Below are 57671 nucleotides of genomic sequence, written 5' to 3'. Positions count from 1 at the left end.
TTGACTTCTTGATCTTGATCGTCGAGTATCTCTACTATCAAATGCGGACTATAGATATGGTAGGTCCCTTCAGAGCACTGCCCTGCTATCAAAAAGCCCTCAGAGGCACCATAGGTATCGAAGACTTGACATGAGAATGCTCTCTCAATAGCTTCTCGAAAATGTGGCAACAGTTTTTCACCGAGAGAAATGATTGATTTGAATTGGATATTTGAAATTCCATGATCCAAGGAAGTCTTAGCAAAAAGGTATAAGCTAGAAGCATATGCCACGAAGTGATCTCTAGGGGACTTCTGCAAAAGTCGAAGCTCTCTCAAAATCTCTGCTTCGCTATGGCTCATCGCAGATATGTATCGTGTATTCAATAATTTATCCTTGATTGCCTTCTCCTTGGATCGTTGCATATTGACCCCTGTTTGCAAGATCGAGTTACCAAATCGATACCCTGCCCACTCCCACCACAAAATTTGAAGTGCACGATTACTACTTAGTTCTTCTTTATTGAAATAAATCTTGGAAGGTGGGCCTGTCGAACCAGATGAGGTAATCGCGGTGAGGCCTTCGAGATTATTTGTAGTCAAAAATTCAGACAAATGATCTCGAAACTGCTGCTTTTTCAGGATTGGAAAATTGGCGAGCCATTCATATGGATCGCTAGAATGAGGAATGGCCAAAGCTTTGTAAAATGGAGAATTTGAGCTGGCAAATTCCAGAATTTTTGAAAGCTTTTCTTTTTGGAGATTGTTCAGTTCATTTTGAGAAAGGTCACATACCTCCCGCCAATATTTTAATTTCTTGATAAAACTTCCTCCTGTCAACTGATCTCCAAGTGGAAGAATTATGTTTTCCAGCAACTTTTTTTTCAAAATCTGAAGATCGGATTACTCCAAAATTAATTGTGGTACTTTTCTTTTTTTCTTGACCTTTTTAGTGTCTACTTTTTTAGGAGCTCTAATCATAAGCAAACTAAGACCTATTAGAGCAGGTGTGACAAAAGTCCGCATTGCAGCATGAAAAGAGGTATAGACAGCCACCAGATAAAGTGCAAAAAGGATTCCTTTGATCATTGGGTTTTCATTGTACTTGAGTAATACCAAACCAGCAATACAGAGCACTGAGAAATATATCAGCCCAAATAAGCCATGCTCGGCGAGTAAGCGGCTCACTTCTACATGGGCTACCGTACCCGTCATCGTCTCTCTTAAAAATCTAGAAGCTCCTGCCCCTACCCCAAAAATAAAGTTCTCAAACCAAAGATTCAGATCACCCAGAAAAATATCAAGACGGCCAGTAGTGATGGTATACAATGACTTTTCTTTAGAACCCTGAATAGTCCCCATAGTCTCACCCTGATATCTAAGGCTAAGCAAACCATTAGTAATTTGATCAACGGCAACATAGGCCAACACAGCAACTAAGATCCCAGGAAGCACATATTTACCAATTTTTGGCAGCTGGTATTTTTTGCGCTTGAATAAGGGGGCTGACCTAAGGAAAAATAAGATGACAACTATACCCAAAACTGCCCCGAGCATACCTCCTCGTGAAAACGTAAGTAAGCCCTGAAAAGCAAGTGCGAACAAAACCAGAGCATCCAGGATAAAGTAGCCTGAAAACTCCCATTTGTTTACCATTAAGATAAATATAAAAAGCGTTCCCAGTCCGAATAAGGTTGACACCTGATTTGAACCAAATCCTCCACTCAAATCCACATTGGCACCTAGGACAAATTCAACCTCATCAAAATCAGGAGTTTTCACAAAAGTATAGGCTAATACTCCCAAAATTGGATAAATCATCAGTCTGAGAATTTTTCCTAATTGGATAGAGGTCAATCGCTTTCTATTGAAGAATGCAATTGCCAATGCCACATTTATTGGACCAAGGATATTAAAAATAATATCTGACTGCTGAACCTGACCAGACACATCAATAAAAAAACCAGGAATCAAAGATAATAGCATAATCCAGCCCATGATTCCAATTGTCTTATATCGCAGCAAACCAAATACAAGACCAGCGCAAAGCAAATACTTACCTAGCTCATAAGGAATAAAAGGTGAGGTTCTGGCCATCCTAGAAATCAATTCGAATGAAATCAGGTAAAAAATCAAAGAAACCAAAACAAAGATTGAATCCTTCTCCTTGAGGACTTGGATAGCTGATGTGATAAGAACTAGATAAAACCAAGCAATTATCGCATAAGGAGTCAGTGTGGCTGAAAAACCCAATAAAATATGGATAATTATCAGCACAATGGGGTACTTATTTTGAATAAGATACTTTATCAATTTTGAGTTAGTTTCTGATGGAAATTTCGTTCTAAAATATCCGCATATTTTTCAATAAAAAATGAGGCCCCGTAGGATTCATTAATGTGGGTTTGAAATCGTTGACCTGATTCTTTGGCAGTTTGTGGGTTTGCTATCAGTTTTTCCATAGCATCGGCCAAGCCAATTGCATCTCCCGGATTCACAAGCTCACCGTATTTCCCCTTTTCAAGTACCGTGGGGCATTGCCCAACATTAGTACTGATTACGGGAAGACCTGCCAGGCCATACTCCAACAAAGCAACAGGTAAACCTTCCCTATCTGAGGCCACCAGCCCAGCATCTACTTCTGCCATTAATTGATCCACATCAGCTCTTGCCTCTTCCAAAAAAACATGAGTTGCCAGCCCTAATTCCGAAATCATTTGACTACAGGCTTCCCACCAGTCAATATCGACTTTTTTCCCTACTAACCGAGCCTTGAATTTCAACCCTGTATCGGACAATCTTTTAGATGCCAAGATCAAGGTTTTTTGGCCCTTTTCTGATCTGAAATTAGCCAAATGCAAAAAAGTAAAAACATCAGTTTTCACTTTTTTCTTGACTTTCAAGTAAGGGAAATTTGCTAGGTATTGGATTTTGTCTGCACTCTTAAGCTTTTGATCTACCCAAAAATCAGCAGTTGATTCATTTGCAGTAATTACCAAGTCTATCCATGTCGCCATCCATTTGAGCTCATGACGGGGATTGTTTTTTATGACATCCTCACTTATTCCCAAGTGATCATGCCAAATGAGTTTGGCCTTTGAGAATATAAACTTGAGTCCAACAGCCCAATAAATAGAGGTACTGTGAGCATGAATAATATCTGGCCTAAACTTATGTACAATAGCCAGTAAATTCCAAAAGGCTTTTAAATCAAGTGTATTTCTCTTCCCCAGAATGGAAACCGAATTTTGATCTATGATTAGGGAGCCTAGTTGGCCTTGAGATCTACTGACAACCAGACAATTGGGGATTTGCATCTCATGGAATGTATTCGCCATATTCACAGCCATCCGCTCTGCTCCTCCGGGATCCAAAGTATCTATCAATTGCAAAATTCTCATCCCGCTAAACTCTCTGGGTAAATCAAAGATCTTATTTCGGATTCAAACCGCTCCAAGGTGTAAAACCTACTCCAAGCCGCTGCCTTTTGGGATTTTTGAAAATATAAGTCAGGGGCCAGTATCAAGTGTTCGACACGCTCAGCAATCTCTTCTACGTGACCCTCTACCAACTCCCCCCGATTTCCAAAATCAAGCATTTGAGGTACGCAGGAAACAGGAGTGGTTACGGGCAAGCATCCCCAAAACATAGATTCGGCCACAACTTTGGGCCATCCTTCACTTTTCGAAATGAAAATAAGAAAATGAGCCTCTTGAAAAGCTTTTTTCACCTGATCTGCCTTGACATTTCCGTGTAGGAAAAGTGAATTCTCTAGACCATTACCATCTCGAAATTCTTCAATTGATTTTCTCTCAGGACCCTCTCCAAAATAATCGAGCTTTACAGAGTAACCTATTTTGATTAGCTGCAACAACACCTTTGCCGAAATTAGGGGTTGCTTTCCATCATATAAGCCGCCAACATAAATGAGGTTTATTTCCTTGTTCAGGTTTATTTCTTTATTGGATAAGGGAACAATATCTCTTTCTGAATAGGTAGCTGTGAAGAACGGGACAATATTTTCGGTTTCGTTTGGCCACTCACCGTAAACCAATACTTTCATTTTTGGAGCTAAAAATGGACTAGATATAATTTTTTGCTGCAACCTGTAGCTAAATGGTTGATTACTGCTCCTATCCCAATTGCCAGCGTACTTAGCTGTTTTATTTTTATTCCTAAAGAAAACTTGTGCCAAGGCCCCAATTAAGCCCATGTTTCCCGGGCAACGTAAATGAATATGGTCTGCCGACCGCATGGCAGTTATTACAGTCCAGAAAATTCCGGGTAAGTGAAGAAGCGTAGATAAAATATTTTTTACAGACTGGGTAGAAAATTCAGGGACTGGGAAAAACACTACCTGATCGTGCTTATAGGGTAAATCGATCGGGTCTGGATCGATCTCCTTGTTCAAAGGTGCCACTATAATAACCTTGTCCACATACTTAAACCAGAGATTCATTTCCCTGACATAGGGTCCATAGGCATAGTATGAACCATTTTGATACTTATGAACTACATGGCCTACGACCAAAAACCTCATTTTTTGGCTATCAGCTTTTGGTAAAAAGCAAGGTTTTTATCGGTGACCATTTCGGTTTCGAATTTGGAGATCACTTTTTTTCTAGCTGCTTTACCAATTTTTTCGAATTCATCCACCTTGCTGAATGCCTCCTTCACGGTATTCGCAATATCCTCAGGAGAATGAGGGTCACATAGCCAGCCATCTACTCCATGACTGATTGTCTCAGGACCTGGACCTGTTTTAGAAAAAACAACTACTTTCTCCATCGACATAGCCTCCGGAGCGACCAAACCCTGCGTTTCCATGTGAGAGGGGAATATACAGATTGCTGCTTGTTCATAGTGGCCGGGCAGCTCATCATGAGCCACAGGTCCATGGAAAGTCGTTTTTTGCAAGGCTACTTTTGGCATCGTTTCCTTCAAAAACTCTATATAAGATTTGCCGTTTGGGAACAGCCAATCCCTACCAACCACTTCCAAATGAACATCAGGAAAATCTGAAGCAATGGATGGGATAGCCTGCATCAACTGCCTTATACCCTTTTTTTCACAGACTGTACCTGCAAAAACCAATCTAAATGGTTTGACTTTTTTTGGATTAGAAGGATAGAATTTATCTAGGTTTATTGGGTAATTGATCACCTCGATCGGCCTAGAGTGGTATGAAAGAAATTTTTCTGTATGCGTTTTTACATAATTGGAAACAGCGATAAAAGCATCAGCTTTTGAAAAAGATTTTTTCTCCTGATAAGCCTTCCACTTGTTAACTTTTCTCTTTTCTCCTTCTGCGAAAAAATGATGTCCACCATGCAATCTGATCACATATTTTATCCCCTTTTTTTTGTTCAAAAATGCCAAGGTTAGCTCTGAGCCTTCTACAATATCAATGGGATTCTCTTTGTGAAGTGTAGTCAAAAAATCATCCACGCGCTGGTAATTTCTCCACCAAGCAATCAACTGAGCTTTGCTACCCGGAAAATTCACAACACGAACTCCATCCATCACCTGATCTTCAAACTTGCTCCCTGTTACCCCGACCACGGTAACTTGATGACCGCGGTTGATGAGGGATCGAGTGAAAGTTGCTAAAAAGGTGCCTATTCCCCCGTGAGAAGCTCCTTTTCGAGGAAACTCTTGGGATAAAAAACAAATGTGCATTTTCGAGTTAGATCAGGTTTTTTAATTCATGTAGAATCCTATTAGAGGCAGGTTGTACCCTTGGGTCTACAGTTATTTTTTTAAGCCACACTTGTCGGTCGGTGGCTATTTTATCTGGATGATCGATTGCTAGTCGGACTTTAGTCTGGATTTCATCCTTGGAATTAATCCAGCCAACTGCATCAAGCCCATCCATAGACTTGAAGTGCTGAAACCGATAAACTGTTTCGGTTTTCCACTCTTGATTTTTATCATGATCATATTTCAAAAAAAGGCCAGGATGATCAAAAAGCGCAAAATCCAATGCCATTGTGGAACCAATGTTGATTACCGTAGCACAGTGATAGGCCAAATTTACCAAGTGCGAAACATCCTTTGGATATGGGAAAAACTGTTGCCAATATTTCCCCTTTTCCCAGAAAGGGTTGATATGAACCACCTTCGGAAAATCCTCCAGAACTTTGCTATATCTTGCCGTGGTTTCTACTGGTACTTGTCTGAAAATAAGCTGTATATCTTGCTGATCAGCGAGTGCCTCTGCCACATCTCTGAGATAGGAGGAATCGTGAGGTGAAGTTTTAGCATCATCTCCTGAAAAACAAACCCATTTCTTTTCAGGGTCAAGTCCAAATTCGGCTGCAAATTCTTCCCTGGACATGATATCATCAGTCTTTGTATAGAAGTCAAACTGAGGGGTTCCAGTGACACGTATTTGGTCTTCCTTGATTTCTGGATAAAAAAACTGTAGTTCCTTTGCCATATATTCAGACCACACTAGATAGTAATCCGGGCGCATTGCAAGCCTTGCTTTTGGCAAATTATCCCAAGAAAAAATAGCTGTTACTGTCTTGATGCCGAGATCTGATGCTGCCAGCATCGCAGGTGTCGCAGCCGGCATTCGTTGATGAGTACAAAACAAAACATCAGGCTTGATTTCAGAAAGCTGCTTTTTATAAATTTTATATGCCTGACTGCCTCTTAGTCGCGAAACTAGAAGCTTTTCTGTTTGTAAAATATTCTCATATTTCCTAAATGTCCCACCTAGCAATTCAGAAAGCTTAATGAGCATTTTCTTTTGAAAAGAGAATTTCCCATTATGCCAATTCGAAAGAATTGTGGGGTTTGAAGTGATTTCTTGTCCCCTCAATAGACGAGCATAGCAGGTAGATTCCCTGAAAAGCTGAGTGACTGCATCTTCTTTGAAGGTAGCAAGGGGAAAAGATTCCGGCCTAAAACCTATTCTTAGTTGGGATTGATCTATGATTTTTGGATCAAGACCATGCCAAACAGAAAGCTCAAAACCTTCTAATTTTAAATCTCGAAGTATATCAGAATACAGATAGTTGCGAATACCAACGCCGTCGGGGATTAAAAAACAAATTCGCTTCATTGCAATACCTCTGCTGTATTTACCCACTGCCAGATGTAAAAACTGTTCTCTTGATTTCCATTTTTATACTCCTTCCAAATCACATCTAAGCTTTCTGGATCAAACCAATCAATATTTGCTTTGAGAAATTCCATTTTTTCTTCTACCCATGAGGCTAGTGGACCACCAAGCCATTCACGCTGAGGAGTCTGAAGTGGTCTTTTGGGAGCTAGAGCGATATCATCTCCCAAGTATTTAGCAGCAATTTTCCGTAGGAGCCATTTTTGCTGACCATCTTTAATTTTAAAATCCCTGGATCTTGAAAAGACGTATTCAACCAGCCTATAATCCAAGAAAGGTTCGCGCAACTCAGTACTAAAAGCCATACTTACCCTATCATTAAACCTAAGTGCCCGAGGGATTTTTGTGTAGAATATATCTCGAAATTGTTTGTTCAACAGTTCATCAGAGAATGGCATAGGTATTTCTCTGCTCCCCATGCTCTTTAAGCTATTCGTGAGGGCTTCAGGCCTAACGGGCGAGGTATTAGTCCCCTGAATCAAGGATGTAGTGTTTTTTAAATAATAATCATAGCCTGCCCAGGCCTCATCAGAGCCTTGACCATCCAACAAAACCAAAAACCCTTTCTTTCTCGCTTCTTCAAATACCTTAGCATAGGCAAGAGTAGGAATACCTCCAAAAGGTTCATCCTGAACCGAGGCTATTTTCTGAGTGAGGTAAGGGATATCTGATACTTCCAGCTTACAGGTATTCAGAGGGTAAGGCTTTCCAACAAGCATCTGCCGAACCCAAGGAAGTTCGTCATATCGCTCATCACCTGTGAAGAACGTAAATGCCTCTATTTTTTTTTCATCTGGATAAGCATCAGAAACTAATGCCAACAAAGTGCTGGAATCAAGTCCTCCACTCAAATTAAAGCCAACTGGAACATCTGCCCTAAACCTTAGCCGGACGGAGTCCTTGAGCAAATCAAGAATGTAAGCTTCCTCATCATTTTCCTGATGATTAATCAGTGCCATAGACCTGGCAACGAAGTCATACCAGGATCGAATTTCAATATCACCATTTTTTAAGGTCAGGTAGTGACCTCCAGGGATTTGATGAATTCCTTTCCAGAATGTCTCGTCAGGCATACCATATTGTCCTTTTGTCAAATAGGAATGCCAAACATCAGAATTTGGAACTTTGGGAATACCAATTTGCCAGTGAGGACGAATCTCAGAACTCAAAATCAGAGAATCTGCAAGCTGGGAAAAATATAATGGCTTCACCCCAAATCGGTCTCTAGCAGCAAAAAGGGATTGGTCTTTTTTATCCCAAATGATAAAAGCGAACATCCCATTTAATTCTGCAAGGCATTCTTTGCCCCATTTTATAAATGCAGCAAGTAGTACCTCCGTATCAGAATTGGTTTTGAATTCAAAATCAAAACGAAGTTTTTGCTTTAATTCAAGGTAATTGTAAATCTCTCCATTGAAAACCAAGTGGTATCTTCCATCCGAGGACACAAAAGGCTGATTAGCAGCAGCCGAGAGGTCAATAATTGAGAGTCTATTATGACCAAGGGCAATTTGATTTGGTTCAACCCAATATCCTGTAAAATCAGGCCCTCTATGATGCTGCAAGGCAAGCATTCCTTCGAGATTCTGAAGACTAGCCTTAGGCCCTACAATAGCTGCAACTCCGCACATTTAGATTTTGGGGGATAATCTTAAAACCAATTCTTCTGCTTTTTGCCAATCTTGAAAGGTATCTAAATTGACATAATTAGATGGGTCTGTCTCGAAATAGGTTAAACTATCACCATATAAAGAGCCCTCTTCCAATAGTGTTTTTGCCTTAGTGAGATAAATAGCTCCATCCCGAATGTATGCAGGAGGTAAATCTTGACGTCGGGAAATTATTTTTTTCTCGCCAGTGGAGATATTAAGTAGCCCTGAATTATCTGGCTCGAATACCCAATGGGGGTTGAACTCATGAGGTACCGGCAAAACTGAAATCAGCGCATCCGCGTCCATTTGGATAAATTTCTCAATGGCTTTATCTATCAATCCTGAAGCTCTGAAAGGATAAGTAGTTTGTAGCAGGCAAACTGCATCAAAGTTCTCTCCCTTTTCCAAAAAAAATCTTAGTGCATGCTGAATTACCGGTAATGTAGGGCTTTTATCATCAGCTAGATCTGCTGGCCTGACAAAAGGCACCTCCAATCCTAGTTCTTGAGCGGTTTGAATAATCTCCGCATCATCTGAGCTCAGGATAGTTTTAGATAATAAACTGCTTTTCTGAGCTGATTCAAAGGTATAAGCTAAAAGAGGCTTACCGTTTAGGAGTTTGATATTTTTCCCGGGAATACCCTTGGACCCACCTCGAGCTGGAATAAGGCCTAGAATTTTCATTATTTCGAAAAAGGCATTTTCATATGGTTATAATTGGTTTATAGCAGTCAGATGGCCTGTCCCGAACACGATTCGGGAGAATCTCGGGTTATTGACCGTCATCCCAATAGCGTGGAGTCCTTCATGCCTATCTGCCTCAGACAGGCTCGATCTCATCCTTTCTTAAATACAAATCTGTTTTCCCCTACTCCGAATTTTTCTTTGGCTCCCGGTACGTTTTGATAGATATGCTCTACTCTATCAAAATCAGCACCTCTATTCAATCGAACTATTTCAATCGCACCATTTCTTTCTAATTCTTCGGAAAGTTCATCAGGGGTAATTCGAGTATTGATAGGAACCATCACATGGTCAAGCATATAAAAAATTCGATTCGGGGGGATACCTAGCCCCTTCAGGGTTTGCTGGGCAAAAGGTTTTGGCACTTTACGAAGGATTGCCCTTAGAATTTCAATTTGATCCCAAAAAATACCCCCTGGTTTCTCGATTAAATATTGCCAACCCCATCCACCTGATTTTAATACCCTCAGCTGTTCAGAAATGCCTTTTTTCCAATCTTCTGTATGATGCAACACCCCGTTACTGTAAACAATATCGAAAGTATCCTCGTCAAAGGGCATTTCTAATACTGATCCTTGTACAAAATCTACATTATCGATATTGGCCATTGAAACTCTTTTTTTGGCATCTTCCAGCCCTATCTCTGAAAAATCAATCCCGATACAAGCCTTAGAGCCTAGTAATTTCCACGCTGTGGTGTACCGACCACCCCCACAGCCTTGATCAAGTACGGTCAACTTGCTTAAGTCTGAAAAAGAGATTCCATTTCGCTTTAATCGCAGTTCCAGTAACTTTTTGGCTTCCTCAAAATAGCTTTTGGAGTCAAAAGCACTGAATAAAGTCCCATAATGTTGGCCTGTATGCACCTTTATTTCTTTGGCAAAGGTATCCTCAGGAGTATATTCAAGCGCTCCAGAAAAGACTCTCTCATAATTCCCCATAGCTACCAGGCCCATTATTTTCTCTTTCAACTCAAGGAGTGTATTAGAAAAATGGCTGATCGGATCATTGTCGAGGTGAATATTATCCTCAAAATCATGAAATAAAAAGGGGACAGTCAGTGTCCTAAGAAAGTTCATGGCAGGAGTTTGTGGCAAGCTATCTAAAAATGAAATTAAGTTCTTTGGTGCTTCGCCGTAAGTACCTTCTTCGATGCAATCTACTATATCTTCTAGTCCTCGAGCATCTCTAATATCAAAATCACTCCTAACCATACTGTTTTATTTTAGTCAATACATGATCGTTTTATGAAAACGAAGTGGTAATGAAGCCAATAATTCGGCTATTTTGGTACCAGCATCCCCTCCTCCATATACATGAGATGAGTCTGCTTTTCCGTTTTGCTGATGAGATTTGATTGCGTCAAAAATCTGATCTCTGTTATAAGTCACATCGAGGACATTATGACCTCTATCGCGAGCATTTTGTCTACTTCCAATATTCACTACCGGTACTCCTAAGTAGGCACACTCTCGAATTCCTACACTACTATTGCCTATCAACCCTTTTGAATTGATCAATAATCTCAAAAAATCATTTGGCTCCATATTTTTGAAAAAATGGAAATTTTCCAAATCATGCATTTCTCTAAACGCCCTGATACCCGTACTTGTACCATCTGCTCCCGCATCAACATTTGGCCAAAACCAAAGAACAGGCTCATTAAGATCGTACACTGCATGAAGCGTCTCTTCAATTTGGGCCCTTGATTTTTGAATCTCAGTAGTGACCGGATGCTGCATAACCACCCAGTATCCTTTGGACAAATCAGGTCTGGAGCCCACTCCCCCATATTTGAGATATGGATCGAAATTAAAATCAGGTCGTTCGAGAATTCTAGCTGCTAAATCAATACTTGGACAACCTGTATTAAATACATATTCTGGATCTTCTCCAAGTCTAATTACCCGCTGCTGCGCACTTTCAGATGCGACAAAATGATAATCTGCAAGCTTGGTGATAGAATGCCGTACCTTTTCATCAATATTTCCAGTCACTTCTCCACCTTGAACATGGGCGAGCGGGATATTCATATAGCTAGCAGAGATAGCTGTTGCCATAGTTTCAAACCTATCTGCAACCGTGACGACTATATCAGGAGATAAATTATCAAAGACAGTAGATAATTCAAGAATTCCGATCCCGGTTGTTTTGGCCGCTGCAGTGAGATTCTCTCCTTCTAGGACATTGAATACCTTAGCTGCAATCTCAAAGCCATCATTTTGGATATAATTGATAGCAGACCCATATCGGTCTAATAGTGCCGAGGCCGCGACTACCAGTTGAAGCTCCAAGTCAGGATGCTCCTTGATAGCTTGAAGGGCCGTCATAATCCTGGAATAAGATGGCCTTGCAGTGACTACAACACAGATTTTTCGTTTGTTCATATTAGCTTTCAAGATCCTCCCAATTTAAAAAACCCCACTGAGAAAGATCTTTGTTTAATTTTTTTCCAATTACATCGGCGTAGTCCTTTGCATCTATTCCAAAGCCTTTCGGTTTTTTGCTTTCCAAAAATTCAGGCTGGATGATGTCTCCTTTTTTCATTGCACGATTGACAGCCAAACTTTTTTCAAAAATCTTCTTTAAATCTTGAAAAGGCTTGATCTGAGTTTTATCGATAGGGTTTTTCAGTGCTTTTTGAATAGCCTTAATGCCCTTCACCATTTGCTCTGTCTGATCTATAGTGATACTGGCAGGAGTATCAGGCCCAAACTGTCTTTTATCAAAAACAACATGAAATTCGAATATCTCTGCTCCTAAAGAGGCAGCTGATATACATGCAAAAATATCTCCGCTATGATCAGAAAAACCAATGGGCAATTGGTATCTGTCCTTTAACTCTTGAATTACATTGAGTCCCCATTGCTCTGGAGCAGTGGGGTAAGCTGTTGTACATTGTAAAATAGATAGGGAGTTTCCATACTTTTTCAAAAACTCTATTGTTTGATCCAATTCCTCCCAGCTACTCATCCCTGAACTCAGAATGATAGGTTTTCCGGTTTTAGCAATTTTTTCAAGCATTAACCAGTTGGAAACCTCACCAGACCCTATTTTATATCGCTTTACACCAATTTCTTCGAGCCAATCGACTGCAAGATTGCTAAATGGAGATGAAATCAGTTCTATACCATGAGAATCAGCGTGTGCCTTGAGGCCCTTCCATTGATCCAAAGTAAACTCCATTCGCTTCCAATACTCAAATCTGGTAGCATCCTGCTTTGAAAATTTCACCCGAAATGGCTCGTGGATTGAACTCTCAGCCTCGGCGATGTGAGTTTGGAATTTAATAGCGTCAACCCCTGTCGCAGCTAATGCTTCAATGTAAGCATAGGCATTTCCAAGGCTTCCATCATGGGCTTGGGCTATTTCTGCGATGATCATTTTATTTTTTGCTTTTTGGAAAGAAAGACCAGTTCTTTTTTCAAATGAAATACTCTCAGCCAGATTTCGAGAATCAATAATGAAAATAGAATACGTGCATAGGTACTATTTGGTCGCTGTCTATGCTGCTGAAGAATGGAGCGAATTCCTTCCTTATTAAAATTAAAATAAGATTCGGATAAACCCTCATCAAGAAACGATTCTAATTGATCTCCCCATGGACCTTGTAAATAAAGCCAATAAGGAATCGTAAAACCACGCTTGGGAGGATGCCAAGATTCGCCACTATAGTCAGAAAGAAGCGACTTACTCAACTCTTTGTCCACCCCATTTGGCATCAGCGATTCCACTGGAACCTTAGATAGGAAGTCAACTAACTCATGATCGAGAAAAGGAGCTCTCACTTCCACCGAGGAGTGCATAGCGGCACTATCTACTTTAAAAAGAAAATCTCCAGGGAGTCGGGTTTTCACATCCAGTCCAAATGTAAGTTTCTCCAAATTCCCTTTATAGTCTATTTCGAGAGATGGGATCAAAGATTTTGGATAGTTCTGCTCTTTTCCTGACCGAAATATACATTGAAAAAGACTCGCGCCAGAGAGATTATGACGCGAATATAAGCCCTGCCATCCATTCAGTAACATCCTTTTTTCGTCATTGAGAAAGGACATTAGTTTGCCAGAAAGGGCTGGATTCTTGACTGAGAATGCCCAATCAATAAACTGTTGCCCACCTGGTATACTTTTTCGCTTCAGTTTCAGATATCGATTTGGCCGATTGTAAGAACCGAATATCTCATCCCCTCCATCTCCTGAAAGCATCACCGTATATCTATCCTTAATTTGCTCCGTTACCATGAAACTGGGAATTAATGAGGCATCCGCCAAAGGCTGAATATCAGTAAGTATTTTACCCAATACTTCTAGAGAATCTGTGTTTACCGGAACAATTTCATGCCTTATCCCGAGTTTTCTAGCTAAAGACTTTGCTCCATCGGTCTCATCCGTGGCCTCTTCATTAGTAGCCATCGTCACAGCTTGCAAGTCTGGTTTGATCTCGTGAGCTATAGCAGTGATCAAGCCAGAATCTACTCCGGCACTGAGAAAAGTTGCTACCGGTACATCAGCATGCAGTTCTCTTTCCACTGTTTGGAACAGTTTCTCTTTTGTCTGTTTTTTCAGCGAATCAAAATCAATATTCTCTCCAACTTGGGTGGGGCAGTTGTAATATTGACCCCAATTCTTGGCTCCATCTTTGGAAATCGAAAGCGTGGAGGCTGGAGGAAATACGCTTACCTCTTGATAAATAGAGTGATGTAAATTGATATAAAGATACTCGACAAGGTCTATGACAGCATCCTGATTAATCGTCAACTCCCTCGGGTAAATGGTTCTCAGAGCATTCAACTCAGAGGCAAAATAAAAACCATCACCATGATTTATAAAAAAGATGGGTTTCTCTCCAAATCGATCTCTTGCTATAAACAGCTCTTCATTCTGCTCATCCCAAATAGCAAATGCAAACATACCCGTCAGGTATTCACAGAGTCCTTTTCCCCAATGAGCATAAGCCGCCAGAATTACCTCCGTATCGGAAGTTGTTGTGAATTCGTACCCCTGTTTTTGCAAAGAACTTCTAAGCAGCTGGTAATTATAGATTTCACCATTAAATATGATTCTCAATCCCAAATCAGCCCTGTAAAGCGGTTGATCAGCTGCCTGAGAAAGATCAATGATGGAAAGTCTATTATGTCCAAAGATCGCAGAATCTCCTCTCCAAATCCCCTTTGCGTCAGGGCCTCTATGATTCTGTAAATCCAAAGCGAGCTTTAGCCTTTGTTCATCATCATTTGATATAGAACCTTTAAGAGAATATTTTCCGACTATCCCACACATAGACTAGGATTCAAGCGCATGTAAATATTTCCTTTCCCAAGCCTGATAATCATGCCAGTTTGAAAGCCAATCTCTCATTTCCTCATCACTGATAGTATTACTGGACTTTTTGGTGAGAAGCTTATCAAAAGTATCCACCCAACAGGAAATACTATTTGGCTCCATTACTAATTCTGCTAAGGGACAGCCTGATACTACATCAGGTATTCCTCCCGCATTTGAGGCTAATGCGAAATTTCCGCATTTGACAGCTTCAGCAAGCGAAAGTCCAAAGCCTTCTTGCCACAAAGAAGTGAAAAAATAAAAATCTCCTATTTGGAGATATTTAGGTAATTTTTCGTTGGGCACCTTACCAAGTTGATGCCAATTGGGATAGGAAATGGATTCATCAGGTTCGTGCCCAATGCTTAAAACTTGAAGGTTGGGATATTTTTTCAAAAGAACAGCAATCACCTTTTTGAACAAGTGAAAGCCTTTTACAGGCCGAGAATTGGCCATCCAAATGATAATGGGATTGTCCACAGAAAAGCCTAATGCTTCTCGCTGCTTGTGTTTTTCAGATCTAGAAATCGGGAAGAATAAGTCACTACGCACACCATTTCCCACAACAAATGAAAGTGGAGGATGCTGATGGTTTGCTTCGAAAGTCTCTAGATAGCCTCGCTTTGTCAAAAAAAGAACTTTATCAACCCGATCAGCAAGATAAGGACCCAGCAATAGTCGATGTCCATGAAAAGAAAAAATAATTTCCGAGTGCTTGGGAAGATTAAGCTTGATGGAAACGAGAGCTTCCAGCAGGTTTTTATCATCCATCACGAGGATCTGAAGAGGCTGAGACAAGGATCCAAAAGAAAGGACTGCGTCTAAAAATTTTCTGTAGCGAAAAGCCTGAAGATTGTTTCTTAAAATGAGCTTTAAAAGCTTCCCAGGCTGCCTCTTTTCCGCGAAAACATGAAGTTGATCTGGAGAAGGAGTTGGAGAAATAATGCTATCAAAATATCCTGTTTTCTCCTGAAATCTTTGAATTCTATTGGTCCAACTCCCAATACTTTTAGTGGGTAGACCAATTGGGGAAAGTAAGATTTTGAAAAATTGCCTTTTATCTTCTTTGATCAAAATTCCTGTAGTTCTACCATTCTTTTGAAGACCTTACTAGAATTGACAAGTGATTCAAAATTCCCTTCACCCACTATATCCCCTGAATCCAAAACGAGTATTTTATCCGCTTTCTTCACCGTACTGAGTCTATGGGCTACGATGATAATAGTGTATTTTCCTCGAAGATTGTCAATATTTTCCTGGATTGAGCGCTCAGTCTCGCTGTCTAATGCGGAAGTGGCCTCATCCAGAATCAAGACGTCTACATTTTTATATAGTTCCCTAGCTATGGAGATCCGTTGTTTTTGCCCACCACTCACCAGCATTCCATTGTCCCCCAATTTCGTATTTTCCTTTTCAGGAAGGGAATTAACAAAGGTATTGATATTAGCAAGGCGAATTGCTTCCTCAAATTTTGCTAAATTTTCTGGAGATCGCTCATCCCAAAATGTAACATTATTGAAGATATTATCATTAAAAATGACTGGCTCTTGAGTGATGTACCCGAATCGCTTTCGGTAAGAAGCTTTATCAAAACTACTTCGAGTTTGTCCGTTGATAAGAATTTCACCGGATACAGGTTCCAAGAGTCCGATAATTAAGTTTACCATCGTGGTTTTGCCACTTCCTGAGCCTCCCACTAAGGCGAGCGTTTTGAGTCTCTCTACTTCTAAATTGACCTGCTTTAGCACTGGTATATCCTGCTTATATTCGAAGGAAAGATTTTGAAGTTGGATTTCTTTGATTTGCTCAATTTCAGGCCTTTTTCCAGTAGACTCTTTTAGCGAACGAAACTCCTCCATCAATTCCATCGCCGCAACTATTCCTCCATAATGTGCGACAAATCCTTGCCAACTAGTTTGAAGTGATATGACATAATTTAAGGCTCGGTAAAAGAATAAAAGTGAGGCAAGAATAGTCGCCATCTGACCTCCCATCAGATTGACCTGCACCAAAATCACCACCGCTACAATAATGAGAACTATCGGCTCTCGAGTAGAGGAAAGAAAAGCATTGTAAATCCCAATTTTACGTTGCTGAACTTCTATGGAGTCAATAATAGCCTTCAGCTTCAGCTTATACTTGGCAAAGTAGTCTGTTGCCTTCAAATACTTGAAGTTATGAACTGCCTGAATCAGATAAGACTGAAATTCATGGTTGAATGCGGTCACACCAACCGATGCTTTCTCAGTAAATCTAAAAATAATCTTAAAAAGAAAATTGGAAAGGTATCCACCAATACTAACTAGGATCGCAAACTGAAAATTGGAAAGCATCGCTAGCGTCACATAAACCGACAGCAGTACCATGAACTGTATGGTACTGAAATAAGTCAAAAAGCTATAAGTAACCTTGAATACTTCGCCGGAAAGAGTGTTTTGAATTTTACCTGCGTCAAGATTTACAAAGTTTTTGTAGCTCATTCCGCCAAGTCCCTCTACCATTTCATACCGGAGCTTTTTGACAAATTCCATCTGAAGTTTTGTCTTCAAGATCCCGTCGAAAAACTTCAAAATTGACTTCAGGACAAATAAACTGACCATTACGCCGAGTATAACGTTGAGATTCAGTCCAAAGCCCAACTTCTCAATCCAGTCTAAAAGAAAGTCGAGATTCCCAAGGGCTTGTCTGTTTTCCTCGGTGATTCCATCTGCGGCTATGGTAAATACAGGAATAAATAGTGCTAAACCAAACCCATCCAATAAACCTACGAATAGGCTGGAAACTATCAGAAGAATGACTTTATTACCTAGATACTCGTAAAAAAACGAGAAATATCTGAAATACTTAGTGATGAAACTTTTCAAAAATCTAAATTAAATGCGAAATCGCTTTTTCTGTTTCTTGTCAGTATCGTAGTATCCATACCCATATCCATATGAATATCCATACCCTCCATATGACACTTTGGTGGCATCCAAGCCATTGAAAATTGCATAAATATTCTTGACCCCTTTCTGCTCTTTCAGCCCATTCACTGCATCGATGAAGGATTTATCGGAGTAGTTTTGTCTAAACACAAACAGAGTGAAATCCACAAGTGTAAGTAGGTCGAGGGTTTCCGAAACCAAACCCACTGGTGGAGTATCCAAAATGATTACATCATATTCAGCCTTCAATTCATTGATCAACTTCTCAAAATTGACTGAAAACAGAAGTTCTGATGGATTGGGAGGAATTGGACCTGCCACGATTAAGTCAAGGTTTTCATAATTGGAATGCTTGACCACCTTGGACCACTCATCTTCTTGTCCACTTAGGTAGGTAGATAGCCCGATATCATTTTTCAAACCAAAATCATCATAGATTTTAGGCTTTCTCATATCACAGCCAATCAATATGGTCTTTTTACCAGTCAACGAATAGACTGATGCTAAATTCATTGCACAAAATGTCTTTCCCTCACCTGAAATGGTGGAAGTAATCATAAAAGTCAGTTGCTTTTCCTTAGGCACCAAAAACTTAATATTAGATCTCAAGGAACGAAAACCTTCTGCTATTCCTGATTTGCCATTTCCAAAAACCACTAGATTCTCCTTTGTCTTATTAAACAAAATAGTAGACAAAACAGGAATTTTAAGTTTTCGCTCAAGATACTTAGGTTCTTCTATTTTGGTTCGGAAAAACTCCAAAGCAAACACTACCAAAACAGGCAAAAACAAACCAGCAAAACCAGCTAGCAGGTAGTTTCTGGTAGGCTTTGGTGAGATCTGAAGCATTCCTGCTCTAGCATATTCGATGATCTTGTTAGCAGGTGTATTTGAAGCTTTTGAAATAGCAGACTCTGCCCTTTTCTCAGAAAGGAAGTTATATATATTCTCAGTCAGTGTGGCTTGACGCTGGTATTTAATCAAGTTCTGCTCAGCTTGTGGAAGACTTCTAAATGATGATTCAATAGTTTTTTTTCTATTCTCAAGATCATTGATGGTCATGAGGTTATTGCTCTCCACATTAGTCAATATCTCTTGAATAGATGTATTCAAGTCGCCAAGTCTTTGATTAGCTGCCCGGACTTGTGGTGACAGTTCTGTTTGAGTGGCAAGGAGACGTGACCTTTCTACCTGTACTTCCAAAAGATTCTCGATCAATCCATTAAGATACGGATCATCGATCCCTAACCCCGATGGAACCACGATTTCGTTGTAATTTTCACGAACCAAATAATCTTTCAGGCTTTGATAATATCGACGCTTAAGACTAGCTTCTGCTATTTGTCTTTCGATATCAGTCAACTGATCGAATACTGCAGAAGACTCAGTGGAAAGGTTGAAAATCTGATTGGATGATCGATAGTCTTGCAATTGATCTTCAAAGGAACTTAAAGAATCCGCAACACCCGCTACCTGACTGTCTATAAAATCAATTGTTCTATTGGCAATTTCATTTTTCTCCTGAAGCTCAAGTTCAAGATAAGTCTCCATCAGCGCATTGAGATAAGTTTCTCCTTTAGCCCTATTCCTTACCATGAGACTCAAATCAAGAATGGAGGAACCTTTTTCTGACAACTCAACAATCAAACCCAAAGAATAAACATTCACTAGATAGTTTTGATCTCTCAGGATGAAGATGGAATTCCCCTCATTTGAAGCTGCGGTATTATTTATCCTCACTTTGAGTTGAGGAGTTTCTACCCACTCGCCAAACTTAAAGGTCTTGGGCTCCAAATTACTAACTGCGTCATAGCTTCCGTCAGGAAGGAGTTGGGTATAACTTTCTTGCGGAAACTCTATTGTGTAATTTTCAGCATCTGTCCAAGTCACCTTAATTTGTCCATTTAGCAACTGAGGAGACTTCCAATCTACCTCTACCACAATCGGGGTCTTTTTATAGATTTCTTGAAGTATAAAAGTGCCCTGCTGATAGTATTCAACCTGAAAATCAAGCTTTTCAAGAGTAGCCTTAGCAATGGGGCGAGACCTGAGAATAATCGTCTCATTGGTAAGACCCATCCCCTGCTCCTGCATCATTGCTGGGTTTTCGAAAAGTGACAATCCCTTTTCATTTTCTTTAATGAAAAATTTGGAGGAAACCCTGAAGTTTGGAGGAGTAGTTTGCGTGATATAAAACGCAATTCCTAAAGAAATAAGTAAACTGCCTAAAATCCAAGGCCAAATTCGCAGGATCTTGGGAAGAATCGCCTTTAAATCAAAGGTGCTTTCTTCTTCCTGTAGGAAATCATTTTCTTCCTGATCTACAGACATATTTTAATTATTTTGGATCAAAGTCAAAATGAGCGCAATCGCTGTCACTGTGGTGGTAAATAGCGTCAAAGTCTCTACCAAGGTATTCCCTGCACCGATTTCCCTTACTTTCATCGGTTCGGCATAAATCATATCGTTTGGCTTCAAAAAGTAATACTCGGAGCCTAAAAGCTCCCGGTCAAGCAAATTGATTTTATGAATTTGAGAACCATCAGGGTATTGTCTTACAAGGAGAACTTCATCTCGCTTGGCTAGTCTACTTAAATCACCTGCGAAGGCAATTGCTTCAAAAATCGTAACCCTGTTTTGGAGAATTGTATATTTTCCTGATTGGTTAAATTCTCCCAAAGCACTAAATCGAACCCCCCCTAATCTGACGCGCACGAAATATTCATCCTCCTTGACATATTTAACTACCTTAGACTCTACAAGCTCTTTTGCTTCTCTGGTTGTCAATCCCAAAAATTTAAGCTCGCCAACAAGGGGGATTTCTACCATTCCTTGATCATCAAGCGTGTAACCATTCATGAAGAAAGCATCCCCTGCGCCTTGAGAGCCTCCCATTTGTGCCATATTGTTGTTTTCAGCTACTACCACGTTGAAAACCTTATTAAGCTCTGGATCGGTAGTTTTGATACTTACTTCTACAATATCATTGACCTGTAAAAGGTAGTCTTCTGTTTGATAGCCATATCGATCACTAGACTCTACAAGCGGCCCCAAAGACTCCTCGAGCTCCTGCATGTAAATCACTTTTTTATTGGAAACACAAGAAAAAAGGGCGGCAACGAGTACCAACCCAAAAATTATTGGTCTAATCAATTTTTGCATAAAAAGAATTTTGAGAATTACTCTATTCAGAAATTTTGTTTCAAAATTAGTAAAATATTAGACTTTACTATTGGGAAATTTAAAGTCTCGCATCGACTAAACCCTTCCCTAAAATCCCCTTCACATCGAAAACCACTCGATTGGCAGATTTAGAAATATCCATGCCTTTAAATTCTTTATGTGCCACGGCTAAGATAATTGCAGAATAATCCTCAAGTTGCGGGGACTCGGGAAGTAAAGTCAATCCATATTCATGCGCTACTTCCTGAGAATTGGCCCAAGGATCAAAGACATCCACATCCATGTCAAAAGACTTTAGCTCATTGTAAATGTCAATAACGCGGGTATTCCTCACATCAGGGCAATCTTCTTTGAAAGTAAAGCCCAAAATCAAAACTTTTGAATCAATCACTTTCAGATCCTTGCGCATCATGTGTTTGATCGTTTCGGTAGCCACATGCTTACCCATACTGTCATTGAGTCTTCTACCGGCTAAAATTATCTCTGGATGATAGCCTACTTCTTGGGCTTTTTGAGCAAGATAAAAAGGGTCTACTCCAATACAATGTCCACCTACCAAGCCTGGCTTAAACTTCAAGAAATTCCACTTGGTGCCGGCAGCCTCAAGTACCTCATTGGTATCGATACCCAAAAGATTGAAGATTTTTGAAAGTTCATTCACGAAAGCAATATTGATATCGCGTTGTGAGTTTTCAATCACTTTTGCTGCTTCAGCGACCTTTATTGAAGAAGCCTTATGCGTACCTGCGATGATTACGGTTTTGTAAAGCTGATCGACGTACTCAGCAACTTCCGGCGTGCTTCCTGACGTCACTTTTAAGATCTTTGCTACTGTATGCTCCTTATCTCCAGGATTGATTCTTTCTGGAGAATAGCCTGCAAAAAAGTCCTCATTGTATTTTAGTCCTGAGATTCTTTCTAAAACAGGTACACAATCATCTTCTGTCACACCTGGGTATACCGTAGATTCATAGATGACCACATCTCCCTTTTTGAGATATTTTGCGATATTCTCTGAAGCCTTAATCATGGGAGTCAATACCGGGCGATTGTGCCTATCTGTAGGGGTTGGAACTGTAACAATGTAAATATTACAATCTGATAGATCCTCAGATAAAGCCGTATTAAAAAGGCCCTTGGACCCAATTTTTGGGCTACTTTTCACTAACACTGATTGGAGTAATTCATCCTCCACTTCCAGCGTGAAATCGTGTCCCTCATTTAGGTCATTTATTCTCTTTTGATCTATATCAAACCCAACTACCGGGAATTTTTTGGCAAACTCCACGGCCAACGGCAGGCCAACATATCCAAGCCCTATGATGCCGATTTTTGATTCATTAAGTGGTTTAAGCATAAAAACTAATATTGTTAATAGTTAAAATCCGGTACAGCTTCGCCCTTTCAGTCCCAATTTACCTTGAAACCTAGAAGTCTATCATTCAGAAGCCTTTTCAGCCCTCAAAATTAACTTATACTGAGGATAGAAAAGATAAAAAGTGAGTACCAAAGTTACTCACTTCAAACTCAGGGCAAAACTAATAGAAAAGGCTTGAAAAAAAACCTCTACTTCCAATTTCAATTCCCAAACCGATAGAGAAGATTTAGATTAAAATAAAGTGCTAAATCAAGCTCATTTTGTGGAAAATCCCGACTACTTGATAAATTTGATTGCCATTGATAATTATAGCTGGAGATAAGTTGAATTTTAGTCCCCAAAGTCAATTTTTCGAAAGATTGATCCCACAATAAACCGATACTGTAGTCAATCCATGGCTGTCTCCCAGAACTTCTACCAAACGCACGGTAGAAGAAATCCTGATGATTTGCAAGACGTTCTAAAAGGATTCCCCGCTTATTGAGTTTAGAGACTTTTGATACTTCAAAGCTCATTACATTCGATCCCACTCCGGCCCCTACTCCCAAAGCTTCCCCTCTATTCACAAAGCCTCGTGCAAGCCCGTGCGTATGCCAAGTCTGATTACCTATTAGGCCAGGATACCGAATGTATCGATTGACAGATTCCTGCTGGTGGGTGTATTCTCCTCTTATTTGAAGGAAATCATCCCCTTTGTTTAAGGAAATTAATTTTTGAAAGCCTATCAAATATGCTCGGGCATGTTCGGGATTAAGAATAAACTCCCGCCAATTAAAAGCGTGATCTCTACGCCCATATTCTCCATAAATTTCAAATTTGGCAGAGGGAACCAAGTATCTAAAAGAAACTACAACTTGCTGATCCTGACCTTTGCTATCATAGCTAACGGAATTACCATTTGAAAACAAGCCTTCTTTTTGAAATACTTCAAAAATCGGAAACCAATCTAAAAACTTGTCTCCTTTAAGACTATTGTATTGTTGAAAGGTCCTACTAAAACCAAAAAACAGATTTGGGAGAAATATGGGGTTATAACTGATTGAAATCCCATTTAAATAACGCCAATCCCCATCAAATTCTTTGAAGTATCGTTGATTCAAAAAATCAATTTGTGTAGGTGGCTGCAAACTATTTTCCAGACGCCCCACGATCAATTGACCTTCAAAATTCCCAAGAAAGGTTTTTGCTGGCCTTTTGGTCTCTAGCGTAATATGCGGAAAACCTTCTGCATTATCGCTAAATGTCAGTGAATTGAATTGCCCTGGTCCCCACCAAATATTTTCGGTTGAAATCCCAATAGCGAAGGCGCCAAAATTCAATTTTGCTGAAGATTGTCCCCACCATAGCCGATTATTTGGGCTAGTCCCAAATCGCTCAGGGTTATCTCCATTATTCCAATAAAAGAACCTTGATTGTAGAACTGGGGTAGAAAAATCACTCCCAAAGCCTACAAATGGCCTGTTTTGTCCAAAAACAAACTCCGGCTGCAATTGCAATTCAAAAAATCCAAGTTTTGCAAATATCCCTGTACTTAGATATGTCTGAAACCCAACATTGGGTAGCATCCCTTTATTACCCCAACCGTAAGGCCTCTTGGAATTGTAGGTATTTCGAGAAATTAAAGGAAGAGTTAATAAACTTATTTTCGTGTCTTCTTCGATGATTTGGAGAAATAGATCGTCCTCCAAATCCTTTTTTAATTCTGGCAACCTCAATGGACGAACCATAAAGGAATGCATACCACCTAGCTCTCCAGCCAACTGTTGCCTCCGATAATACTCTTCATAAATCGGAAGGCCAACATTGAGCTGTTGACTAAATGAGTTCAAGAAAAGAATGAGCCAAGACCCAACAAAAAGGAGACCTTTTTTCAAATTTATTTCCTCAAAAAGGTATTATAAACAAACAAGGTGAACCAACGAGGCATAATACGTATAGGAAATCGAAGAAGAAATCGAACCAGTGAATTGAATGGTATTAGTCCTTCTCGATATGCAAATAGAAAAAACCTTGCTTCATTTAAGCCATATTGTAAGCCCTGTCTACGGCCCAGCATATCTTTTCCTAGTCGAAAATCAAGCAGAGAATCTTGAAGATTATGAAATCTCTTTCCCGCCTTAATCAATCTAAACCATAAGTAATAATCCTCAAATAAGATCATTGATTGATAAGATCCTACCTCCAAAATGGCCGATTTTCTAAAGAAAACAGTAGGGTGATTAAAAGGGCATCTTTTAAATGCAAATCGAATAATATCCTCGTGTTTTTCTGGAACGTTTTTCTTTCTACTCAGGTCACCGGGTACTTCTATAAACTCGGTAATATTTGCCCCAATCAAGTCTACATCAGGATTTGCTTTTACAAAAGCCACCTGCTTTTCAAAGCGCTCTGGATGACAGATATCATCTGTATCCATTCTTGCTACCCATTCAAAAGAACAGTGCTTTAGTCCCTCATTTAAGGCATAACCTAAGCTCTTGTTTTCAGGTAAGACAACGAGCTTCAACGGCAATAAATCCTGAAAGCTAATGATCATTTGATCTAACTCAGGAGTCAAAGGACCATCTTTGACTAAAATGATCTCATCTGCTTGAAGAGTCTGATCGACCAGACTTTGAAAAGCTAATTGCAGATTTTCGGGTTTTTCTCGAAAATAGATCGAGATAAGGACAGAAAATTTCAAAAGTTATTGTTGGGATTTTAAAGGTATGTCAAAACGGAAAGTTGAACCAAAGTCTAGTGGATTTTTGGTTTCGGTATTTCCTGATATTTGAATTCCCGATTGCGAATTCTGAACTTTTATCGGTTGTGACAGGACTGAAGGCGAAGATATATTAATTGGACCAAAATTATCAATTGTAATCAAGAAGTCCTGACCAATACTTCCCCTTTTCTCCATTTGGGTGATATTAAGGTTTAAATTTTCATCTTTGAATTGGAAGGCTCCTCCAATAAGCCCTGAAACAGAAAATTTATAATCAGAAATAGTAAACTCAGATTTAGCAGCTTTTCTGAAGTTGACAAACCAAGCAGAGGAATCATGGACAAGCGAAAACTTAGATCCTGAATACGTAAACTGCTCAATTCCCAAAGATGGGAAATCTACTGCACCCTCATTGTATAATTGAATAAATTCCTCCTTACTAATCTCTGGGATCATCATATAAAAATAAGAGTCGTTGTACATTGTTGCATTTTCAGCATGCTTGACACTGATCGTCAAAAGCGGTATTTCATTATTTTCAGGCTTATTTCGTTGATCTAGCTGCTCCCATTTCGTATTTGTTTGCTTGGCGACCAAACTTACTTGAATATCTTTTTCCTCCACAGGAAAAATAATGTAGCCAGTGTCGTCATTCCAAACTCCAATGGGAATATCTGCTTCCATATGCTTTTCAAAGCCCAAGCCAAGTGATAACTTTTCGCTCCCATTTAAAAACAATGCATTTTCATGAAGAGATTCTTGGGTTACAGTGGTATGGACTTCATCTTTATTTTCATACTTTAATCCAAACCCCCAGAAAAACACGACATCTTGGAGCAAAAGATATGACTTCACCATCTCCAATTCATAGCTTCCACTCTTTCTGCGCAAGTTGCCTGCTAAAAGAGCGCCTTTTTCTGTATTCAAGACACCTGCATAGCTGGAAAAACCTGAATAGTTTTTACCATAAGGCACTGCAGGTAGTGGATAGTCGATAAGAGCTGCTGTAGTTCCAGGTACTTTACGCCAATCCCAGGCACCCTTCACTTCATCAAAGCCAGGCTTATAATGGATAAAACTTCCGTCAGAACTGAAAAAGTTTTGCATCCCATTTCTTTGACCTTGATCACCGCTTTCCTGACCTGATGTTCTATCAGATACTAATCTGACGGAGGCTGTATATTTGGGCAGATCTGCTATTAGAAAATCTGAGCTGTAAAAACTATGGAATCCAGTATTTTTCTTGAAATCCAGATCTGATAGGACTCGATCTATTGCGATTCTTTCAGCAGAACCCTCTGAAAAAAAGCTTCTCAGTAGTTTAGCTCTGCTTTCAGGAAATTTGATCCAAGTTGACTTCACCTGGTTATGTCGCCCAAGCGCCTGTTGGACCAGTTGATTATTTTCGAGGAAAAAGGGATAAATACCTTTTTCTAAAAACCCAGCAAGTAGTTTCAATTGATCCTTTTCCAAAGCCCACTTGGAATCTTTTACATAGTAGGCATAAGCAACAAAATCGTTAAACCAATCTAGTCCATAACCAAGATTGTACATTTGACCTCCTCCATAATTATGCTGATGCAAAGCAAAATCAGGCATTAAAGCGATCGGATGGCTTTGCCCGGTATTGATATGAAATTGAATCTGATTCTCAGCAATTTTTGAGACAGACCCCATCAAATCCTCACGGTCCAATGCAGCCGAAATAGCAGTCATAGCATAAAGCCTATAGCCTACATTTCCCATCCTCTGAACATCCTCATTCAAGTCATCTCCTAAATTGAGAAAACGATCCTCCGCTTTTCCAAAATTCCAGGTGTAACGGAGATAATTAGCCGATTCTTCTTGAATTCTCTTAATCCTTGGAGCATATTTTGGATCGGCTAAATCCGCTTTCATGGTATCATAAAGTAGGATCAAAATGGTGCCCAGATACCTTGGTTGATCTAGGGCACTATCCGTCCACCGGAATTGTGGTTTATCAATCACCCACCAGGCCAAAGTCTTGTACAATCGCTCTTTAATCTCATTGATCTCGACAGGTTCCTTCCCCTCAGACTGCATTCTCAAAAAATAAAATACCTCTTGAAGTAAATCCTTTTTAATATCCGCTGAGGTAGGTCGGGGATTAGTTCTAAAAAAAGCCCCATTCGAGTCATTGATTTTCTTTTTGAAGGTTTGGTAAGACCAATTCTTATCCTCATATCGAAGCACAGATTTATAAGCTCCCATTTCAGTCAGCCTTTTTCTGACACTGGCCAAGTCTTGTGCTGAGAGAAAATTAAAAACAAACAATAGGATAAAAGTTAAACTAAGCCTTGCCTTGCCTATTGATATTTCTTGGAATTTCATTTCAAATAATAAGTTACAAATTTCTGGACCAAGTCTGTCCCCAAATTGAATTGAGTGGTAAAATTGAGTCCTCCTGTAAAAAAAAGTCTTAGAAACAGCTTCCAATCTTTGTTCCAAAGTGCCACTTTGGCTAATTCTGTTATCTCATACTGCTTCATCTCCTGTTGGGCTTTTTCAGGAAAAGTTTCGAATAGGTTATTGAATTTTAAATTGAAGAGATTTTGAAACTTTTTGAAGTTTTCCACCGCAGGAATATTGGCACGATCATCTATGTTCAAACGAACCAAAATCTGATCATCCACATGCAGGCTCTCCTCCACTAATAACCTTATCATCAATTCAATGTCTTGCTTCCGGCGAAAAGTCTCGTCATACCCATCTACTTTTTCCAGTAGCGATTTGGAAATCATGAGGGTTGATCCCGAAGCGAAATTAATTTTACCCAAAGCGAAAGGAATTAAATAACTATCCATCTCAGGTATTTTGGCTGAGGTCCGAACCTTTTTACCGTTTTTGAAGGAGTCAAATCTACAAACGGTCATTTTTAAACCAGTCCTTTCCAATGATTGTACTTGAGCTTTGAGCTTTTCCGGATAAAACTCATCATCATTATCCAAGAAACAAATGAATTCTCCACTCGCGGATTTCCACCCGATATTTCTAGCAGCTGACCCTCCCCTATTTTCCTCTTGTATGTGGTAGTGAATCCTAGGATCATCTCTATATTCATTTAATAAGGTTTGGGTTTGAACTTGAGAAACACTGCCAACCCCATTGTCATCTACTACAATCAATTCCCAATCTTGAAAAGATTGACTAAGCACACTTTGGATAGACTTTTGAAGAAATTCTGGCCTTCCATAGCTAGGAATAATGACTGAAACTTTAGCCAATTTTTAGGTTTTTAAACTTCCTGACACCTAAGTGAAGCTGCTTTAAGTAGGAAAAAAAAGACCTAGTCTTCTTATACTTCCCGTAATTTTTGATTGCTGAGTAGAAAAAAAAGACTTGGGATATTTTAGGGCCGTAAATTCTGTAGGAGCGCCCACCTACCAATTGTAAAGCTTGATCAGAAAACATATTTACCCGTCTTTTTCCAGAAGTCTCAAAAGGGTGGCTGACAATGGCGACGGGGCAATAGAATATTCTTTTTCCTGATCTGATACAATCAGCTAAAAACGCTGTTTCTTCTCCTGAGGGAAACTCGGCCCCTAAACCAAGTCGCTCATCAAATCGGACTTGATCCAAGACCTCCATTTTTCCAGCGATCTCTATAGATGAAATCCTATCGATTGATTTTAATGAAACCGGATGACTTTTAAGAGGATAATTCTTAAATGGATGATTCTCTTCTTTTGACTTTACTTGAAAACATAAAAGATCAGCTTCAGAGTGAGTCGCAAAAGCATTTTCTATTTGATTTTCAAATCCATCTAAGAAATCAACATCCTCATCAGCAATCAAAAAATATCCGTCTGCCTGGTATTCTTTCGCGATTTTGATACAGTTGTTTCTGTTTCTAGAAAGCCCTTTCCCTTCCAATCGGGATAGCTTGACATCAGACCTATTCGCTAGGTCTGTTGGGACTGGGAGTGAAGCAATATTTTCGCCTTGCCAAGAAATAAAATAATTCACTGTATCCTTTGGCTCGGGTAGACTACTTGCTAGTCCATTTATACCCGATTGAAAAGCACAAACCAAGACATTAATCATAACTATAACCTGGCTATGATTGCAGAGGCCCAAAAGCACCCTACCTCCCAAGGGTCAGCCAAACTAAGTCCAACTATAAAGAAAGGAATGAATATATATAAAACCTTGGAGCCGGATTGAATTCCTATAAAATACCAATATGCAAAGTAAATAAGGGTGCCTATCAGTCCTAACTCACCTAGTAAAATAGCCAAATGAATATGAGCATACCCCCCTGACATATAAGAATATAAATACCCTCCAACTTCATACCCGAGTCCAAAGAGGGCAGTAGGCAAATCCTGCTCAAAGAATCCAGATAGTCCCTCCAGAATTTGGATTTTGGTTATGAAGCTTCCATCTGTAAATGCAACATTATCCTGAATAATAAAAAGTGTAAGGATGGAGGCCATCACACAGATGATGGCAAAAACCCATTTTGGAACGAAAGACCTTGAGTCCCAAAAATTAAATGCTAGCCAGAGTCCTGTAACAAAAATTGCTGCCCTACTCAGAGTGAAGAAAATCAATAGTAAAAATATTGCGGAGACAAGATTTCTTCTCAAGTAGGATCTATAATCAACGAACAAGTGCAAGGCAAAAAAGATGAGTAGGAAAGCTCCCACATAATTAGAGTCAAAAAACATGACGCTAGACATCTTAAAAAAATAAAAGGTATCCAAAGAGAGTCCTTGTTGGGCCCCAGTATAGATTTCTATCAAATAATCTGTGCTTTCAGAATTCAGATCTAAGGTCGGCATCAAATATCTGAGTGAAGTCTCAAGAGAGACAACTATCAATACAAGTCCAATGATAAACTTCACCAAGGTTTGGATCTGGTCTTTGGATAGATCTGTAGCGAGATAGTTGGTCAAAAAATATCCTGCTAGGATATAAACAAAGTGAAATTGGTTTCTCAAAAATGGCCCTAAACTTTCCATGGAATCAACCCAATACAAATGGGCCAAACTGAAATAGAGCAGGAAAATGCTAAGGAAGAAAAGCGTTGCTTTGGATAATCGAGAGGGTCGGAAAGGTTCGAAAAACTGTGCGAAAAACCAGAAAAGTGTGAGAAGCATCAATACCCGAAAGGGTACAAATCGATTAGCTCCTCCAAATAAAAAATCAAATCTTAGAACAATAGAAGATGAAAGAATATAGAGACTTGCTAGTTTGAGGTTCTCTATAGACTTGGCAGAAAGCCTTATCACTTTTGCTTAGGTATTTTGATCAATACAAATAAAGCTGCTGTCAATACACCCAAGGAGCCCATCAAGAAGAGTACCAGCATTGTTTGAGGCTTGCTTTTGATGGCAGGAATGGACACAGGCTCTATTTCTGCAAAAATTGGGGTCTCTTCATTAAGCTTTATTTTCGCTTGCTCAAGCTGGCTATTTACAGTAAAATATAAAGACTTGGACAGCTCATATTGAGATGATAAATTCTCCAATTGATTTTGTAAATAAGGACTTCTTATATCGAGATTTTTCTCCTTGAAGCTAGCTAACCGCGACTGATCTTCTAAAAATTTTTGTTCGAGTTCCTTATTCCTAGCTGTCAGAAAATCAACCTGTTGAATTTGTTTATCCTGACGATATTTGGTCACATAAGAAACAAGATAATTCTTTGTGAATTCAGTGAGATAAGCAGACAATACGGGATTAGTGGTTTGAACACTCACCCGAATGATACCCGTACTTTTATCGACTGTAACTGATACAATTTCTTTTATCGCATTCAGGTATTTGAAATCACCGACTGTAGGCCTGTAAAATCCCTTTTCCTTTTTGACTTTATCAAGAATTGTCGAGGGAGGATTTTCTTCCTCATTTCCAATATTTCTTACAGCTGAAATTATTTCACCTGGTAACCCAATGGTATATTTCTTCAAAACAGACCATGGATTAGTTGGAGCGTAATTCTGACCATAAGACATTAAATTCACACTATCCTTGAAATCTGGATGATAAAAAGTATAATCTACAAATTCACGAACAAATGGTGTGCTTTGAACTATACTTGGATATAATGAAGGCCTGATAGCATCCGACCCCGAAGCGCCCAGTGAAAATGATCCCAATCCAGGAATTGAAGAAGCAATTTGCCCCAAACCACCCAAGCTCGAAGAGCTTTTTGACTCAGGAAGTAAAAGCGTTTCAGCCCGATAAGACTTTGGGGTAAATATGATATAAATAACTCCAAGCACAGCGAAAGCAATAATTATCGCAAGTGCTTGAAATTTATTCCGTTCTAAGTGTTTTAAAAACAGATTAAAATCCATAAGATCAAGTTGGTTTTACTAGAACTTTCATCTTCAAATACATGATGCTCAGGTAATTCTTTACTTTGAAAATAAAAAGAAGTCTTCGAGTACTACTTTTTGGGAGTTTTTTGGAAAGATTGGAATAATATTCCTGAATAAGGTACCTGTTTTTTATAATATTTTTAATACCACGGTTTTCGCCTTGATATACCCCGTTTGCATGAATACGGTAGGTAGCCCAAAGGCCTTTCATAAAGCGGATTTTCCCTTTCATCTTCAAAAAAACAATTAAGGTCAAATCACCTGAGGGAAATCTCAACAATTCTTTCGGGTAAAAAGGCGGAGTATTTCGCATCATAATGGAACAAGAAGGATATACTCCACCCGATTCATGAAAAATTTTGAAAAGATCAAGATCAAAATCCTCTTTAACTTTTTCAAATTTTGTTTCGACTCTTGAATTCAATGACTCATCAAAAAAATGAGCGCCATGAACACAAGCTACATAGTCAGGATTATTCTCTAAGAAATCCACCTGCTTCTGTAATTTATATGGGTCTGTCCAAAAATCATCCCCTTCACACATGGCAATATACTTTCCTTGTGCTCTTGGGAAATTATACGTTGCAGACAAGGCTCTTGTACCCTGGGACCATAAATTCTTTTCTTGAAAAATGGGTTTGATCAAATCAGGATATTTCTTTTGATAATCTAAAATAATTTGAACGGTATCATCTGTCGAAGCGTCATCATGGATCAAAATCTCAAAAGGAAAATCTGTTTTTTGAATCAAGAACCCGTCAAGAGCTTCCTTCAAAAATTTTCCGTGGTTATAGGTAAGACAGCTAATACTTACCAAAGGGATATCTGAATCTACCATATACTATAAAGCCTTTAAGGGCAATTCTGATAGGAGGCTTTCAAATAGAAAACTTAATGCCTCAAGGCTTTTTGTAGAGCTCTGATTTTTGCCTTTTGGTTTTTTCATTACTTGTTCAATAGCGAGTAAAAGTGACTGGTCATTTTCTTGGGGAAGAAGCTTTACCAAATCCTTTTTGATGTAGCTTGAGTAGTAGTTGATGGATTCGTCATCTATAAGAATTGGTGTATTTCCCATAGAAATACTTTCAAATATAGAACTGGAATTCCTGGAAATATGAACATCACAATTTTTTAACAAAAACGGTAATTGTAGCCGATTCGCTTCATCTAAATTGAAATTTGTCAGGCCATTTTTCTCAAACATTTCTCTTACCTCCTCCTTTGCTAAGGAAATAGCAGGGTGAAGTCTAACCCACCATTCAAATCGATCCTGTGAGTTTCTCATGGCATCGAGGATGAAATGCTCCGGGCGATTAACCGTCAGAGTGTAAAGGATTACTTTTTTTGGAGAAAGACTTTCTTGTGACAATGTCGGAATAATAAAATCAAGCCAAGGGTTTCCACCTACCAAAACTCTGTGCTTGTTTTGCCCTTGTATCCACTGATTCATAGCTTCTTTCACAGGCTCATCCCAAACCCAGAAAAAGTCAGGGAAGGTGTTGTATCCCTCTTTTGGATAATCCCCAAACCTGCTGTAAATGAGATTCTCGGGATCGGACGGGAACCCATGTCCGATATCTATTGATTTCACATCGGCTTTTGAAGCAGCAAAAAGCATGGCAAACATTTGCTCATTAAAAAAAGTCAAGCAAAAAGCCATCTTTGGCTGGTATTTCGAAAAAAGTTGCTCAAAACGAAAAGATTCCCGATAAATCTTTTCAATCTTGTGAGCCATGATATCGGCCATATCCTTAGGTACTCCGAGTCTTGAGAGCGAATCAAAAAAACCTACAAACCTTGAGTCATTTTTTAGCCCCTTGATTCTACTTTCATCGTAAGCCCCTGGTTCATACCCATCAATAAATTCTATTTCATCACTTATTTGCTTATACTCAGACCTGAACTTATTGCCGGTAGAATACTCTACTTCGATTGATCTTAGATGAAATTTATTTTCAATTATTTGAGTCAATGGGAAAAAAAACTTATTAATAAAACGACCCTTAAAAGTGGTTCTAAAATACCAAGAGCCAAAAAACATGGCATGTGCTGGAGTAGGATCTGCTTTCATGCTTTTTGAAACACGCTTTTCGGTCTGAGCTAAATCTTTATTCCTAAATGCTAGTTTAACTTTTAGCTTCCTCAAAAAAGACCGTACTCGTTTTCTTTTTGATTTTCTAAGCCAATCAAGCTTCACCGCATTTTGTCGAGAGTTCAATTCATTTCTACACTCTACAAAAACCAAGGATCTAAGAATTGGCCAAATATCCATCCCCTGATATTTCCAATCAGAAAGGTCATGGTCTCTTTCAAAAGAAAGAATGTTGTCTTTAATTTCTTTTAGATGAAACACTACTGGAAATGGTGGTTGAATTAAAAAATTGAAAAAGAGAGTCGATAGTATCCCTCATGGTGTGAACCGGTCTCCATTGGAATTGAGATTGGAACTTGCTGCTATCTAGCCTACCGACACTTGAAAAGTCATTTTTAAAGTCTTCAATTATTATATTGGATGAAGCTTTTTCAGCAATCCAATCGGCAATCTCAGATAAAGAACAAACAGAAGTAGCTCCGATATTATAAAGTTCATCGAGTTGATCAGGATCCTTTTGAAGAATACTTACAATAGCTCTTGAAGCATCTCTGACGTCTAGCCTTTCTACCAATATCTGGCCATTGAAAAGCTGTATTTTTGCCTCACTCTCAGCCTGCAATACCATTTTGGACAGGACATCAACCGGTTCCAATCCTGGCTGACCTCCGCAAAGGGTTCCCAACCTAAGTGATACTGTTTTGAGCTGCGGGTAAATCCTATTCAAATTCTGTAGAATCACTTCAGTGGAATACTTTGCTTGCCCATAGACACCTAAAGGTGCCACGGGACTCAACTCTGTCCAATGCTCCCCACTCTCTTTACCATAGACACTTTGGGAAGAAATATTTATAATCAAAGGAACATGATGAGCAGCCAATTTTAAAAAGAGCGTACTTGTCAGCTCAAGACTTTCAGCAATAGCCTGATTGCCTTGATAGGGTCTAGCAAATGCTACATGCAATCCGATATCTATGGTTCCAAGATCAAAATCACCCTGATCAAGACTCTCAAAATCAATACATTTATAAACTAGTCCTCCGAACAACCGTTCTAGTTTCTTTTTATCTCGACCTAGTAGAATAAGGTCAAAATTATTTTGGTCGAGAAGATTCTTTACCAGACTTTGTCCCAAATACCCTGATGCTCCGGTAATAAGAACTCGCTTTCGAGGAGAAAATCTATCCTTATTTATAGCTGAAAAAATCTCTGTGATTTTATCATTTTTTGAAAGCCCCATTACCCGGTCAGCCGTCTGACGAATACCAAATCTGCGAGGATTAAATTCAAGAAAAGAAGGCTGATCTCCGATATTCAACCAACTTTTAATGCATGCTTCGACTTCATTAAAGCCCATTAACGCTCGTAAACCCGTGATCCCTGTAAAACGGGGATTCATTTCAAAAACTTTGAGGCCTCTTTTTGTCATTCTTCCCTGAATATTCAGAGGACCTACCAAACCGCGATTAAGAAACTCGGGAAGCAATCGGTCCACCGTCTCCCAAATCAAAGGGTCTTCATAGGGCAAAATTTCAATCGGAATTCCACTACTTAGTTTATTATAGGTAGCCATCTTTCCCAAGAGCTCCCCATTTTTACCAATGACCAATTGAATGGAAATTTCTGCAACTTGAGGGTTTCTATTTTTTGAAATTTCAGAGATAAAAAAATCATAATTTGGATCTCCCTCTACCGGAACGGCCAACTCCTGAAGGATATGATTTTCGGTAATTAGATGAAAATCTTCCTCACTTTGGATTATTTCTACCCCTTTAGAGGCAAAACCACTTCTAGGTTTAGCAATCAAAGGAAAGCTAACTTCCCCTTCAGCTATGGCATCTAGTACTGTTTCTTTCTGAAAACACTTTACAAAAACATCTGCGATTGGATTTAGCTCCAAACTCATCCGTTCTTTATCCCTACACAAGGCAATCATGTCTTCAGAGGCAGCAAGAGTTTTGATACCTGACTTCTCAAATTTGGTTTTATTTTGAGAGTAAATATGAGCCTCATCATCTCTCCCCGGGATGAGAAAATCGATCTTATGCTCAATACATTTTTTTATCAGTTCATCGACAAAATCTGAAGCATAAATCGTAGGGGTATAATCCATTGCATCGCATGCATAGGCACCGTAGGCAAATGGGTTTGTCCCCAAGCCTACTGTTTTGAATGGAAGATTAGAAAGTCTACATGAATTGATTACTGACTCCCCTACGCCACTTCCTATACAGCTTATTCCAATAGTATATTGCTTGCTATGGCTATTAATCATTTAATTTTCGTGTGCTCTTAAAATTATTCTGCAAATCAAATCAACCTCCTCTATAGCCAAGTCAAAATACAGGGGAAGACAAAGAACCCTTTTGGCCGTTTCCTCTGTAATAGGCATTTCAGAATTTTCTAAATATGGTAAAATACTGGATAGGGAGGGATAGAAATACCTTCTGGTAAATATTTCGCGCAGTTTCAATTGATTAGCGCATTTGAGCATGGTCTCTTCCGAATCGAAAACGACAGGAAAATAGGATGCATTATTGGAAGCATTTTCATGCCATTTGGGATATTTAATTTTCAGACCCTTCAATTTTTGACGATAACGATCCGAAAGCATCGTACGCTGCTCAAGGATTGAGTCGAAGAAGTCTAAATTTGCCAAACCCATTGCAGCATGAAATTCCGAGTTCTTTCCATTGATTCCCAATTCGGAAAAATTAGATGGTCCATCAAAACCAAAATTTCTCATTCGCTCCATTTTTTTTACCAGATTGGGATCTTTGGTAAAAATCAATCCTCCTTCAATAGAATGGTAAAGTTTTGTTGCATGAAGGCTACAAACCGAAATATCCCCATAATCAAATATTGACTTACCATTGATCTTCACACCAAATGCATGAGCCCCATCATAAATAACTTTCAAGTTATGTCGTTGAGCAATTTTTTCAATTCTCTCCACATCACAAGGGTTACCATAGACATGAGTGGCTAGAATTGCAGTGGTATTTTCATTGATGGCGGCCTCGATTTTATCTGGATCAATATTCAATGAATCCGGATCAATATCTACGAATACCGGCTTACAGCCTTCCCAAACAATACTACTGGTGGTTGCTACAAATGAAAAAGGTGTGGTAATAATCTCCCCCTTTAATCCCAAAGCTTTGATAGCAATCTGAAGGGCAATGGTTCCGTTGGTAACGAATAATGCATATTTTAAATTTTCTCGCTCTCTAATTCGAATCTCTAATTCGCTAGCCAAAGGCCCCATATTTGTAAGCCATTGCCTTTTCCAAATACCTTTCAGATACGAGTCATAGACTTCCTGAGGAGGCAAAAATGGTTTTGTTACTGGTATCATAAGATTCTGATATCTACCAAAATTAAAATCACGACAGGGTTAAAGGCTCACCTTTTTTGAAATCCCTGGTAGCATGAGTTCCTAAAACTTCATGAAAATGCTTCGGATGCAAACCGTACCCAGGTCGAATACTTCTAATATTGCTTTCTGTAAATTTTTCACCCTTTTTGATGTCTGCTGTCACAAAAAGGGATCTTCTCCTTATTTTACTTTTTTCGCTGACTTTATAGCTCACCTTTCCTAATGCAGCCTCAGCCTCTCGAACTGACCGAACCATGAATGCAAATTCCTCAGGTTCCATTGAAAATGCAGAATCCGGTCCCCCTAGGGAGCGATCAAGGATAAAATGCTTTTCAACAACTTCAGCACCAAGTGCTACTGCCACAACGGGAACTGTACTTCCCATAGTATGATCCGATACACCAACTTTCACACCAAAAGTCTCCCGAAGATTGGGAATAGTTCTCAAATTAGCCATTTCAAAGGGGGCAGGATATTCTGAGGTGCATTTCAATAATGTAATATCCTCATTTCCTTCATCCCTACAGGCTTTAACAGCAAGCTCTATATCTGCAAGTTCGGCAACTCCAGTAGAGATGATCATCGGCTTACCTTTAGAAGCAGTATAACTAATCAATGGAATATCAGAGATTTCCAAAGATGCGATTTTATACCGCTCTACTTTTACTTCATTTTCCAAAAAGTCAACTCCTTCACGGTCAAAAGGAGAACTAAAAAAATCAAGACCTAGGGATTCAGCAACTTGCTTCAGTTTGGGCTGCCAATCATAGGGCATACTTGCCTCTTGAAACAATTCATAGGGCGTGCGACCTTGCCAGAGCCCTTGCTTCAAAGGTCCGAAATATTCATTATTCACATTTAAAGTCAGCGAATCAGCAGTATATGTTTGGATTTTTACGGCATCAGCTCCTGAACTTGCCATTGCTTCAATGGTCTTGACTGCGAGATCAAAATCATTGTTGTGATTCGCAGAAAGCTCAGCTATGATATAGGTTTTATTTTGCATTGAAGTTGCTTTCTATAATATCTGCCACTCGGCTTACTCCTTTTAGATCCACCACAGCTCGTGCTTTTTTACTGTAAAGTTTTCTCACCTCTTCCTTGCGCATTTTATTAATGGCTGATTGAAGCGATGCTTTGGTCAATTGATCATATAGCCCCAAATGAAGGATTGATTCCGTTTGGTCGGCAAGGTATTGGGCTGCTTCTGAAGTACTAGGCTGATGACCTACCGAGATAATAGGGATTCCCAAAGCCATCATTTCGTATGTAGAAACACCAAAAGCACAAATCACAAGATCACTAGTAGTAATGATGGAATAATCAAAAGGAATAAATCTTCGATACACACTTGATTTGGGCATACTCCCTTTATGTAAATAGCTTTCACCAACAAAAAAATCAAACTTTATACCATCTAAACTTTCAAGGTTTTCTACCAATTTATAAACACCAGACAAAATATTTCTGGGGTCACTTCCTCCGGTTACTACTCCTATCTTGGTTATTTCTGAGCTGATCTCAATGGGCTCAAGAGCGTAAAGTGACTCATTAAAGGTAAAATATGAAAGACCTTGAAAGACCTTGGTTGAGTCCCCAAAGTCTTGGAAAAAACCACTATTCTGGTGAATGGAAGGCAAAATGTAAACATCGGCAAAGACCTTAGCCTCAGTTAGATTTTGGTACATGCAAATAGGAACGTATTTTTTTATCCATTCGGATTCTTCTAAGCTATAGTTTATGTTTCCATCAACATACAATAGATCATAACCTCCATCCTTCAAAAAATCAATTTCATTGTTTCCTTTATGGAGAACTGATACGGTATGAGGAAAACCAGAATCAATTTTTTCCTTCCAAAAATCTGATTCTTTACACACAAAATCAATAAGATGACCTCTGTGCTTCAGCGCATTTGCTAATGATACCGATCTTGCAAAATGCCCTAGACCTATCCCCTCTCCTGCATCTACCCTTAAAAGAATTTTCATTCAGCTACACTCCCAATCTGCCGAGCCGGATTTCCGACCATTTTTGCGTAATCTGGAACATCTTTCAGCACTACTGTACCGATTCCCGTCACAGACCACTTACCTAAAGACACAAACTCTAGAGTAGTAGCATTTGTTCCTAAATATGCCCCTTCCTTCAAATGGACATCCGCTCCTATGCAAGCATTATTTGCCACATAACTATAATCATCTAATCGCGCTCCGTGTCCCACAAGAGCTTGGGCAAATATCTGCACGTGATTTCCGATATGGGTATTCGGACCTACTGACACGAAGGGCTGAATACATGTTCCGTGACCAATTTTAGCGTATTTAGATATGACTGCGGTTGGATGAATTAGTGTAGCAAAGCGATCCTGAGGAATCTGAAGATCATGAAGCTTTCCGAGAAATTTATAATTGAGCTTTACCGAAATCAAAGAATAGAAAAAATACACATCTGGATCTTTCAAAAACCTGGAAACTGTTTCTGCGTCTATTTTGCCAAGAACTGGATAGCCATTGATTGGGTCTGTTTCTCGATCATTCAGGAAGCCAAGTAAGTTCCAAGTGGGATTTTTTTCATTAATATCTTCGACAGTTGACTGTACAACAGTTCCGTTTCCAAATCCCCCGATAATTATTAATTTTTTCACTTTGAGTTTTTCTTTTCAATGAGCATTTTCTTCTTTAGGACCTTTTGTGCTGCTAAAATCATTGGCGGCCCGATAAATTTCCCATTGATCATGGCCACTCCATTTCCTTGACTTTTGGCTTGATCTGCCAACTTTAACATCTCTTCAGCATCTTTTATCTCCTTGGCTGAAGGAGAAAAATACCGATGAACCAACTCAAGTTCTTTCGGATTTAATACCATCATCCCTTCAAAGCCCAGATTCTTGGCAACCTTTAGGTTTTGTTCAAGCTCTTCCAAATCATGAACATTAACATGAACCGTATCGATTGGAAGGATACCATGTGCCTTTGCAGCCATAGCGATTATGGCCCTTGGAGTAAATAAACTTTGGCCTTCTTCATCATGGATCCCTCCTAAATCTGCAATAAAGTCTTCACAGCCATAGGCAATTGCAATCACCCGGTCGGAAGCCTGACAAATCTCCTGTGCATTAAGAACGGCAGCAGCTGTTTCTATTAGTGGAATAATCTTGAAAGTACCCACCGGGATACCTTTTTCGTATTCAATAGTCTCCAGGAGCTTATCAAAAAAATAAACATCTTCTCCTTTTTTTGATTTGGGATACATGAAACCATGAATTCCTTCTATTGTCAATTCATAAGCATCTCGAAGTAACTCTCCGCTTTCGCGGTCATTAACTCGGGGAAAAACCAAAAAGTCTGCAAATTTCCCTTCAGAAACCCAGTTCTTGATATTTTCCCTGGCGATGACCTTGTTTTCGGCAGGCTGGACGGAATCTTCTAAATCCAACAAAAGCACGTCTGCAGATCGGTTGATGGCACTTTCCAGTAACTTTTCCCGATGCGCTGGAACAAACATCAAACTTCGCATCAAATGGGCTTGAATAAAATCCTTCATGGTTGAGCCTTTTTTACCAAAACTGTCCTAGTAAATTTCAAGACGTCTGTTCCATCTTGATTAAAGGCGATCGTTTCTACTTTGATAAGGCCAGAGTCCTTTCGGGATTTAGATTCCCTTTTTTCAAGGATCATCGTCTTGGCATAAATTGTATCACCTATAAAAACGGGGTGAAGATGATTCACTGACTCATAGTTCAGATTTGCTATCGCTTTACCACTGATATCCGGAACTGTAATTCCGACTACTAAGCTAAATACTAAGGTGCCTACGACAAGAATTTGACCATGATGTTGCTTGGATGCGTAATCTGCATTGAGATGGACCGGGTGGTGGTTCATCGTCAATAAACTGAAGAGATTATTATCACTCTCGAAGATGGTTTTAGAAAGAGAATGCTCGATTACATCCCCCACCTGAAAACTTTCGAAAAAACTGCCAAGCTTAGAGGCCTCCATAGTTGCTAGATTTTAAAATTAAGTCTATCCTGTTCAAATGGGGTAATTCAACAACCTTTCCATCAATATTTGCCACAGAAAAATTTTGAACACCACCTATTTCATCCATGTATTCCTTGACTTTTAGCGCAAACTGCAAGTCAGCATCATTGAACTTCCAATGCTTTTGGAATAAATCCAACTGCCATGGATGAATCAAAAACTTCCCATCAAAGCCTTTATCCTTTCCATCCACACACTCAGCGGTGAATGCATTTTCATCATCAATATTCATGGAAGCGATATCAATTACAAACTTTTGAAATGCTTTGGAGTGGTTCAATACGCTCAGTCTAGCCCAATTCACATTTTCGAAATCATGCTTCATTCCCACAGCTTGGCAGTAATCATGACTCCCAAAACCCAGGCCCTCTACCATATCATGTGAAGCTATCTCTCTAAGATTTACAATAGCAAGAGGGCTTTCGCAGAGTACCATTAAAGATAAATTTTTGGCAGCGATATTGGTTGACTTGGAAATAAACCCGTCTATTTGGTCTCTTGATTCAATTTTTGCCAGCAAAAACTTGCCAAACCCTCTAGTGTATAGTTCCTTAAGGTGCTCTTTTCTGATGGTAGTAGGAATCCTTGCCCACCAATTTTCCCTGACTGAATAGTCCTTAAGGTTCTGGATTGCATCTTCTATAGGAATATTTCCCAGTGCATCCTCAAGATCAATTACTATATCGGAAGCCGGGATGGAGGAAGCCTTTGGTAAAAGCTTTTTATTGCCCGCTGGAACAAAAAAGAAGGACTTCATATCTGCCTTAAATTTTTAAACTTCCACTCGGCCATTTCCCAGTCCTCAAGGGTATCAATATCCTGAGCATATTTTTCTGAAATGACTATTGCTCCTCTTTTGCCTTTTTTCATTCCAGATTCGGCCCTGAACCAATAAAACTGTCCGGCATCGTGATATGCTTTCTCAAGATCCTGGGAACGATGGTTTGAAAATTCCGAGAAGAAAAAATCTACCTCGCCTCCTTCTGTTATTCGAAATGAACGCTGAATAGGATAAGAAAAAGGAACTATTGGCCTTACACTATCGAAATTAGAATTTTCTAGCAATCGGCGAGCTTCTAGCAAATCTGAATTCTGAGTCAATGGAGATGTAGGAAGAAGACAGCATATGAATTCAAAAGTTCTACCAGCTGTTAAATATGTTTCAAGGACTTCTTCTACCACTTCTGCCAATGGGGAAAAGTCATCTGATTTTTCCTTACTTCTTAAAAAAGGAACAGTCGCCCCAAAATCCTCAGCAACTTTGGCAATCTCCAAATCATCGGTAGATACCATAACCTCCTCAAACAATCCTGAATCTAACGCGGTCTGAATACTGTATGCTATGATTGGTTTTCCTAGAAATTCACGGATGTTTTTTCTGGGAATCCGCTTACTTCCTCCTCTAGCTGGAATGATACAAAGATCACCCATTATAAAAACCATCAATTTTATCCATCACAAAACGTTGCTCTTCATCCGAGAGTGAGGGAAACATCGGAATACTAATGCATTGACTGTAGTACTTTTCAGCATTTGGCAGGTCTCCTTCTTTCCATCCAAACTGTCTATAGTAAGGCATGAGATGTGCCGGGATATAGTGTATTTGAGCAAAAATCTCTAAATCTCTTAAATACTTATGAAGTTCCTTACGCTGTTTTACCTCAAGGATATAAAGATGATATGCATGTCCTTCTATCACCCCTGACTGTCCCAAAACATAAGACTTATTCTTGAAAAAATCGAAATAGCGATTTGCTAATTCCCTCCTTCGACTTAAGCCCTCTTCTGCCCTTGAGAGCTGACTCCTTCCAAGCGCTGCCTGCATATCTGTAAGACGGTAATTATATCCCAACTCTTGCATTTCGTAGTACCAGAGAGAGTCATCGTATATTCGATTTGAAGGATCTTGTTGGATACCGTGCGTCCTTAGGTTTAAGATTTTTTGATAAAGCTCTTCATTATTGGTTGTAATCATTCCTCCTTCACCAGCTGCGATATGCTTGACCGGATGAAAAGAAAAAATAGCTAAATCTGCATATTGACCAGACCCTGACATTACCTGTTTTTGATCACTATCCAAAAAAAAGCCTCCGGGTGAGTGACAGGCATCCTCAATAATCCAACAACCAAATTCATCAGCTAATTGCCGATATGCTTGCATATCAACTACCCTTCCTGCAAAATTCACAGGAATTATTCCTTTAATTTCCCGTCGAACATCAGCCTCAAGAATTTCTCTCACATGCTTAATATCGAGTAGGTAGGTCTCAGGATCAATATCCCCAAATATCACTTCTCCCCCGCAGTAACGAACGCAGTTGGCAGAAGCCACAAAGGTAATGGGGGTTGTAATGACCTTATCTCCTGGCTTGACATTCAAAGCGATAGCATTCAGGTGTAAGGCAGCTGTACCATTTGATACAGCTACTGCGTACTTTGCGCCTACATAGTCTGCAAAAGCTTGCTCAAATTCAGCGATTTTTGGACCTTGAGTGAGGTAGTCGGATTTCAGAGTATCTACTACCGCCTGAATGTCATCCTCTGTGATGTGTTGTCTTCCGTATGGAATTTTATTCATTAAATGCCGAAATTAGGGTCTACATGTTCCTTTATTAATGCTCTTAAGCTTTGGACACTTTCCCAGTCCGAGTTTGTTTCTGAATTATATGCAAACCCTTCAGGGACCTTCTTTGCTCCAAATTTCTGAATAAAGTCATTCACTTTCCATTTCGGAGTAGTAGGTAGAATCGTGAAATACTTTCCCAGATCATAAGTATAAAATGAATCAGAAGGCGTTATCATTTCCTCATGTACTTTTTCGCCGGGCCGAATCCCAACAATTCGCTGCTCACACTCTGGACCAATCGCCTCGGCCACATCAATTATTCTATAAGAAGGGATTTTAGGAACGAAAATTTCGCCTCCCCAAGCATGTTCTAAAGCATGCATGACCATTTCCACTCCTCCCTGCAGAGAAATATTAAACCGGGTCATCTTTGGATCTGTAATAGGAAGCACGCCTTCTTTCTTTTTATTGATAAAAAATGGAATGACGGAGCCGTTGGACCCCATTACATTTCCATACCTTACCACACTAAATCGAATAGGATTCCAGCCTTTAATATTATTAGCTGCTACGAAAAGCTTGTCTGACGCCAATTTGGTAGCTCCATAAAGATTAATCGGAGCGCAAGCTTTATCTGTTGATAGAGCTACGACACGTTCCACATTCGTTTCCAAACATGCATCAATTACATTCCTGGCACCGTCAATATTAGTTTTCACACATTCCTCTGGATTATATTCAGCGATGTGAACATGTTTCATGGCCGCTGCATGAATCACGTAGTCCACATCCTTCAAGGCTCTTTTTAGCCTGTCTTTGTCTCGAACATCTCCTATAAAAAATCGAATCTGTCGATAATCCTCATGAGGATATTCTAGGGACATTTGATACTGTTTTTGTTCATCCCTAGAAAAAATAATCAACTTTCTTACATCAGGATATTTCTTTAGAATATGCTCAGTAAGTGCTTTACCTAGAGAGCCAGTACCCCCTGTTATTAATATGGATTTTCCTGCTAACATTTAATTTATATCTCCTGTAATTGGACCATTTTTTGGAAAGAATCGGACCTTCTTATCAAATCAGAAAAAGCGCCCCTATTCTCTATTTGTCCATGATTTAATAAGATTACTTCATCTGCACTTTTGATAGTAGATAGTCTATGTGCTACAATTAGGAGCGTGTATCTACCTTTTAATTTTTCAATATTTTCCTGAATTATCTTCTCAGTTTCAGAATCCAAAGCTGAAGTTGCTTCATCCATGATGAGAATATCGATATCCTTGAAAAGTTCTCTTGCAATCGAAAGGCGCTGTTTTTGTCCACCGCTGATCAGGATTCCGGCCGAACCCAAATTGGCATTTTCTTTTTCAGGAAGAGATAGAACAAAATCGGCAATCGCTGCCTGTTCTAATGCTTTCCAAAACCTTTTTTGATTTTCAGGAGTTGGCTCAGACCATTGAGTTACGTTATTGAATATGGTATCTGAAAAAATTACAGGTTCCTGGGCAATATATCCGATTCTCTTTTTGAAACTTAATTTCTCAACCTCTTCAAGGTCTAAACCATCTACAGTTATTGATCCAGTTGAAACAGGCATCAATCCAGCTATCAAATTGACCAAAGTTGACTTTCCGCTGCCGCTTTCCCCAACAAATGCGTAGGCTTTATTTTTTTTGATTGTTAAATCAATTTCAGTCAAAACCATCTTATTACCATAAGAGAAGCCAACATTGTCTAAGCAAATTGAATCTTCAAACTTCTCAAACGGCACCACTCCATTTGATTCTTTTTGTGACTGGAGTTCTTTCATGAAAGCAGTCATGTTTTCCAATGAGCCCGACAAATTCAAAAAGCCATTCCACTGTGTCTGCATCATTACCAAAGAGTTCAGAGACCTATAGAAAAACAACAAACTCAAAATAATGACACCTAATTGTTGGGAAAAAACATTGACCTGAACAATGATTACCACAACTACCACAAAAATCACCATAGGCTCACGTGCGGCAACTAGTAAAGCGTTATAAAAGCCTATTTTCTTATTACTTTTTACAATATAATCTACTGCCTCACGCAACCTAAGCTCATATGTTTTGATAAAACCTGTTGCCTTTAAGTACTTATAAAAAGCTACTTTCTGGATTAGCATTCCTTGGAATGTATGTCCACCCGAAGTAATTTTCTTCGAAGTCTCCTTTGTTTTCTTATACACTCGATTATACAAGAGATTGGTTGCTCCACCTCCTACCGCAACTAACAATGCAAACTGAGGATCTGTAAAAAAGGCAAGGATTAAGTAAACAAAAACCAAGGTCCCGGATTGAACCGCAGCAAAATAAAAAGCATAAGCATTGGAAACTCTTCCTACCTCGGCACTTAAGGTATTTTGGATTCGGCCAGAATCAGCTAAAACAAAGGATTTGAAATCAAAATCCGATAAGCCACTCAAGCTATCAAAACGTAGTTTTCGGATAAAAAACTGTTGAGTAAGTACGTTGTAATATGACTCCAGAAACTTCATGATTCCTTTTAATACAAAAAGAGTGAGAAGCATCCCAAGCACTAAATAAAGATTTAACTCAAAACCTAAAAGCTCGATAGACTCTATCAAAAAGCTCATCCCTCCCAAAGTTTCGGGATTGACATCAGCACTTCCGTCAACCATTTGTAGCAATGGTAAAAACATTGCTAACCCAAGTCCATCTAAAAGCCCAACAAAGAAACTGAGAAAAAAGGCAATAAAAATCCTGTACCCTAGATGATGGTAGAAGTAGCTGAAATGAATCAGATATTTTTTGATTAAGGATTTAATTTTAGACATTTCAATAAATGAACAAACCCTATTGATTAGATGCGGGTACGCCTTTCAAAATGGAATTATTCCCGAAGTTCTTGGTGACCACCGCTCCAGCTCCAACTATCACATTATCGCCAACTTCGACCCCTGGTAACAAAATTGCACCTGCACCTATCCTGCAGTGCCTACCTACTTTGGCACCTCCCAATAATATCGACCCAGGGCCCAACTCAGAGAATTCACCTACTATGCATTGATGATGCACATTCGCTCTGGAATTAATTAAAACGCCTTTTCCAATTTCTGTCTCAGGGCCTACGAAACCAAAAGGCATCAAATCAAAACCTTGGCCTGACCCCATTAAAACACTATTTGTGCCTTTCAACGCGTAATGGTCTCCCCCAAATGATTCAAATTTTTTTAAAAAATATTCTCTAAAAGCCGGGGACCCTACTCCCAAGCAATAATTAGGATTCGTTTCCAATGCTTTTTTCAACTCATTTTCAGTATTCAATATTTTAGACCCCGAGGAATAGATTATTTTCTTTGACCTATCTTCATCATAGAAACAGATTTCTGAGGCTGGAAAACCTTGGGAAATTAGCACTCCATACACTTCCAAGCCATGCCCTCCTGCTCCTGCAATGATCATATTTTTTAAAAATTAAAATCTCCCCAATCTTGTTTTGGGGAGATTTTGAATTATCTATTTAGAGCCAATACCAAAGTGGGTAAATCCTAATGACGCTAAGTATTTCTTGTCATAGATATTCCTACCGTCAAATACTACTTTGTTCTTCAACAATTTAGCGACTGCTTCCCAACTTGGTATCCTAAACTCGGACCATTCTGTCACCAAGAGTAAGGCGTCAGCATCCACACAGGCATCATAGGCATCATTGCAATAGGTCACTTTATCGAAAATATAGTGCTCTTTTGCCTCTTCCATCGCTTTTGGGTCATAGGCACGCACTTTTGCACCCGCCGCCCGGAGTTCATCGATAATGACTGCTGCAGGGGATTCACGCATATCGTCCGTATTTGGCTTGAAACTCAACCCCCACATGGCAAAGGTCATTCCACTAAGATCTTCTCCAAAATGAGATTTTACTTTCGAAGCCAAAATATGCTTTTGATCATCATTTACATCTTCTACAGATTGTAGGACGCGAAGATCATACCCATATTCTTTTGCAGTTTTGATGATTGCCTTCACATCTTTGGGGAAACAAGACCCGCCATATCCTACACCTGGATAAATAAACTTATTTCCAATCCTTGGGTCAGAGCCAATTCCTTTCCGAACCATATTCGCATCAGCTCCTACTTTTTCACATAGGTTAGCAATATCATTCATAAAGGAAATCTTTGTGGCAAGCATGGCATTAGCAGCATACTTGGTCATCTCTGCAGAAGGAATATCCATGTAGATAATCCGCTCTCCACTGAGTTGAAAGGGCTTGTAAAGCCGCTGCATGATTTTCTCAGCACGCTCATCATCTACACCAATCACAATTCTGTCAGGCTTTAAAAAATCCTCTACAGCTGCTCCTTCTTTCAAAAATTCCGGATTGGATGCTACCGCAAATGGAAGGTCTGACCCTCTCTTATCCAATGCAGCCTTAATCGTAGCCCGAACTTTTTCTCCTGTAGTGACTGGCACTGTGCTCTTTGTAGCAACCACAATGTAATCGGTCATCTTTTGACCAATCTCATCAGCTACTGCCAAAACATATTTCAAATCAGCTGACCCATCTTCTCCAGGAGGAGTACCTACGGCAATAAACGCCACCTCGGCACCTTGAATAGCCTCACCTAGATCCGTACTGAAATGAAGTCTTCCGCTTTTATAGTTGCGAATCACTATTTCCTCCAGGCCTGGTTCATAGATAGGCATGATTCCATTCTTTAGCTTATCAATCTTTTTCTGATCAATATCCACGCAGGTAACTTCGATACCCACATCTGCAAAACAAGCACCCGATACCAAGCCAACGTAGCCTGTACCTACTACTGCAATTTTCATAAAACTAGATTTATCTTATTTAATATTTATTGTATCAATCTCTCAATTAAAATCCCCAAAGTAGCAAGGCTTGAAGCGATCCCAATCCAAGCAGCTGCATTCATACGCTCCCTTTCAGGTTTTCCTGGAACCACGATTTCAGCTCCAGGCAATAATTTGGGATATTTTTTAATCCCCAGAAACCCTTTAGTTTGTGCAGCATCTCCATTTGCATACACTACATAAGATTTAGATTTTCTGGCATTCTCTGTAAATCCACCTGCTTTTGAAATATAATACTTCAAACTTCTACCACTCTCAAATCTAGTAGTCGTTGGAAGCAAGACCTCTCCTACCATCCTGACCGTTTGTAATTGTTTCGGAATTTGTAAAATATCACCCTCCTTCAAAATCAAATCTTCTTCCGAACCTGGGTTTTTCAATATTTTCTCCAGATCTATACCAACCATATCCTCTTGCTGAAACCGTGATTTATTTAGCTCCGGATCTATAGAAAGTGTATCCATTAGAATTGCGGATGGATCAGAACTTAAATTGGAAGAAATACGTGTCCGATTATACTCAATCTCCTTGAGCTTTTGTTGGACTCTTTCAAACAAGATAAGTTCAGCCTCATTCAAATTTCGATTCGTTTCTGGGTTTAACCTGTCAAATATTTCTTCTAGGGTTTCTTCCCTGATTTCCTCCTCTGTTTTTCCTTTATAATAGACAGTTCGTCGAATTAAATTGGCACCTTGCGGATAAGCAAATTCATTCAACCCCCCAGCTCGCTCAATTACATCAGAAATCCTTTCGTTTGCAGAGGAAATCACAAATTCTCCCGGAAACTTCACTTCTCCTCTTACAGTCATGATTTGTTCTCGCTCAAAGCCAGGACTTCTTCTAATAAAAACATGATCAAATGGCTGAAGTGGTAGCTGCTTCTCCTCTTCTGTGATTTCGAGGTCCGAGCCTATACTTAAAGTAGAAATCTCAGCTATCTGCCTGCTGCTTGCATCCCGGACACGCCTAGCTACCTCTATGGAGGAATTGCTTGCAGACTCCAAAAGCCCACCCGCTCGAAGTATCAAATCACCAACCGTCATGGAGTTTGCAAAAGGGTAGGTGCCTGGAAAACTCACTTCTCCACTGATTTTGACATAATACTCTTCCTGGATTTCATACCGACTTGGAATGAAAAGTAAGTCTTCATTTTTCAACGGGATATCTTCTGCACGACCTTCCAGAATATCTGACAGCTCAATTGTAATAGCGGCTAAAGTAAGGTCCTCACTTGTTCGGTATAAAGTCACCCGATTAGTGAATGCCTCTGGACGAAGTCCTTCAGCTTTTTCGATAAGCCCTTTTATGGTGAGCCCTTCCTCCAAAGAAAATTCTCCTGGCCGCATCACCGACCCACTTACTTGCACTCGATTTGAGTAGCGATCCAAGGCCTCTCCTATTAAAATTTCGTCACCAACCTGGGGATAAAAGCTTCCAAAATCTGAAGAAGGAACATCTATAATCTTCCGTTGGTTGTCTTCTATTCTCCGAATTGTCACGCGATCCCGATAGGCCAAACTGGAAAACCCACCCGTATAAAGAAATAAATCCTTTAAGCTCTCTCCAGACTTCACCTCAAATAAGCCTTCTCGATTGACCGGTCCAATCACCTCGGCGCGGCCCTCTACTGCTGGTACAATGATCACATCATTATCCTGCAGATTGATATTAGCCGATTGGTCTCCCTTGGAAAGGAATTCATAAATATCTACTTGAGAAATAAGTTTGGACCCTCTGTAAACTTGGATTTTCCGGAAGGCTCCATTTTCATTGGGGCCGCCAGCGGCATAAAGGGCATTAAATACCGTGGCAAAAGATGGCAATGTGTATGTTCCGGGCTTGGTAAGCTCTCCGACCATGGATACTTTGATAGACCGGATGTTACCTAATCTGATTTGCAAAAAGGTGTTAGGGTTAGCACCTTGAAGACCTGAGTATATCCTAGAAAGTGCAGTTTTTATTCTTACGGTGGCTGCTTCAATCGTAGCCCCTCCTACTTGCACAGGCCCAACGTTTGGTAGAAATACTCTACCTTCCGGGGTCACCTGTACATCAAAGGATTGCTGAGAAGCCCCGTAAACATCAATTAGCAATTGATCCCCACTACCAACTACATAAGATTGTGGTGTGGGAAGATTCAGACTTGGACTAAAATCCAGATTTCGATTATGGAAAAGCTTAAACCCAAATATCTTCTTTTGCTTTGGCGTAAGATCGTAATATGGGTCAGACCTTCTTAGAGAATCAAATACATCCACTTGCCGAAAACCCATTTCTCTTCCAGAAGTGAGATTTCCAGAGTTTGGGCTTTGAGCTTGATTTTGAAGTTGCTGGATTCGCTTCTGAAGTTTAGCAGCTTCTGAAGCTGGCATTCCTCGCTCTCTTGCTAAAGCAACTAGCTGATTTGTCGTAAGACCATTGGATTCTGCCCGCTTGATGAGGTTCTCTATCTGAGCATCTGATAAATTGTCTACTTTGACCGATTGAATATCGGATAGACTCTGAGCCTGAATTGAAAATGAAATCAATACCGCCAATAAGGAAAGAGAAAAAGATTTCAGAATTTGACTTCGAAATATTTCAACTGATTTTTTCAAATGATCCTGGATAAAGTTTATCTAATTTGAACTTTTAATCTTTAAATATAACAGCTTGGACACAGCTTCGCCCTTTCAGTCCCATTTCTATATGAAACCTAAGCCTATTTTATGTCCAAAAGCGTCGATTAAACGCCTACCGTACTGTCAAAAAGGACTAAGCCTTCTTCTTCATATCGATCATTGGAAAGGGTGAATACTACCTTTCGCTCGATTAATTCTTCTATTCTTGACTTTAGTCCTTTGATGTAATCTTGATTTAATTGATCACCGGTGACCAATACGTCAATAGTGCCCGTATCGATACCTTTAGCGATATCTCCTACCAAAACTACCTGACCCACCTCTCCCATTCGATCTAGAATTTGTTCCAGCAATCTATCCAACCCGAGATATTTTCGGATTATTTCCTGAATATTGATAAAGAATGGGTGATGGGTATTCGCTTTATAAGCAATCTTATTTTTGTTGGATTCTTTCAGCAAAATTCCGGCCTGAGTTAGATTATTAAGCTCTTTTCTAATGGCATTAGTAGATTCACCAAATTCATCCGCCAATCCTCGCAAGTGACTTCGGTTTTGGTCATTTACAAAAAACTTCACGAGAAGTCTCAGCCGTGTTTTAGAGGTAATAAGAGACTCAAGCATTAAAAATTAGATATAAAGCGAGTACCAAAGGTACTCATTTCAATAAATTGAAAAACAAATTTGTCGGAAAATTAAGCCAAAAAAATCCAGAATTAATCCTAAAGATTACCCCGATAAATGTTCTTTGGCTTTTTCCGAAACATTTTCCAAAACAGGTGGCCGCTTAAACCACTGAATGCACCAAGTACAAATCCAATCACAGCCGTTATCAATAAAATAGCCATCGCAGAATTTACTCCAAATAGCTCTCCCATTTTCTCAGGCAAATCACTTCCTGTAGAAAACTTCAAAAACAGAGCCAAAGAAGTCCAAGCCAACGCCATTCCAAAACCACCACCAAAGAAAGCTGCAAAGCTTCCAGGGTGCATCAATGCCCCAAGTAATGCTAGGGCTATCATTGCCCCAATATAGGATGTGGCGCCATTCACAAGAAGGACAACCACAAAGGAAAGAACCAAGAATGCTATAAATTTCATTGTTTTGGAGTCAGGTTGGTTTCAAATAAGATGTTTTCAGTTTGATTTGACTCTCTCAAATCAAAGTTGAGGTACTCCCCATTGGCCCATTTGGAAATAAAATTATCGTAATATTTTGATCCTGGATTCCCGGATTGACCTCCTGGATAGACCCCAAATGCCTTTATAGGTTCACCCAACTCCACGACCATTCGCCAACTTGCCCCTGCTCTGCTACTAGTTGCATTCAAAATACCCGAACCTCCACCGGTGTAGACATTCTTCACCGAGAAAGACTCAAATTGAGGTACCAAGTGCTGAATACTAGTCCTTTTATAATTTGCCCAGGCATAATCCCCCTCCTCATTTTCCCACTCTTTCATATCGGCCACCATTTCTTGAAAGGCTTTGTTGACATGAATCTTGGCTGTTTCAACTTCATCGGTCATTTTATTGTCAAAAAACTCACTCTCCGGATTCTCCCGCATCAATTTGACAGTTTGGTAGTAATTTGGACGTACTACCGGCACATTCCATTCTTCCCATTCCTTCCAAAGTTGATTGTAGGTCTTTCCCCACCAATTGTAAAAAAGCGTGGGTGCTTTCTGATTAGGGTCAGCATAAAAATCCCAGTCTTTCAACTCTTGCAAATATTTGGATGCTTTTTCATCTTGAAAATCTTGAGTTTCCAAAAGTTCGATCATTACAGGCAAGGCCTCGGCAGCATGAAGGTAATAATCGTCAAATTGAAGAGCCTTCATTTCCTCCACTGTTATGGAGTTTAACCTTCTCAACTCTCCGTTCAACCTTCGATTTCTGTAATGCTCGTAGCTATTGTCAAAGACATAATAAGGGTAAGAAGGATCCACGGGATGCTGATTAGCTGAAGAAACAAAACCGCGCTCTGGATTGAGGGTACTAGGGTTGTGCTCATTGGGAATATAAGCCTGCCATTCCATCTGCGGATCTGCTCCATCCATGAAGAATTTACCTTGACCCTCCCATTTGACAGGGAATTTACCCTGAATCCTCATGGCTATGTCCCCTTCCTTTGATGCAAAAACAAAGTTTTGTGCAGGAGCGGTGTAATGGTCTAAGGCATCCATGTAATCTTGGTGGTTTTTGGCCTTATTCATCTTCAAAAATGTAAGCTGCTCATTCGAACCCATGTGCACAGTCCATTTCAGCGAAAAGTTGACATCCTGACGGTCCGACCGGAAACTTCTATCATAAACTACCGGGCCATAATGAGTGTAGACTACGGTATCCATAAAGGTTTCCTCACCTTTTACCTTTATCTCTTCAATGCGGAAGGAACTCTCTCTCCATTCATCTCCATATCGATATCTACTTCTGCTATCATCTTCAAAAGTGATTTTGTACCAATCCCTGGCATCCTTGGTTGCGTTTGTCACTCCCCAAGCGATATTTTGATTAAATCCGGAAATCACCCCTAAAGCTCCTGGGAGCGTGGCTCCTTTGACAGAAAACTCCGGAGTAGTAAGTTGCATACTGTACCAAAGGGAAGGAAGATTCAGACTCAAATGTGGATCATTGGCTAGAATTGGGTTTCCGTTTTGAGTTTTGGAGCCGGAAACGGCCCAATTGTTTGACCCGACCCCGTCCTCTGGCTGTGGCAATGGATCGATGGTCAAAGCGTCATTTGGATAATTCAATGAGTCAGGCACATCAATAGATACAGGTGTAAAATCCCAAACCCGATCGGCTTCAATCACAGGGTCATTCTCTTCAGGAAACTCTGGGAAAAGAACATCTAATTTCTCCTGCCCAATAATCTTTCGAAGATTGGAGTATTGTAAATCTCTGTCACCCATCAGCATATCTGACATGTACTTTAGGAGCAGCAGAGATTTGTATGCGGACCATTTTTCAGGTCGATAATTTAGAATCTTGTATTCTACTGGTAGTCTTGCATCATCCAAACTTTCGACATACTGATTCACACCATCCGCGAAGGCATCAATCAATGGCATCATTTCTGGATGATTTTCTTTGACAAATTCATAGCCTAACTCTGCTCCGTAGGCGAGTCCTTTTCGACGGGTCATTCGGTCCAATTCCAAAGCCACCGGCCCTACAATTTCAGAAATACGACCTGCTGCAGCCATCGTCTGAAACTCCATTTGCCAAAGTCTATGCTTTGCTGTCACATAGCCTTGAGCCCGATAAAGATCTTCAGCATTGTCAGCAAAGATGTGAGGAATCAAATTCTCATCATAAACCACCTTTACCGTAGAATTTAGCCCAGCTAGTTCCAAATTTTCGGCAGCAAGATCATCTTCGCTGTACATGTTTTGCCAAAAACCAACATTCGGATCAAGAAGTGGCGCAAGTGGTGGCGCTGGTCCTAAGGGCTTTGAAGCGAAATATCCAAGAGAAAGGGTGATTAGCAATACGAGGATAAACCAGAAATACTTCATGAAATTCGGGTGTTTTAAAGATTGCCAATATAGCAAAATCAAAAATAGCTTCGACAGCTACTTATAAAAAAGCAAAACCCTGACTTTGGATAAAATCAGGGTTTTATTTGCTTTAAATCAATTCCTATTGAATACTGATTGGAAGTTTTAGCTTTTCCCAACGAATGACCAAGCCTGGCTCCTCGATATCAATTGCAAGGCGCTCTTGAGAGCTTTCTTCCCAAGATGGAGTTACCTCTACCCGCAATACATCCTGCTTTTCATCATACTGAAAATGCCCATGCTCCAAATCCCATTCACTATTAAAGATAACAGTCCAGGCTCCTGATTCTTTGGGGATGGTGAAAAGAGAATACTTACCTGCTTTGAGGCTTTGGCCTTCAACTGTCATATCCTCAGAAAGATCTACAAAAGTCGCCTCGTTGGCACCGGTACGCCAAACTACATTATAGGGAACCAAGTCACCCCAAACGGTTCTTCCTTTTACCGCAGGAGATCCATATTGCACCTTGAATGCCTTTCCGGCTATTTGCCCTTCTTTGACTTCTAGTGGACTTGGTCGAGATTCAGCTTCAGAGGATTCAGATACTTCCATTGAATCCATCTCCTCGGAACTTTCCTCTTTCGAGCCTCCACAGGCTACCATGACCATCGTAATCAACATTGCAAAAGGAAAAACGTATCGTTTCTTCATCATATTATTTGGTTGGAGTTTTCGTTAAAACAAAGCTACAAAATCCTTGCCTGATCTTTTATCAAAGGTTTTGCAGCAAATAAGTAAAATCATTTTGTTTTTGCATCACATTTGCTGCTATACGGTTTCGCCAAGCCCAAAGTTGGGTGGCGCGCTAATAAAAATCAAAATTTGATTCATACTTTTACACACCTTATGAGATATTTTGCTTGGCTGCTTTTTTTCGTTTCCCTGCTGATATTCGGCAGTGTGTATGTCAGACCAGGTGATTTCCAGTATGTTGGCCTCATTCCCTTTTTTATTCCCCTCATTTGGCTAGCCAATCTTTTTTTGTTCTTGATTTTAGCATTGAGTTGGAAAAAATCTGCTTTAATTCCGCTTTTTGCATTAGCAATAGGGTATCGATTCGCTGAAATCACTGTGCAATGGAACCTAACCGATGATAGTAAGCAAGGACTAAGTGTGCTGAGTTATAATGTTCACCTCTTTGACTACAAGCGAAGAATCGGAGGTGAGTTTGATCCTAATATCTTTTCTTGGATTCAGGAGCACCCAGCACAGATCAAGGTATTTCAGGAGTTTTATCAGGACTACACCTCTCCCTCCCGCAATGCCGTGAATTTACTGGGAAAGGAGAATGACAAGGAGATTTACTACGAAATCATCGAAGGAAGACCTGACAGGAGATCCTATGGACTCGCTATCAGTTCTGCCTTACCCATAGTCAACCAAGGGAAGGTGTTTGATAATAAAAAAACCAATGGGGCGATTTTCGCAGATGTCCTCTACCAAAAAGACACGATCCGAATCTACAACTGCCATCTAGAGTCCATGAAAATCAACTCTGAAAATCTAGATGATCTCGAGGGTGTTAGAGCCAATTATCGACAAACTCTCAAAAAACTTCATCAAGGCAGTCTTTACCGGAGTCAGCAACTTGACGTTTTGGAGCAACACATCATTAACTCGCCCCATCCGATCATTTTGATGGGAGACTTAAATGAAATCCCCTATTCCAATAGCTATTTTCGATTGAGTCGAAATTTGAACAATGCCTTTGAGGACGCCGGAAAAGGATTTGGATTCACTTACAATCGGGTACTATTTTTCCTCCGCATAGATCATATTTTCTCCTCTCCAAATCTGAAAGCGACCCAATTTGACACTCATCGAGAAGTAGATTATTCGGATCATTATCCTGTTTCAGCGACTTTTCAATTGATAGATTAAGTCTCAGAGTTTTGTTTTCCTTCCCAAACGCGCTTCATGGGAATGAGAAGTAGCGGTAGTAGCATCAAGTCAGCCAAGAGCGCAAAAACCAAGGCACAACTAATGAGTACTCCGGAGTAAAAAGTCACTCCAAAATCACTCAATACAAACAAGACAAATCCCGACACCAAGACTACGGTAGTCAGCAGAATGGCTTTTCCCGTCTCTAAAAACGTCCGCTTCATGGCGTAAAAGAAACTTCTACCGGAGCCTAGTTCAAGTCTGAATCTTGTCATAAAATGAATGCTGTCGTCTACAGCAATCCCAAATGCCACCGTGAATAAAATAGCGGTAGTCAACTTGAATTCTATACCCAAAAAGTACATCACTGCGAGCATTAAAAGAAGTGGAATCACATTTGGGATTAAAAGCAAAAATGAAATCCGCCAAGAGCGGAATAATATCCCTGCGATAAGCCCTACCAACAAAAATGCTACCCCTAGGCCCCTCGCCATCTGCCAGGTGACCGACTCATGACCCTGATCAATCAAAAAAGCAGTGCCTGTCCATCTTGTTTTCAAAAGTGATGAGTCCAGTTCAGATTGGATAAACCGATCTAGCTCAGATCTCAAGTTTCGCATCTTATAACTTCCGAAGTCTGGCAATCTTCCACTGATTCGAGAAATTCTCCCAGTCGAATCGATGAGTCCTTCTACCAATTCGCCGCTGCCTTGCCTCAAAATCCGCTGCATACGGATAAATTGACCACGACTTGGAAACCGAAACGCATCCACATCACCCTGATTTTGAGCCTGATTAAGGGTTTTTGTGAGTGTGATGGGAGATATAAATTTATTTTCTCCAAAAACCTCATTCAATTCCTCTTCCAGCTTTTGGACCTGCTGAAGAACTTCATAATCCCAAAATGTATCAGCCTCCGTCCCTAGCTCCAAGGAAAGCTCGAAAGGATTTGATCCCCCAAACTCACTGTCAAAATATCCAAAGTCCTCTCGAATGGGATGGTCAAAAGGTAAGTTATCGAGCAAGTATCCATTAATTGGAATTCTCATTCCTAAAAAAACCGCAATGATACTCATCGCCAGAAAGCCAAACCCAATAACTTTTCTTCGCTTTAAAATCAGGGAAAAGAATGTTCGCAAACTGACAACCCGTTTGGCTTTCAAAGGCCTGGCATTTAAGCTTTTGCTTACCAAATAAAGGAGTCCCGGGCTAATTCCTATCACCGCCAAAAAGATCATGAAAATCCCTATTGCAGTGGTCAATCCAAAATCCTGAAGAGCCGGAATGGAAG

47 protein-coding genes (2 of these 47 running past the window's edge) are annotated in these 57671 nt (G+C 39.8%); 1 reads left to right on the top strand and 46 read right to left on the bottom strand.

Going from position 1 to position 57671, the window contains the following annotated elements; genetic code table 11:
- The 45 genes from G457_RS0100760 to G457_RS0100540 all read right to left on the bottom strand — a co-directional run.
- Positions 1-866 carry the 5' portion of a phenylacetate--CoA ligase family protein gene (locus G457_RS0100760; protein WP_026944771.1) on the bottom strand. 454 nt of this gene lie to the left of the window's left edge, so 866 of the gene's 1320 nt are visible here — the first part of the coding sequence; it begins with the start codon at positions 864-866; its stop codon lies beyond the left edge, outside the window.
- A gap of 15 nt (positions 867-881) precedes the next feature.
- On the bottom strand, positions 882-2291 hold the full coding sequence (locus tag G457_RS0100755) for an O-antigen ligase family protein (protein ID WP_026944770.1): 1410 nt from the start codon (positions 2289-2291) through the stop codon (positions 882-884).
- Positions 2288-3379, bottom strand: coding sequence for a glycosyltransferase family 4 protein (locus tag G457_RS0100750; protein ID WP_026944769.1), 1092 nt, complete (start codon positions 3377-3379; stop codon positions 2288-2290). The genes G457_RS0100755 and G457_RS0100750 overlap by 4 nt, the downstream gene beginning before the upstream one ends.
- On the bottom strand, positions 3376-4518 hold the full coding sequence (locus G457_RS0100745) for a glycosyltransferase (protein WP_026944768.1): 1143 nt from the start codon (positions 4516-4518) through the stop codon (positions 3376-3378). The genes G457_RS0100750 and G457_RS0100745 overlap by 4 nt, the downstream gene beginning before the upstream one ends.
- The gene (locus G457_RS0100740) at positions 4515-5657 is read right to left on the bottom strand and encodes a glycosyltransferase family 4 protein (RefSeq protein WP_026944767.1); all 1143 of its coding nucleotides are present in this window, start codon (positions 5655-5657) and stop codon (positions 4515-4517) included. The genes G457_RS0100745 and G457_RS0100740 overlap by 4 nt, the downstream gene beginning before the upstream one ends.
- A gap of 7 nt (positions 5658-5664) precedes the next feature.
- On the bottom strand, positions 5665-7047 hold the full coding sequence (locus G457_RS0100735; protein WP_026944766.1) for an MGDG synthase family glycosyltransferase: 1383 nt from the start codon (positions 7045-7047) through the stop codon (positions 5665-5667).
- Positions 7044-8738 carry an asparagine synthase (glutamine-hydrolyzing) gene (gene asnB, locus G457_RS0100730; protein WP_026944765.1) on the bottom strand — a complete coding sequence of 565 codons (1695 nt, stop codon included), beginning with the start codon at positions 8736-8738 and terminating at the stop codon, positions 7044-7046. The genes G457_RS0100735 and asnB (G457_RS0100730) overlap by 4 nt, the downstream gene beginning before the upstream one ends.
- Positions 8739-9443, bottom strand: coding sequence for an acylneuraminate cytidylyltransferase family protein (locus G457_RS0100725; protein ID WP_026944764.1), 705 nt, complete (start codon positions 9441-9443; stop codon positions 8739-8741).
- A gap of 152 nt (positions 9444-9595) precedes the next feature.
- Complete coding sequence (locus tag G457_RS22125; RefSeq protein WP_026944763.1) at positions 9596-10717, bottom strand: class I SAM-dependent methyltransferase; 1122 nt, start codon at positions 10715-10717, stop codon at positions 9596-9598.
- Between the two features lie 15 nt (positions 10718-10732).
- Positions 10733-11890 carry a UDP-N-acetylglucosamine 2-epimerase gene (gene neuC, locus G457_RS0100715; RefSeq protein WP_026944762.1) on the bottom strand — a complete coding sequence of 386 codons (1158 nt, stop codon included), beginning with the start codon at positions 11888-11890 and terminating at the stop codon, positions 10733-10735.
- 1 nt (position 11891) lies between these two features.
- Positions 11892-12887, bottom strand: coding sequence for an N-acetylneuraminate synthase family protein (locus tag G457_RS0100710; protein ID WP_026944761.1), 996 nt, complete (start codon positions 12885-12887; stop codon positions 11892-11894).
- Positions 12884-14782, bottom strand: a complete 1899-nt coding sequence (asnB, locus tag G457_RS0100705; protein WP_026944760.1) for an asparagine synthase (glutamine-hydrolyzing) — start codon at positions 14780-14782, stop codon at positions 12884-12886. The genes G457_RS0100710 and asnB (G457_RS0100705) overlap by 4 nt, the downstream gene beginning before the upstream one ends.
- Positions 14783-14785: 3 nt before the next feature.
- Complete coding sequence (locus tag G457_RS0100700) at positions 14786-15898, bottom strand: glycosyltransferase family 4 protein (RefSeq protein ID WP_026944759.1); 1113 nt, start codon at positions 15896-15898, stop codon at positions 14786-14788.
- Positions 15895-17688, bottom strand: a complete 1794-nt coding sequence (locus G457_RS0100695; protein WP_026944758.1) for an ABC transporter ATP-binding protein — start codon at positions 17686-17688, stop codon at positions 15895-15897. The genes G457_RS0100700 and G457_RS0100695 overlap by 4 nt, the downstream gene beginning before the upstream one ends.
- A gap of 9 nt (positions 17689-17697) precedes the next feature.
- Positions 17698-20082 (bottom strand): GumC family protein, encoded by a 2385-nt coding sequence (locus G457_RS0100690; RefSeq protein ID WP_026944757.1) that lies wholly within the window; start codon positions 20080-20082, stop codon positions 17698-17700.
- A gap of 3 nt (positions 20083-20085) precedes the next feature.
- The gene (locus tag G457_RS0100685; protein ID WP_246628781.1) at positions 20086-20913 is read right to left on the bottom strand and encodes a polysaccharide biosynthesis/export family protein; all 828 of its coding nucleotides are present in this window, start codon (positions 20911-20913) and stop codon (positions 20086-20088) included.
- Between the two features lie 79 nt (positions 20914-20992).
- Positions 20993-22291, bottom strand: a complete 1299-nt coding sequence (locus G457_RS0100680) for a nucleotide sugar dehydrogenase (RefSeq protein WP_026944755.1) — start codon at positions 22289-22291, stop codon at positions 20993-20995.
- A 221-nt stretch (positions 22292-22512) separates the two neighbouring features.
- The gene (locus G457_RS0100675) at positions 22513-24186 is read right to left on the bottom strand and encodes a capsule assembly Wzi family protein (protein ID WP_081701359.1); all 1674 of its coding nucleotides are present in this window, start codon (positions 24184-24186) and stop codon (positions 22513-22515) included.
- Between the two features lie 2 nt (positions 24187-24188).
- Complete coding sequence (locus G457_RS0100670; RefSeq protein ID WP_026944753.1) at positions 24189-24995, bottom strand: glycosyltransferase; 807 nt, start codon at positions 24993-24995, stop codon at positions 24189-24191.
- A gap of 3 nt (positions 24996-24998) precedes the next feature.
- Positions 24999-27368 carry a polysaccharide lyase family 8 super-sandwich domain-containing protein gene (locus tag G457_RS0100665; RefSeq protein ID WP_026944752.1) on the bottom strand — a complete coding sequence of 790 codons (2370 nt, stop codon included), beginning with the start codon at positions 27366-27368 and terminating at the stop codon, positions 24999-25001.
- Entirely contained in the window at positions 27365-28261 is an 897-nt protein-coding gene (locus tag G457_RS22120; RefSeq protein ID WP_026944751.1) for a glycosyltransferase family 2 protein, read from the bottom strand. The genes G457_RS0100665 and G457_RS22120 overlap by 4 nt, the downstream gene beginning before the upstream one ends.
- On the bottom strand, positions 28254-29081 hold the full coding sequence (locus tag G457_RS0100655) for a glycosyltransferase family 2 protein (protein WP_026944750.1): 828 nt from the start codon (positions 29079-29081) through the stop codon (positions 28254-28256). Before G457_RS0100655 ends, G457_RS22120 begins: the two co-directional genes overlap by 8 nt.
- Before the next feature lie 2 nt (positions 29082-29083).
- Positions 29084-30271: a hypothetical protein gene (locus tag G457_RS0100650; RefSeq protein ID WP_026944749.1), complete on the bottom strand. Its 1188-nt coding sequence runs from the start codon at positions 30269-30271 to the stop codon at positions 29084-29086.
- Positions 30268-31341, bottom strand: coding sequence for a Wzz/FepE/Etk N-terminal domain-containing protein (locus G457_RS0100645; protein WP_026944748.1), 1074 nt, complete (start codon positions 31339-31341; stop codon positions 30268-30270). Before G457_RS0100645 ends, G457_RS0100650 begins: the two co-directional genes overlap by 4 nt.
- A gap of 4 nt (positions 31342-31345) precedes the next feature.
- On the bottom strand, positions 31346-32203 hold the full coding sequence (locus G457_RS0100640; RefSeq protein ID WP_026944747.1) for a glycosyltransferase: 858 nt from the start codon (positions 32201-32203) through the stop codon (positions 31346-31348).
- A 3-nt stretch (positions 32204-32206) separates the two neighbouring features.
- Complete coding sequence (locus tag G457_RS0100635) at positions 32207-33436, bottom strand: hypothetical protein (protein WP_155847056.1); 1230 nt, start codon at positions 33434-33436, stop codon at positions 32207-32209.
- Between the two features lie 259 nt (positions 33437-33695).
- Entirely contained in the window at positions 33696-35732 is a 2037-nt protein-coding gene (locus tag G457_RS0100630) for an NAD-dependent epimerase/dehydratase family protein (protein WP_026944745.1), read from the bottom strand.
- Positions 35733-36815: a DegT/DnrJ/EryC1/StrS family aminotransferase gene (locus G457_RS0100625; RefSeq protein WP_026944744.1), complete on the bottom strand. Its 1083-nt coding sequence runs from the start codon at positions 36813-36815 to the stop codon at positions 35733-35735.
- A 28-nt stretch (positions 36816-36843) separates the two neighbouring features.
- Positions 36844-37842: a pseudaminic acid synthase gene (gene pseI, locus G457_RS0100620; RefSeq protein ID WP_026944743.1), complete on the bottom strand. Its 999-nt coding sequence runs from the start codon at positions 37840-37842 to the stop codon at positions 36844-36846.
- Positions 37832-38827 (bottom strand): hypothetical protein, encoded by a 996-nt coding sequence (locus G457_RS0100615; RefSeq protein WP_026944742.1) that lies wholly within the window; start codon positions 38825-38827, stop codon positions 37832-37834. The genes pseI and G457_RS0100615 overlap by 11 nt, the downstream gene beginning before the upstream one ends.
- Complete coding sequence (locus G457_RS0100610; protein ID WP_026944741.1) at positions 38824-39483, bottom strand: PglD-related sugar-binding protein; 660 nt, start codon at positions 39481-39483, stop codon at positions 38824-38826. The genes G457_RS0100615 and G457_RS0100610 overlap by 4 nt, the downstream gene beginning before the upstream one ends.
- A complete protein-coding gene (locus G457_RS0100605) occupies positions 39480-40382 on the bottom strand; it encodes an HpcH/HpaI aldolase/citrate lyase family protein (RefSeq protein WP_026944740.1) in 903 nt (300 codons plus the stop codon). The genes G457_RS0100610 and G457_RS0100605 overlap by 4 nt, the downstream gene beginning before the upstream one ends.
- Positions 40379-40840 carry a MaoC family dehydratase gene (locus tag G457_RS0100600; RefSeq protein ID WP_026944739.1) on the bottom strand — a complete coding sequence of 154 codons (462 nt, stop codon included), beginning with the start codon at positions 40838-40840 and terminating at the stop codon, positions 40379-40381. Before G457_RS0100600 ends, G457_RS0100605 begins: the two co-directional genes overlap by 4 nt.
- Positions 40827-41639, bottom strand: a complete 813-nt coding sequence (locus tag G457_RS0100595; protein WP_026944738.1) for an HpcH/HpaI aldolase/citrate lyase family protein — start codon at positions 41637-41639, stop codon at positions 40827-40829. The genes G457_RS0100600 and G457_RS0100595 overlap by 14 nt, the downstream gene beginning before the upstream one ends.
- Positions 41636-42313 carry a pseudaminic acid cytidylyltransferase gene (gene pseF / locus G457_RS0100590; protein ID WP_026944737.1) on the bottom strand — a complete coding sequence of 226 codons (678 nt, stop codon included), beginning with the start codon at positions 42311-42313 and terminating at the stop codon, positions 41636-41638. Before pseF ends, G457_RS0100595 begins: the two co-directional genes overlap by 4 nt.
- Positions 42306-43460, bottom strand: coding sequence for a UDP-4-amino-4,6-dideoxy-N-acetyl-beta-L-altrosamine transaminase (gene pseC / locus G457_RS0100585; RefSeq protein ID WP_026944736.1), 1155 nt, complete (start codon positions 43458-43460; stop codon positions 42306-42308). Before pseC ends, pseF begins: the two co-directional genes overlap by 8 nt.
- Positions 43460-44470 (bottom strand): UDP-N-acetylglucosamine 4,6-dehydratase (inverting), encoded by a 1011-nt coding sequence (pseB, locus tag G457_RS0100580; RefSeq protein ID WP_026944735.1) that lies wholly within the window; start codon positions 44468-44470, stop codon positions 43460-43462. The genes pseC and pseB overlap by 1 nt, the downstream gene beginning before the upstream one ends.
- Before the next feature lie 5 nt (positions 44471-44475).
- Entirely contained in the window at positions 44476-45762 is a 1287-nt protein-coding gene (locus tag G457_RS0100575; protein ID WP_248602803.1) for an ABC transporter ATP-binding protein, read from the bottom strand.
- Positions 45763-46291: 529 nt separating this feature from the next.
- Positions 46292-46900, bottom strand: coding sequence for a DapH/DapD/GlmU-related protein (locus G457_RS0100570; RefSeq protein ID WP_026944733.1), 609 nt, complete (start codon positions 46898-46900; stop codon positions 46292-46294).
- A 54-nt stretch (positions 46901-46954) separates the two neighbouring features.
- Entirely contained in the window at positions 46955-48274 is a 1320-nt protein-coding gene (locus G457_RS0100565; RefSeq protein ID WP_026944732.1) for a UDP-glucose dehydrogenase family protein, read from the bottom strand.
- A gap of 26 nt (positions 48275-48300) precedes the next feature.
- Positions 48301-50913, bottom strand: a complete 2613-nt coding sequence (locus tag G457_RS0100560) for a polysaccharide biosynthesis/export family protein (RefSeq protein ID WP_248602802.1) — start codon at positions 50911-50913, stop codon at positions 48301-48303.
- A gap of 128 nt (positions 50914-51041) precedes the next feature.
- Positions 51042-51560: a hypothetical protein gene (locus tag G457_RS0100555; RefSeq protein WP_026944730.1), complete on the bottom strand. Its 519-nt coding sequence runs from the start codon at positions 51558-51560 to the stop codon at positions 51042-51044.
- Between the two features lie 98 nt (positions 51561-51658).
- Positions 51659-52036: a hypothetical protein gene (locus tag G457_RS0100550; protein ID WP_026944729.1), complete on the bottom strand. Its 378-nt coding sequence runs from the start codon at positions 52034-52036 to the stop codon at positions 51659-51661.
- Positions 52033-54456, bottom strand: a complete 2424-nt coding sequence (locus tag G457_RS0100545; protein WP_026944728.1) for a penicillin acylase family protein — start codon at positions 54454-54456, stop codon at positions 52033-52035. Before G457_RS0100545 ends, G457_RS0100550 begins: the two co-directional genes overlap by 4 nt.
- Before the next feature lie 124 nt (positions 54457-54580).
- Positions 54581-55150 (bottom strand): DUF2911 domain-containing protein, encoded by a 570-nt coding sequence (locus G457_RS0100540; RefSeq protein ID WP_026944727.1) that lies wholly within the window; start codon positions 55148-55150, stop codon positions 54581-54583.
- A gap of 195 nt (positions 55151-55345) precedes the next feature.
- Here G457_RS0100540 and G457_RS0100535 point away from each other — a divergent pair, with 195 nt between their 5' ends.
- Complete coding sequence (locus G457_RS0100535) at positions 55346-56380, top strand: endonuclease/exonuclease/phosphatase family protein (RefSeq protein WP_026944726.1); 1035 nt, start codon at positions 55346-55348, stop codon at positions 56378-56380.
- Here G457_RS0100535 and G457_RS0100530 read toward each other — a convergent pair.
- Positions 56377-57671, bottom strand: the 3' portion of a protein-coding gene (locus tag G457_RS0100530) for an efflux RND transporter permease subunit (RefSeq protein ID WP_026944725.1). 958 nt of this gene lie beyond the right edge of the window; only the last 1295 of its 2253 coding nucleotides appear in the window; its start codon lies off the right edge, out of view; its stop codon occupies positions 56377-56379. The two genes, G457_RS0100535 and G457_RS0100530, sit on opposite strands and share 4 nt — an antisense overlap.

Origin of the sequence: Algoriphagus marincola DSM 16067, assembly GCF_000429405.1 — a bacterium.
Taxonomy (GTDB): domain Bacteria; phylum Bacteroidota; class Bacteroidia; order Cytophagales; family Cyclobacteriaceae; genus Algoriphagus; species Algoriphagus marincola.
This window is presented reverse-complemented; position numbering and strand designations above follow the sequence as displayed.

Bases quoted from the DNA above. Each gene is read 5' to 3' on its own strand.
- neuC (WP_026944762.1), bottom strand. From the start codon at position 11,890: ATGAACAAACGAAAAATCTGTGTTGTAGTCACTGCAAGGCCATCTTAT.
- G457_RS0100680 (WP_026944755.1), bottom strand. From the start codon at position 22,291: ATGCTTAAACCACTTAATGAATCAAAAATCGGCATCATAGGGCTTGGA.
- asnB (WP_026944765.1), bottom strand. From the start codon at position 8,738: ATGTGCGGAGTTGCAGCTATTGTAGGGCCTAAGGCTAGTCTTCAGAAT.
- G457_RS0100555 (WP_026944730.1), bottom strand. From the start codon at position 51,560: ATGCTTGAGTCTCTTATTACCTCTAAAACACGGCTGAGACTTCTCGTG.
- G457_RS0100665 (WP_026944752.1), bottom strand. From the start codon at position 27,368: ATGAAATTCCAAGAAATATCAATAGGCAAGGCAAGGCTTAGTTTAACT.
- pseI (WP_026944743.1), bottom strand. From the start codon at position 37,842: ATGCAAAATAAAACCTATATCATAGCTGAGCTTTCTGCGAATCACAAC.
- G457_RS0100595 (WP_026944738.1), bottom strand. From the start codon at position 41,639: ATGAAGTCCTTCTTTTTTGTTCCAGCGGGCAATAAAAAGCTTTTACCA.
- G457_RS0100750 (WP_026944769.1), bottom strand. From the start codon at position 3,379: ATGAGAATTTTGCAATTGATAGATACTTTGGATCCCGGAGGAGCAGAG.
- G457_RS0100655 (WP_026944750.1), bottom strand. From the start codon at position 29,081: ATGATTAATGTCTTGGTTTGTGCTTTTCAATCGGGTATAAATGGACTA.
- G457_RS0100535 (WP_026944726.1), top strand. From the start codon at position 55,346: ATGAGATATTTTGCTTGGCTGCTTTTTTTCGTTTCCCTGCTGATATTC.
- G457_RS0100615 (WP_026944742.1), bottom strand. From the start codon at position 38,827: ATGAAAATTCTTTTAAGGGTAGATGCAGGAGAGGGGATAGGTCTAGGG.
- G457_RS0100740 (WP_026944767.1), bottom strand. From the start codon at position 5,657: ATGCACATTTGTTTTTTATCCCAAGAGTTTCCTCGAAAAGGAGCTTCT.
- G457_RS0100565 (WP_026944732.1), bottom strand. From the start codon at position 48,274: ATGAAAATTGCAGTAGTAGGTACAGGCTACGTTGGCTTGGTATCGGGT.
- G457_RS0100745 (WP_026944768.1), bottom strand. From the start codon at position 4,518: ATGAGGTTTTTGGTCGTAGGCCATGTAGTTCATAAGTATCAAAATGGT.
- G457_RS0100685 (WP_246628781.1), bottom strand. From the start codon at position 20,913: ATGCAAAAATTGATTAGACCAATAATTTTTGGGTTGGTACTCGTTGCC.
- G457_RS0100630 (WP_026944745.1), bottom strand. From the start codon at position 35,732: ATGATTAATAGCCATAGCAAGCAATATACTATTGGAATAAGCTGTATA.
- G457_RS0100545 (WP_026944728.1), bottom strand. From the start codon at position 54,456: ATGAAGTATTTCTGGTTTATCCTCGTATTGCTAATCACCCTTTCTCTT.
- G457_RS0100640 (WP_026944747.1), bottom strand. From the start codon at position 32,203: ATGGTAGATTCAGATATCCCTTTGGTAAGTATTAGCTGTCTTACCTAT.
- pseB (WP_026944735.1), bottom strand. From the start codon at position 44,470: ATGTTAGCAGGAAAATCCATATTAATAACAGGGGGTACTGGCTCTCTA.
- G457_RS0100605 (WP_026944740.1), bottom strand. From the start codon at position 40,382: ATGAAGGATTTTATTCAAGCCCATTTGATGCGAAGTTTGATGTTTGTT.
- G457_RS0100645 (WP_026944748.1), bottom strand. From the start codon at position 31,341: ATGGATTTTAATCTGTTTTTAAAACACTTAGAACGGAATAAATTTCAA.
- G457_RS22125 (WP_026944763.1), bottom strand. From the start codon at position 10,717: ATGGTTAGGAGTGATTTTGATATTAGAGATGCTCGAGGACTAGAAGAT.
- G457_RS0100625 (WP_026944744.1), bottom strand. From the start codon at position 36,815: ATGATACCAGTAACAAAACCATTTTTGCCTCCTCAGGAAGTCTATGAC.
- G457_RS0100710 (WP_026944761.1), bottom strand. From the start codon at position 12,887: ATGATCATCGCAGAAATAGCCCAAGCCCATGATGGAAGCCTTGGAAAT.
- G457_RS0100725 (WP_026944764.1), bottom strand. From the start codon at position 9,443: ATGAAAATTCTAGGCCTTATTCCAGCTCGAGGTGGGTCCAAGGGTATT.
- G457_RS0100690 (WP_026944757.1), bottom strand. From the start codon at position 20,082: ATGTCTGTAGATCAGGAAGAAAATGATTTCCTACAGGAAGAAGAAAGC.
- pseC (WP_026944736.1), bottom strand. From the start codon at position 43,460: ATGAATAAAATTCCATACGGAAGACAACACATCACAGAGGATGACATT.
- G457_RS0100635 (WP_155847056.1), bottom strand. From the start codon at position 33,436: ATGAAAGCAGATCCTACTCCAGCACATGCCATGTTTTTTGGCTCTTGG.
- asnB (WP_026944760.1), bottom strand. From the start codon at position 14,782: ATGTGTGGGATAGTCGGAAAATATTCTCTTAAAGGTTCTATATCAAAT.
- G457_RS0100570 (WP_026944733.1), bottom strand. From the start codon at position 46,900: ATGATCATTGCAGGAGCAGGAGGGCATGGCTTGGAAGTGTATGGAGTG.
- pseF (WP_026944737.1), bottom strand. From the start codon at position 42,313: ATGGGTGATCTTTGTATCATTCCAGCTAGAGGAGGAAGTAAGCGGATT.
- G457_RS0100540 (WP_026944727.1), bottom strand. From the start codon at position 55,150: ATGAAGAAACGATACGTTTTTCCTTTTGCAATGTTGATTACGATGGTC.
- G457_RS0100735 (WP_026944766.1), bottom strand. From the start codon at position 7,047: ATGAAGCGAATTTGTTTTTTAATCCCCGACGGCGTTGGTATTCGCAAC.
- G457_RS0100550 (WP_026944729.1), bottom strand. From the start codon at position 52,036: ATGAAATTTATAGCATTCTTGGTTCTTTCCTTTGTGGTTGTCCTTCTT.
- G457_RS0100600 (WP_026944739.1), bottom strand. From the start codon at position 40,840: ATGGAGGCCTCTAAGCTTGGCAGTTTTTTCGAAAGTTTTCAGGTGGGG.